Consider the following 57,671-nt stretch of genomic DNA (forward strand, 5'->3'; position numbering starts at 1 on the left):
GAACCCGAAGGTTCTGGATATCGTCTTGTGGAGTGCCCACACAGATTGTCTGATAAATTGTTAAAGAGCAGTGAGTTAGCCGCCGTAGCTTGCTATCTCGAGGTGGCGTATAATACGCTTTCCTCTTTCAGAGTCAACCCCTAAATTTCAGGATTTTTTCTCTTCGAACCCCGGAGACTCTGTGAAGTTGTTCACATGTTCCGTGTCGATGGAGGCGCATTATAGGGAGCCGGTTCAGAATGACAAGGTTTAATATTCACTTTTTATCTGACAGCTCACTATTCATGCATAACGTCTATTAAACCCGCTTTTTGATAGCTTCTGGCAGGTCTGCCAGGCTATTTAGCACCCAATCCGCCAGTTTCTCACCTTGTTCAGTGACCGGCTTACCGGTGCGCACCAGCACTTTAGTACCGACACCTGCCGCTATTGCCGCCTGCATATCTTCTGGCTTGTCACCCACCATATAAGAAGCGGCCATATCAATGTTCAATTCTTGCTGCGCTTGCAACAGCATGCCCGGCTCAGGTTTACGGCAGTCGCATGTCTGGCGGTACTCTTCTATTACTGCTTCAGGATGATGCGGACAGAAATAGATACCGTCCAGGTCAACATCGCGATCGGCCAGCGACCAATCCATCCACTCCGTCAGGTACATAAATTGGTCTTCGCTGAACTTGCCGCGCGCAATGCCAGACTGGTTGGTTACCAATACCAAAGCAAAGCCCATCTTTTTAAGTTCGCGACAGGCGTCGATCACGCCTTCTATAAAGTGGAAATTATCGATTTCATGGACGTAGCCATGGTCGACATTAATCGTGCCGTCACGATCGAGGAAAATTGCTGGAACGCTTTGTGTCACCGGTTTGCTCCTGAGGGCCTGAAAACCCGGACAGTATCGCATGTTTTACCCGGTACTGAGAACGGCAGTGAACAGCGTTGATCGTTGACTTAGACGTCTAGACGCCTTAACATCTGATTTATACCTTGGTCCACGCCAAGGTTTACTTTTATCTAGCCACGGGCAACCACGCTAAAATAAGAAGAATATGATTAAACTTTCTAACATCACCAAAGTGTTCCAGCAGGGTTCGCGCACCATTAGCGCGCTCTCTGACGTGACTCTTCACGTCCCTGCCGGGCAAATTTATGGCGTTATCGGTGCATCAGGCGCCGGTAAAAGTACGCTGATCCGCTGCGCCAACATGCTTGAGCGCCCGACTTCCGGCCAGGTGCTGGTTGACGGACAGGATCTGACCTCGCTGTCTGAAAGCGAACTGACACGCGCACGCCGCCAAATCGGCATGATCTTCCAACACTTCAACCTGCTTTCTTCCCGCACGGTATTTGGCAACGTTGCGCTGCCGCTGGAGCTGGACAACACCCCACGGGCTGAAATCAAAAAGCGCGTGACCGAATTGCTGGAGCTGGTCGGGCTGTCGGACAAACACGACGCCTACCCGGCCAATCTGTCTGGCGGTCAGAAGCAACGCGTGGCGATTGCCCGCGCACTGGCAAGTCAACCGAAAGTCCTGCTGTGTGATGAAGCCACCAGCGCACTGGATCCGGCCACTACCCGTTCCATTCTGGAACTGCTGAAAGACATTAATCGCCGTCTCGGCCTCACTATCCTGCTGATCACTCATGAAATGGACGTCGTGAAACGCATTTGCGATCAGGTTGCGGTCATCAGCCAGGGGCAGTTGATTGAAAAAGACAGCGTCAGCGAAGTGTTCTCTCATCCGAAAACGCCGCTGGCCCAGCAGTTTATTCAGTCCACGCTGCATCTGGATATCCCCGATGATTATGCCAAGCGCCTGGCTCCGGAACGTAGCGGTGGCCGTCAGCCGCTGTTGCGTTTGGAATTCACCGGCCAGTCCGTTGATGCGCCGCTGCTGTCAGAAGCCGCCCGCCGCTTCAACGTTAACAACAATATCATCAGCGCCCAGATGGATTACGCCGGCGGTGTTAAATTCGGCGTGATGCTGGCAGAGCTGCACGGCAGCGATGAAGATGCGCTGGCAACGATTAAGTTCCTGCAGGAAAATCAGGTAAAAGTAGAGGTTCTGGGTTATGTCTGAGGCAATGATTTGGTTAATGGCGCGCGGCGTGTGGGAAACCGTCATGATGACCTTTGTCTCCGGCTTCTTCGGTTTCGTGCTTGGCTTGCCGGTTGGCGTGCTGTTGTATGTGACTCGCCCGGGGCAAATCGCCGCCAACAATACGCTATACAGGACGCTGTCCGGGTTAGTGAACGTGTTCCGCTCCATTCCGTTCATTATCCTGCTGGTGTGGATGATTCCCTTTACGCGGATGATCGTCGGTACCTCTATCGGCCTGCAGGCGGCTATCGTGCCGCTGACCGTCGGCGCAGCGCCCTTTATCGCCCGTATGGTAGAAAACGCCCTGCTGGAGATCCCTTCCGGCCTGGTGGAAGCGGCCCGCGCAATGGGCGCGACTCCGATGCAAATCATCAAAAAGGTGCTGTTGCCGGAAGCCCTGCCGGGCCTGGTTAACGCCGCCACCATTACCTTGATCACCTTGGTGGGTTACTCCGCCATGGGCGGTGCAGTAGGCGCCGGTGGGCTGGGGCAGATCGGTTATCAGTACGGTTATATAGGTTATAACGCCACAGTAATGAATACCGTATTAGTATTACTGGTGGTGCTGGTCTATCTGATTCAGTTCTGCGGTGATCGGATCGTCAAAGCCGTCACCCATAAATAGTTTTTACAGCAACTGCGCTCACACAGCGTATTTCAAATGCGAGTCTAATGAGGAAGGGATATGTCGTTAAAATTTAAATCCATCGCGGCAATCGGCGCACTGATCGGTACTCTGGCTCTGGCAGGCTGCGGTCAGGAAGAAAAAGATCCGAACCATATCAAAATCGGCGTTATTGTCGGTGCTGAACAGCAGGTTGCTGAAATCGCGCAAAAAGTGGCGAAAGAGAAATACGGTCTGGACGTCGAGCTGGTGACCTTCAATGACTACGTGCTGCCAAACGAAGCGCTGAGCAAAGGCGACATCGATCTGAATGCCTTCCAGCACAAGCCGTATCTGGATCAGCAAATCAAGGATCGCGGTTACAAGCTGGTCCCGGTCGGCAACACTTTCGTTTACCCGATTGCCGGTTACTCCAAGAAGATCAAATCTCTGGACGAACTGAAAGACGGTTCTCAGGTTGCGCTGCCAAACGACCCAACCAATCTGGGCCGTTCCCTGCTGCTGCTGCAGAAGGTTAACCTGATCAAGCTGAAAGACGGTGTTGGCCTGCTGCCGACCGTGCTGGACGTGACTGAAAACCCGAAAAACCTGAAGTTGGTCGAGTTGGAAGCACCGCAGCTGCCACGCTCACTGGACGATCAGCAAATCGCTCTGGCGGTGATCAACACCACTTACGCCAGCCAGATTGGCCTGACGCCGGCAAAAGACGGCCTGTTTGTTGAAGATAAAGATTCACCGTACGTGAACCTGCTGGTTGCCCGCGAAGACAATAAAGATGCGGAAAACGTGAAGAAATTCGTTCAGGCCTACCAGTCTGACGAAGTGAACGAAGCGGCCAACAAAATCTTTAACGGCGGCGCAGTTAAAGGCTGGTAATCATTAATTACCGAATTTATTCCTATAATTGCAAGACGGGCTCCGGCCCGTCTTGTTATTTCCACCATAGATTGCTTCAATAGCGCCACTCACATATTCCATCAAGGCAGAGGAATCTCAATGCGTGCTTTACCTCTCTGTTTGTTAGCGCTCGCGCTTGCAGGGTGTTCGTCGCAGCGTTTCGCGCCGCCCTCAACAAACAGCACCAGCAAACCGGCAGCAACCACTCCAGCAAAAACCACGCCTGCAGCACGTCCGGCACCGGTAAAACTGTACAAAAGTGCAGAAGAATTAGTGGGTAAGCCATTCCGTGATTTGGGTGAAGTCTCCGGCGAATCTTGCCAGACGACGGTACAGGATTCCCCGCCGAACCTGGCGACCGCACGTAAGCGCATGCAGATTCGCGCGTCTTACATGAAGGCCAATGCCGTGCTGCTGCACGACTGCCAGATTGTCAGCGGCGTTGCCGGCTGTTACCAACAGGCCATTTGCCAGGGCTCTGCGCTTAACGTTTCGTCCAAATGACCGAGTTCGTTTTCAATCAGATCGGCACTATTCGTTCACCGTATAAAGAAAAATTCGCCGTACCCCGCCAGCCGGGGTTAGTCGAAGACGGCGGCGGCGAGCTGGTGCTGCTACCCCCCTATAACCAGCCGGAAGCGGTACGTGGCCTCAGCGATTTCAGCCATCTGTGGGTGATGTTCATTTTCCATCAAACCCAGGAAGGTGGCTGGCGCCCCACCGTTCGGCCTCCTCGCCTCGGGGGCAACGCCCGAATGGGTGTATTTGCTACCCGTTCAACCTTTCGCCCCAACCCGTTAGGCATGTCGCTAATCGAGTTAAAAAGCATACGTATTCAAGGCGGTGAGGTAGTGCTGGAATTAGGCAGCCTGGATCTGGTTGACGGCACGCCGGTGGTAGATATCAAACCCTATTTGCCGTTTGCCGAAAGCCAGCCGCAGGCACGCGCCGGATTTGCCCAAGCCGCACCAGCCGGCGATATGCCGGTGAGCTTTACTGCCGAGGCGGAACAGCAGCTGCTGCAACATCAGCAGCGTTATCCGCAGCTACGTCGGTTTATCACTCAGGTGCTGGCTCAGGATCCGCGTCCGGCTTACCGCAAGGGGCAACAGGCGGAACGGGATTATGCCGTCTGGCTGTTGGATTTCAACGTGCGCTGGCGGGTGGTGAGCCAGCAAACCGAGGTGTTGTCACTCGACCTGCGTTAAAATTCCACCGTCTCTCTTTTGACAACCTGCTTGCACTGGTAAACTAAACCACTTTTGTCAATTTTGGCCGCCACTGTGGCTGCCCGATGCAATTTGCAGTTCTAACGGAACCAAAACACCATGCGTACTAGCCAATATTTGCTCTCCACTCTGAAGGAGACACCTGCCGATGCCGAAGTGATCAGCCACCAGCTGATGCTGCGCGCCGGGATGATTCGCAAGCTTGCCTCCGGCCTTTATACCTGGTTGCCGACCGGCCTGCGCGTTCTGAAAAAGGTTGAAAACATCGTTCGCGAAGAAATGAACAATGCTAACGCGATCGAAGTTTGCATGCCGGTGGTACAGCCTGCCGATCTGTGGCAGGAAAGCGGCCGTTGGGAGCAGTATGGTCCTGAACTGCTGCGCTTTGTCGATCGCGGCGATCGTCCATTCGTACTGGGTCCAACGCACGAAGAAGTGATCACCGACCTGATCCGCAACGAGATCAGCTCTTACAAGCAACTTCCGCTGAACTTCTTCCAGATTCAGACCAAGTTCCGCGATGAAGTGCGCCCTCGTTTCGGCGTGATGCGCTCGCGCGAGTTCCTGATGAAGGATTCTTACTCGTTCCACACCTCGCAGGAATCTCTGCAGGCGACTTACGATGCGATGTACGAAGCCTACAGCAAAATCTTCAGCCGCATGGGCCTGGACTTCCGTGCAGTGGATGCCGATACCGGCTCTATCGGCGGTAGCGCCTCACACGAGTTCCAGGTACTGGCCGACAGCGGTGAAGACGATATCGTGTTTTCCACCGGTTCTGACTTTGCTGCCAATATCGAACTGGCAGAAGCGGTTGCCCCGGCTCAGCCACGTGCGGCAGCCAGCGAAGAACTGCGCATTGTAGATACGCCAAATGCCAAGACCATCGCCGAGCTGGTAGAACAATTCCAACTGCCTATCGAGAAAACGGTCAAAACGCTGCTGGTTCGCGCTAAAGAAGAAAGCGGCCACAAGCTGGTTGCTCTGCTGGTGCGTGGCGATCACGAACTGAATGAAGTGAAAGCCGAGAAGCTGACACAGGTTGCCGTTCCGCTGACCTTCGCCACCGAAGAAGAGATCCGCGCCATCGTCGGCGCAGGCCCTGGTTCACTCGGCCCGGTCAATCTGCAGCTTCCGGTCGTAGCCGACCGCAGCGTCGCGGCGATGAGCGATTTTGGCGCCGGTGCCAACATTGACGGTAAACACTACTTCGGCATCAACTGGGAGCGTGATTTGCCGCTGCCGCAGCAGGTTGCCGATATCCGTAACGTGGTCGATGGCGATACCAGCCCGGACGGTAAAGGTACATTGTTGATCAAACGCGGTATCGAAGTGGGCCATATCTTCCAGCTCGGCACCAAGTACTCTGAAGCAATGAAAGCCACGGTTCAGGGCGAAGACGGCCGTAATCAGGTCCTGACCATGGGCTGCTACGGTATTGGGGTCACTCGCGTGGTGGCTGCGGCTATCGAACAGAATCATGACGATCGCGGCATCATCTGGCCAGATGCTATCGCCCCGTTCCAGGTCGCTATTCTGCCAATGAATATGCACAAGTCCTTCCGCGTGCAGGCGCTGGCGGAAGAGCTGTACAACACCCTGCGTTCCCATGGCATCGACGTGATCCTCGATGACCGTAAAGAACGTCCGGGCGTGATGTTCGCGGATATGGAACTGATTGGCGTACCGCACTCTATCGTTATCGGCGACCGTAACCTCGACAGCGAAGAGATTGAGTACAAAAACCGCCGTGTCGGCGAGAAGCAAATGATCAAAACCGGCGAAATCGTTGATTTCCTGCTGGGGCAGATCAAACGCTGATCCGCAGAGACAGAAAGCAAAAACCCGCCTAGGCGGGTTTTTTTATGGTCGTTATTTGCTGTCGCAATTTTTGCTGCGGTCGAAAACGAGTTTACCGTCCGGCACCAGCGCCTTTTCGGTCTGTCCTTCTTCCATCGACGGCTGAACACTGAAGTGGCCATTCAACGTCAGGAAGACCGGTTCACCCGGCGTTTTGTAGGCTTTGGCATACCCTTGTTCCAACGCGATGGTATTGTCTACCGGGAACGTCTTGCCGGTGGCGCAGTCTTTAAACACCGCCGCATCCGCCATGTAGGTGTAGCTGCCTTTCAGCGCCATCGGCGTTTTAGGCAAGGCTTTCTCTACCGGATCCAGACGATAATTCAATTTGGACTCGATAACCGCACCGCTTTGGTCCAGCATTTCCAGGCTCTTGCCTGCGGGCCGGAAATAGCGTTTGTCGCCACGGCTGTCCGTCAGCACCAATTTATCGGCGGTTCGTGCCCACTTACCGTAGTCGGCGAAAGTCTGGTCGCCGTCTTTAGTGTCACGATAGGTTTCCTGCAGCACGAAAGTGCCGTCTTCATCCAGGAACAGCGAAGTATCCAGGCCACCGCAGTCTGCACAAGGCAATACGCCCTGATAACTTTGCTGCATGGCCTGAAGAGGCTGTTCCTTTGGCTGATATTGATTATTACATCCCAATAATGAGAGTGCCCCTGCCGCTAAAAACAGGGCTATTGTTATTTTCTTCACAGCTATTCTCCTACTGTGTCCATGTATCCTTAAGTGCGGATTTTGCCGCGCAGCGCTTTCGTTGCGCCTTTACGTACCTTGCCTTCCAGCCGACGTAATTTGGCCCCTTTCGTGGGCTTGGTCGCTCTGCGCGCTTTTTCCACCACCATCGCCTGCTGAATCAGCGCCACCAATCTGGCCAACGCCGCTTCACGGTTTAATTCCTGACTGCGATATTCCTGCGCTTTAATAATCACCACCCCATCGGCAGTAATTAAATGATTATTCAGGGCCAGCAACCTTTCCTTATAATACTCTGGCAGGCTGGATGCCCGGATGTCAAAGCGCAAATGGATAGCCGTTGAGGCTTTGTTCACGTGCTGGCCACCCGCGCCCTGCGCGCGGATCGCCGTCAATTCCAGTTCGTTATCCGGTATGGCAACGTTTCTCGACAGTTCCAGCACCGATCACACCTGCGCCTGTTGCCATTCGGCAAATTGGATTTCCAGACTATTCTGAGCGTCAGAAAGCCAGATAGTTCCCTCTTGCAGCGTGGCCTGCAGCGTCATATTGCGGCTGGCCAACGCCGCCAACTTGTTCAATTGTTCATCATCCAGGAAACGGATGTTTAGGTTTTTGTGGTTTGCCACTTTGCTCTGCATCGATTGCCACCATACGTGGCCGGCGCGTTCCCCGTAGGCGTAAAGCACCACTCGCGGTGACTGATTGCAGGCTTTCTTGATGCGCTTCTCGTCAGGCAGACCCATTTCGATCCACATTTCCAACCCGTTATGGTCATTGCGCTGCCAAATTTCCGGTTCATCTTCAGCACTCAGGCCTTTGGTGAATACCAGGCGCTCGTCGGCGTGGCAAATCCAGGCCAGCAGGCGCAGCATCATGCGCTGTTCGGTTTCGGAAGGGTGTTGGGCCAGGGTAAGCGTGGCGTCGTGGTAGAAATGACGATCCATATCAGCGATATTGACCGTGGCTTTATAAATGGTAGCTTTCAGCGCCATGGGTGACCTCATAATTATCAGGCGACAGTGTACTTGATTTGGCCCAACCGCTGCCAGCACGGCCGGGTAAAGCACAGTGCGAAAGCCGCGCGCAGGTGCTAATAACTCCAGAATAGCTGTGCTATAGTCGTCTAGGATAGAGTCAAGCTCCGAGAGCCTGCGCCTCATCGCTAAAGGGTTTCGATGACGCAGAGGTTCTTAAGGGAGGAAACTGTGCAACAATACTGTGAGTTAGTACGCCGTTTTTACGCCGAGATCGGCAGTGGTGATCGCGGCTACGTGCCTGATGCGTTAGCATGTGTATTAAAGGCATTGGACGAAGTTGCTGCGGATAACGCGCTACCGTCCTCCGTTAGGGAACAGGCGGCTTTTGCTGCCGCTAACTTATTGGTGAGCGACTATGTTGATGAATGATGAGTACCAATCCATCAATTGCGATGACTATGAAAGCCTGGAACTCGCCTGTCAGCATAACTACATTCTGAAGCTGGAGTTACGCGACGGAGATAAACTCGAAGGCAAAGCCACCGAGCTGAAATTTACCAAGGGCGTTGAGTACCTGATTATCGATCAGGCCGGCAATGCTCTCAGCTTGCGTCTGGATCACATCCTCAGTTTCAGTCATCCGGAAATCGGTACCGTGGTCGTCAGCCTGTCTGACTGATTTTGCGGTAACGCCATCCCAACAGGGCAGCCCAACGGCTGCCCTCGTCATTTAGGGCCTCAGCCTGGTTAGGGTTTAAGGCTGGCATAGTAGGCGGCCAGATCGGCAATATCGTCATCGGACAGCGCTGAAACATAGGCTTTCATCACCTCCGCCTGGCCGCCGTTACGTTCGCCCTTCTTATACGCCTGCAATGCATGCTCCAGATACATGGCGTTTTGCCCGGCCAGATTAGGATACATCGGTACCGAGACCTTCCCTTCTGCACCGTGGCATGCCATGCAACTGGCGGATTTATCCTTGCCTGCCGCCGCATCTCCCGCCGCCATCGCCGGCAGGCTGCTCAAACCGACCATCACCGCTATTGCGCTCACAAATTTCATCATTGCTCCTTACGCTCTTATTATTTTTTACGCCACTGCAGCCGCAGGGGTTGCTGCCCCTCGGAGGGTTGCCCGGCCTCGCTGACGAAAACGCCCAGCGCAGCGATAAGCCGATCATCATAATAGATCAACGGGGTACGCTCACGCTGCCAGGGAGGAATACCCAACTCTTGCCACAGTTTTTTGATTGGACGGGAATGCGTGCGGCCCAGGATGCGGAGCTTGCCCTGGGCGCTAAAGCGAACGCTCACTTTCTGCTGTGGCTGCGGAGCGCACAGGACAATATCGCCTTCCCCGCTGACCAGTGCACCCAATCCATCCGGCAACATCAGTGGCTCTGCCAACGACCATTCCAGAGAGGTTTGACGCAGATCGGCCATCAATGGCAACAGGTATAGGCGCCGACGAAAACGGCGGATCTGATATTGCCCCAGCTGTAGCTGAGGTTCGGCGTCTTCACGGCTGAGCGCCACCTCGTCCCACAGCCGCTGCAACTGCTCGCGTGAGGGCATGCTTGCGCCACGTCCCGCTATCCAACGGCGTAACAAAGCAAAACGTCGGGCCGGCGAGCATCTCAGCAAAGCGTCAATCGCCAACGCATTTTCCTCATCGAGCAGCGAGTGCAACTGCTCTGCCAATAGCTCATCCAACAATTGCTCTTGCTCGGCGCACAGGCTGGCGCTGCGCGCCGTCGCGGCGGCAAAATGCGGCCAGCGCTGATTCAACAATGGCAATACCTGCAGGCGCAGAAAGTTGCGATCGAAGCGCGAGTCCTGGTTACTGTCGTCTTCAATCCAACTGAGCTGATGCTGCTGGGCATAAGCTTCCAACTGCTGCCGGGAGCTGCCGAGCAATGGACGTAACAAACCGTTATTTCCCAATGAGGTTTGCGCAGCCATTGCCGACAGGCCCGCAGGGCCGCTGCCGCGCTTTAGCGCCAGCAGGAAGGTTTCACATTGATCGTCAAGGTGTTGCGCTGTGAGCAAGGTTTCATCCGCGGCCAGCGTGGCAGCAAAAGCGGAATAGCGCGCCGCCCGGGCCGCGGCTTCGATGCCGTCCTGACGGCCGTCGACCTGCACATATTGCACCACCAGCGGCAGTTGCCAGGCGGCGCATTGTTGGCGACAGTGTTCCACCCACCGATCGGCAAATGAACTCAGGCCGTGGTGCACGTGCACCGCACGTAGCTGCAACTCCGGCAGTTGTTGACGCAACTGCACCAGCAAGTGCAGCAGTACGCTGGAATCCAGCCCGCCGCTGAATGCCACCAGCAAGTGCCGGTGCGCACCCAGTTGACGGGCAAGCTGTCCAGATAATTGATTGCTATTCATTGATTAGGCTTAATAACGTCCAGATAGCTGCACGTTACCCCCCGCAATACCATCAATCAAGCATTAACCGCACGCAGGTGGCGGCCGGCCAACAGCCACCACATGGCCAACACCGCAATCACTGCGGCAGTACAACCCAATGCCCACCAGCCGATTTGCGAGAACAGGTGCGCGTAGGCCTGTGCGGTCGCTCCGGTCGCCGGATCCTCTGCGGTTTGACCCGCGATCATGCCCGCCAGATAATTTGCAATCGAGCCGGTGGTCAGCATATAGATGCCCGTCAGTACCCCGGTAGCGCCTGGGATATTCAATCGGGTGATTTGCGCCATGGCGACCGGGTCGATGAACAATTCGGCCAGCCCCATCACGGAAAGCCCGGCTATCATCAGGAACATCGATCCCTGACCGTAGCGGGCATTCAGCGCCATCAGGGTGAAACCGACGCCAATCAGCAGCAAGCCAAAGGCGAATTTCCCCCAAATGCGCAGCGTACGGCTACCGCTGCCGTTTCCTCGTACCAGCCAGGCCAGCATCACACCGCCAAACATCACGGCAAACGCATTCACTGACTGGAATAAAGCCGTCGGCACCGTCCAGGAAAACCATTGGCGATCGACATAGTGATCGATAAACAGGCTGATGGAGCTGCCGCCCTGCTGAGCGAAAGCCCAGAACAAAGTGCCTAACAGCATCAGCATGACGATCTGCCACAGCCCACGGCGCTGCTCTGTCGTAGCCCGGATCATAATCCGCGCCACCATCACCACCGCAGCGGCACACACCAGCATCAGTAATTGCCCTGCCAGACCGTAAATAAACAGCGAGGTGAAGAACAACGGGGCCAACAACAGCATGGCGCTTAGCCACACCCAGTTCGGGACCTTCAGAGTGTTGGCGCACATCTGCGCACGATCCACCCCGCGTGTGTGACTGAAATGGCGGCTGCCAAACAGGAAGATGGCCAGCCCGGCCAGCATGCCGATCCCCGCCAGCGCAAAACCGACGTGCCAGCCATAGCGCTCTGCCGCCAGCCCACAGGCGATGGGCGCCAGAATCGACCCCACGTTGCCGGCGGCATACAGCAGTGAAAAGCCCCCTTCACGGCGCGAGTCTTGCGGTTGGTACAACTCGCCCAGCAGGCAGCTGATATTGGATTTGAACAGGCCGTAGCCGCAGATGATGATCGCCAGGGCCAGATAGAGTGAATGTGTCGAGACGGCGCTCAGACCGAGGACAATGTGGCCCAGCGTCATCAGTACCGCCCCGGCGATTACCGCAACGCGGTTGCCCAGCAGGCGATCGGCCAGCAGGCCGCCCAGGATCGGCGTGACGTAAACCAGAGAGGCATAGGCGCTATAGAGGCTGATAGCACGGCTGTCGGAATAACCAAGTTGGTGGGTAAGATAGAGAATAAGTAATGCACGCATGCCGTAAAAGCTGAAATATTCCCAAATTTGTATGGCTACGACATAGTAGATTGCGCGCGGCTGTGAGGGTGTTTTCATGGGTTTCTCCCATCAGTCGGTGAACGACAAAAGGGAGGCGTAAACGCCTCCCCGTTATTTCAGTTATTTATCGTTTTTCAACACCTTCACGGTGTAACGCCCATCCGCCTGACGGTAAGCGCCGTGGATATCGGTTTCGAAGCCCGGATAATGCGCGCCGATTTCGCACAGCATTTGCAGGAACTCCAGTACCGGACGGCTTTCCTCAGTGAGCATTTCACCAGGCATCACCAGTGGAACACCTGGAGGATATGGCAGGATCATGTTGGCATTCACCTTGCCGACCATGTCTTCCAAATAGACCTCTTCCACTTCACCGTGCAGCTCTTTCTGGAAGGCATTGAACGGGTTCATGACCAGGGTTGGCAGCACTTCAAATGCGCGGTACATCAGATCCGGCAGGTTGTGCTCAACCACCAGCTTGTGAATGTTCTGCGCCAGATCCTGGATGCGCATGTTTTCATAAAACTCAGGCGCCTCTTTGTACAGTGAAGGCAGCATGTTTTTCACCCGCAGGTTCAGGTCGAACGAACGTTTGAAATCAGTCAGGCCGCGCAGCAGGCTGAGGGCTTTGGTTTTGTCGATACCGATGCTGAACAGGAACAGCAGGTTATATGGGCCGGTTTTCTCAACGATGATACCGTGCTCGTCCAGGTATTTAGCAACCAGGCTGGCCGGGATACCAAACTCCTGCATTTCACCCTCTTTGCTCATCCCTGGGGTCAGGAGAGTCACTTTGATCGGGTCGAGATACATATGTTCATCGTCGATATTTTTGAAGCCGTGCCACGCGTTGTCAGACTTCAGCGGCCAGCATTCAGGCTGATCGATGTGCTCCGGCTGCCAGACGTCAAAGAACCAACCTTCGGACTCAACGTTCAGCTGTTTGATTTCTTTACGGAACTTGATAGCACGTTCAATAGAGCCGTTAATCAAACGCTTACCGGCATTGCCTTTCATCATTGCCGCAGCAGTTTCGGTCGACGCCACGATACCGTAGTGCGGTGAAGTGGTGGTTTGCATCATGTAGGCTTCGTTGAAGGTTTCTTCGTTGATGTCACCTTTCACGTGGATCATCGAAGCCTGAGAGAATGCCGCCAGCAGTTTATGCGTGGATTGGGTTTCATAAATCACCTTGCCTTCCACACGGCCGCCGCTCATGCCGCATTTGCCTTTGTAAATCGGGTGGAAATTGGTGTAAGGCACCCAGGCGGAGTCAAAGTGAATAGATTTCACATCCAGCGCGCTCTTAATATGATCGGTGTTGTACAGCAGACCGTCATAGGTAGAGTTGGTGATTACCGCATGCACTGGCCAGGTCGCGTTTGGTGTTTCTTTAACACGTTTGGCGATGGTGTCACGGGCAAATTCACTCTGCGGGATCCCACCGAGAATGCCGTAGGCATTACGGGTTGGGCGGAAATAGATTGGCGTAATGTCGCTCATCATCATCAGATGGGTCAGCGATTTGTGGCAGTTACGGTCAATCAATACGGTGCTGCCGGCCGGTGCGGAGTACATGCCGACAATTTTGTTGGCGGTAGAGGTGCCGTTAGTCACCATATAGCTGCGTTCAGCGTTGAATACGCGAGCAATATACTCTTCAGCTTCTTTGTGCGGACCGGTGTGGTCCAGCAGTGAACCCAGCTCGGAAACCGAAATAGAAATATCGGATTTCATGGCGTTAGCGCCAAAGAAATCGTAGAACAGGCTGCCGACCGGACTTTTCTGGAAGGCGGTGCCCCCCATGTGGCCTGGAGTACAGAAGGTGTATTTGCCTTCACGCACATATTTGAACAGCGCCTTGGTCAGCGGCGGCAGGATGGTATCGATGTACTCATCGGTGTTTTGTTTGATCTTGGCAGCGATATCGGTAGCTGCACCCAGCGCATATTCAAAGAAACGCACCTGCATGCGCAGATCGTTCAGGCTGACATCCAGGGTTGAATGCGTATTGGCAAATGCATACAGCGGCATGTATTCGTTCAACTGGCTGATTTCTTCACACAACTCAAGGTTGTATTTATCCCAGTCGAAAATCACCCCGCACAAGCGTGCATTATTCTCGATCAGCTTTAACAGGTCTTCGCGATCGTTAGGATAGACAACGCGGAAGTCCAGGCTTTCCAATGCTTTGTGCAGTTCGCGGATAGGCTCTTCTTTAAAGTAGACACCCATGTGGTTCATGATAGCTATAACGTTCATAATCATTTCTCCAGGTAATGCGAGCCCCTTGCCATCACGAGTGACAATTACTGCAAGGGGCTAAATTAAGAAGTGGGTCAGTACGTGCTTAGTGCGCTTTGGCCGTTGTGTTGCCGTCGATGGCTACGCCGTTGGCTTTGGCGGTCTGACGAGTATTCATTTTGCGGGCGTAGAACATCAGGATGATCAGGCTGATGATGAAGGTGCCGGACAGTTCGAACGAGTCGGCGCCCATCAGCGCGATGAAGCAGAAGCCACAACCCAGCACCGATGCAATCAGGCTCAGCAGGTTACGGATATTGACGCCTTCGAAGCGGATCAGGTCTACGCAAGAGTAGAAGTAAGGCAGCATGGTCAGCAGCACCGCGATACCAGTCAGCATGCCGAACAGGTCGGAAGCTTTACCGCCGCCGGAGCTCATGGCCGTAATCAGCACCATCAAGGCGGTCATTTTGCAGCTAGCCAGCAGCAGGCCTTTCTTCGGAATGCCGTTTTTATCCATTTCGCCATAAACTTTCGGGAAGTTACCGTCGTTGGCAGCACGCACCCCGGCTTGACCCACCAGCATCATCCACGAACCGAGTGAAGTCAGGCAGGCGAAGGCGGTGAAGGCAGAGACCATTGGCGCAGCCCAATTACCCATGATGGTAGAGGCGCTGATGGCGAACGGTGCGCCGGAAGCGGCCATCTCAGAGGCAGGATACATACCGCTGATGACCTGGGTTGCTGCAACGTAGATGATCCCGGCCAGTGCGGTCCCCAGCATGGTTGCCAGCGGTACGGTACGTTTCGGGTTTTTCACCATGCCGGTACTTACTGCGGCAGACTCCACGCCGATAAACGCCCACAGGCACAGCAGGATACTTTTGATGACGGCATGGTAATCAGTGGTACCGGAGGTATTCCAGTTAGCCTGATAGGTTGCCGCGTCGAACCAATGCCAGCCTGCGGTCGCAGTGACAATCACCGGGATCAGCACCAATACCAGACCCAGCGTGGTCAAACGACTGACCCAGGAACCGCCGAGCAGGTTAATAAAGGTAAACACCCAAACAATAGCAATACAGGCAATACCCGCCGGTACCGGATTATTCAGTGCAGGGAAGAAAGTAGAAAGGTAAGAAACCGCGGTAATGCCGATGGCCAGATTACCAATCCAGTTCGCATGATAATAAAGCACGCCGGTTTGGAAACCGAACGCCGGGGAAATTTCACCCGCGTAGGCAATAGGACCACCTTGCTGAGGGTTTTTAGTGGCCAGGCGAGCATATACATAGGCCAGAGACATCGCGCCGATAATAGATATCACCCATCCCCATATAGCGATAGATCCGAGACTTGCCAGGTTCGCGGGTAATAAGGCAATGCCGCTCCCCATCATATTACCGGCAACCACACCGGTGCAGGCAATAAGCCCTATTTTCTTGGATGAAGCCATGGTCAGTTTCTCCTGATTTTGATTTCTTATAAGTCCATGTCGCTATGCAGTTTTGCTAATGACCGGACTTGATGGTCAGGATGCTAAAGAATGGCGTCAGTAAAGTCCTAAAGATAAAGTGATATTACGGTCATGATCATACAAATGATAACTTGAGGTTTTCCCTTAACAAATAAAGAGCTAAACACGGCATCAAGAAAAGATAAATATCGTTTAAAAACATCACGGTATTCATGTTATTTTTCATCCACAAACGAGAACAACAGCGATAAAGTCATCAACCGTGGAATACATTTAATTTAACAAAACAGGCACAATAAATAACACCGCCGCTCAATATATTGAGTCAGCGGTGTTATCGAAGGTTATTCGCCTTGAGTGTAGTTATTGAGATAGGGAACGACGGCGTTAATTGAGGTGTGAAATACGGCATTGCTAATCCAATGCAGCGTATTTTCTCCAGGACGAAGATTAAAGGCAGTGATATAAGAATCTGCCGCCAGGTGGTTATTGCCCTGCATTTCATAAACCTTACCCAGCAACACGTAATTCATCCAGGACATCTGCAGCTCGATGCCTCTGTTGATTGCCTGGTGGGCTTCATCGGTATTCCCCTCCCCCAGCGCCTGTATCGTATGAATTTGCTGAATAATCGGACTGTCCTTTAACGCCGGCAGCGTATTCAGACGGGTGATTTCCGCCTGCAATTGCGCCAATTGCACACCGTCAAAAGGTTGATAAGAGTTACGCAATAAATCGGCCAGCGCTTTTTCTGCGGAGAGATAAATAAAATTCGGCGTAATTTTTATCATATCCGCCAGCATATTACTCGCATGGGTCAGTGAGTCATTATCCCCCTGAATCAAGAGCTGATGCGCCTGATAATACTGTTGCAAGGCCGGGCCGGAATTCGGCAACAGCTGGGTCAGGCGCTGCTGCAACTGCGGCGGCCAGGGCTGCTTGAGAGCAACAGACAGGCTGCTGAGGAAATCCTCCTGGATTTTCAGCTGGTTGTCGTCGGTCACAAAGTAACGCTTATCCAACATGATGGAGCTGTCTGCATTGTTCACCAGGCGCACCGACAGGAAGCACTGCTGAGCACGATAATGGCGCTGATTGACGAACTCAATGGTCAGAGACTTACCCGAGCTGCTGGGTCCGGTGTAGTTGTAGTTAGTCTGATCGTGTACCAGGAAGGTGGAGTAAGTATTCAGCGAGTCCGTCACCACTTCACTCAGGCCAACAACATAAGAAAGCTGCGGCGTCCAGTTGCTGCAACTGTTGCCCCCCTGAATACGGATGTCGATATCACGCGGGTTCATCAGCACCGGCATGGTGGATTCCGGTATCCGTTGCGACAAGGTCGCGATGGCAACAAACACCACACAGGCGCTCAACGCGGCAAGAAATGCCAGCCATACCCAGAATGTCGATTGACGGTAAAAAGGGGCTGTTGAGGTGACCGGCGGCGTTTTTAACTTGCTCGGTTTTGGCGGTTCATAGGCTACGTCGTCTTCTTCGCTGCCGTCGCTGCCGTCTTCCGGCTCATGCATGATAACCGCGACCTGCGGCACCGCAGGCGTTGCCACATCTTCCCCTTCACACCACATAACCGGCGCTGCCAGCTTATAGCCGCGTTTGGGTACGGTGATAATGTACTCCGGGCTATTGGTGTCGCCGTCTTTCAGGTATTTTCGCAGCTCGGAAATACTCTGGGTCACCACATGATTGGTGACGATGTTGCGTTTCCATACGTTATCGATCAGCTCATCTCTGCTCAGCACCACATCCGGATGCCGGGCGAAATATTGCAGCATATCGATCAGGCGAGGCTCCAACGTCTGTTGGCGCCCGTCACGGCTTATTTTGTTGTCTGCGGGAGTAACTAACCACTCTCCAACGCGAAAAACAGGCTCTTGCATAGTGAACATAACTCAAAAGGGGCGTGCGGCAAGCGCGGGATAATAGCATATGCGGGTGCCGCCTGCGCCGCTACGACCCGATTAAGCATTCATACCTCATATAATTCTAGAGGCAACCCATCAGGATCGCTGAAAAAAGTGAAACGTGACTGGGTATAAGGATCGACACGCACCGGTTCACACTCCACCCCGGCATTTTGCAAGTGCAGGATTGCCTGCTCGATATCATCAACGCTGAACGCCAAATGGCGCAGACCGCAGGCCTCCGGGCGGCTGACGCGGGCCGGCGGTGATGGGAAGGAAAACAGTTCGATGCTGTACTGGCCGTTGAGCGCCAAATCCGCTTTCCACGAATCGCGCTCCGCACGGTAAAACTCCTCTAACAGGGTAAAACCCAGGATATCGCAGTAAAAATGCTTACTGGCCGCATAATCTGAACCTATGACTGCGATGTGGTGTACCTGACGTAGTGCCAACATAGTGATGCCTCATTGTCTGTCTGATGAGGCAAGGTATCCGGCAGCCGCGGCATCGTCAACGGCAAAAAGCCCCGTGGGGTAAGACGGGGCTTTTCTTGAACTATCGGTAACGCAGTAAATCGATCAGGCTTTAAGATCCGCCAATGCCGCCCCGTAGTTGATGTGCAGCACCTGCCCATCGACCACCAGCGCAGGGACGCTCTGCACCCCGGCTTTTTCCGCTTCGGCGAGACGCGCCGGCGTTTCGCCCAGATGAACCACGTCCACCTGCACATCCTGGCTCAACAGGCCCAACAACTGCTGCTCTGCGCTCACGCAAACCGGGCAACCGGCATGATAGAAAACGGCCTTAGTCATGATAATTCTCCTTGGTTCTGACTGTTGCGGGTGAACTGCGCCACCCATTTAGTTTCGACTCGAAACCAAATGCACAATAAATCCTCCACCATGCCTTGTCAACATAGTTTTTAATCGATACTATTTTCCCACATTAGCGAGGATCCCATGTTGACACTGTTTGATTTACTGGAACGACTGAATAGCCTGCAACGCAGCTGGCTGCGGAGTCATGAAGAGCTGGAAAGCCTGCCGCCGGTGCAGTTGAGCGCCTTATATTACCTGGCACGTTGCAACCATTACTCCAATACGCCGATGGCGGTCGCGGAATATCTCGGCCTGACCAAGGGCACGGTGTCGCAATCGCTGAAAAAGTTGGAAAGTAACGGGATGATCGCCCGCACGGCTGACGTAAAGGACCGCCGCAGCGTCAGGCTAAAGCTGACCGACAAATCACGTTCATTGATGGATGCCCTGTTCCCTCCAGCTTATTTACAGCAGGCGCAGGATGCCATGCAGCAGGAGGGCGGGCAGTTGCTGGAATTACTGACGCAGTTGCTGCGTCAGCTGCAAAAACAGGATGATAACGTGGCGCTGTTCGGCGAATGCCATCAATGCCGCTATCACCAGCGGCATGACGGCCAACCCTTTTGCGGTTTGACTCAGGAACCGCTGCCGACCAGCAGCGTGAATCTGATTTGCCGCGAGTTTGCTTAAGCCAGCGGCGTTTTTAACACCTTCACCAGATAACGCCCATCCTCGGTCAGTTTCGCACCGTGTATATCGGTTTCAAAGCCCGGATAGCGTTCGCCGATAGAACACAACATCAGCAAGAAATCGAGCACCGCTCGGCTCTCTTCGGTGATCATCTCACCCGGCATCACCAGCGGAACCCCTGGTGGATAAGGCAGGATCATGTTCGCCGCGACTTTGCCGACCAGTTGATCCAGCTCGCAGGTTTCCACGTTGCCGCGCACCTGCTGCTGGAACATTTGGTGTGGCGTCAGCTTCATTTCTGGCAACACATCAAAAGCCCGCTGCATCAAACCCGGCAGATCGTGCCGACAGATCAAGCTGTGGATCCCGGCCGCCAGGTCCTGAATACGCATATTACGGTAGAAATCCGGATCCTCGGCAAACAGGTCCGGCAGCATGTTCTTCACCCGCAGGTTGAGATCGTAGGCGCGTTTAAAATCGGTCAGGCCACGCAGCAGGCTCATCGCCTTGGTTTTATCAATGCCGATACTGAACAGGAACAGCAGATTATAAGGCCCGGTTTTCTCCACCACGATACCGCGTTCGTCCAGGTACTTCGCCACCAGCGCAGCCGGTATGCCGCTCTCTTCCAGCGCGCCAAGCTCATTCATCCCCGGCGTCAGGATGGTGACCTTGATAGGATCGAGATACATATGATCGCGGTCCGTCTTGCCAAAGCCGTGCCAGTTGTCATCCGGGTTCAGAGGCCAGCACTGCGCCTCGTCAATCTCTTCCGGCTGCCAGATATCGAAGAACCAGCTATCACTCTCTTCCCGCAAACGCTGCACCTCACGACGGAAATGCAGCGCACGCTCCACCGAACGGTTAATCAACCGCCGCCCCGGATTACCGCGCAGCATCGCCGCGGCGGTTTCCATCGACGCCACGATGCCGTAATTCGGCGAAGTGGTGGTGTGCATCATATAGGCCTCGTTAAAGGTACTTTCGTCATAGTCACCCTTAATGTGGATCATCGAGGCCTGCGAAAACGCCGCCAGCAGCTTATGAGTCGACTGGGTTTCGTAGATCACTTTACCGGGTATGCGTTCACCGCTCATGCCGCTCTTGCCGTCGTAAATCGGATGGAAGTTGGTATAGGGCACCCAGGCGGAATCAAAATGAATTGATGGGACGTCCAGCGTCTGCTTGATGTAATCCGTGTTGTACAGCAGGCCGTCGTAGGTCGAGTTGGTGATCACCGCATGTACCGGCCAACTGGCGTTGGCCGTATCAGCCACCCGAGCGGCAATGCTGTCATGGGTGAATTCACGCTGCGGGATCCCGCCAAGGATCCCGTAGGCATTGCGCAGCGGGCGCAAGTAAATCGGGACGATATCGCTCATCATCAACAGGTGGCACAGGGACTTATGGCAGTTGCGGTCGATCAATACCGTGCTGCCGGTCGGGGCCGAATACATGCCGACAATTTTATTGGCGGTAGAGGTGCCGTTGGTCACCAGATAACTTTGTTCGGCGTTGAAGGTGCGCGCAATATACTCTTCGGCCTCCAGGTGAGGGCCAGTGTGATCCAGCAACGAGCCAAGCTCGGTGACCGAAATCGACACGTCGGCTTTCAGGGTATTGGCCCCGAAAAAATCGTAAAACAGGCAACCGACCGGGCTCTTCTGAAAGGCCGTACCGGCCATATGACCGGGGGTACAGAAGGTGTATTTCCCTTCATGCACATAGTTGAACAGCGCCTTGGTCAGCGGCGGCGTAATAGTATCGATGTATTCGGCGGTGTATTGCTGGATGCGCTGCGCAATATCATCTGCCGCATTCAGGCCGTACTCGAAGAAATACAGCACCATACGCATTTCATGCAGGCTAACGTCGAAGGTGGAATGGGTGTTGATAAACGCATACAGCGGCAGATATTCGTTGAGCTCGTTGATCTCGCTGCACAGCTCCAGGCTATAGTCGTCCCAGTCAAAAATCACGCCGCAAATGCGTGCGTTAGCTTCGATCAGCTTCAACAAATCGCCGCTGTTTTTGGGATACACCAGTTGGAAGTTCATCGCAGCCAGTGCGGTGTGAAGCTCGCGGATCGGCTCGTCTTTGTAATAAACGCCCGCTGGGCTCATGATCGCGATGATGTTCATCAGCTGCTCCTGTCAGTTAACCACCAAACCTCTATAACAACATGAAAATACTGCGGTGTGTAGACAAAAAAAAACCGCCCGAAGGCGGTTTCTTGCAACGCGTGACGACACTCAGCAATAGCCGTAGTTCATCAGGCGCTGGTAGCGGCGGTTAAGCAGCTCTTCGGTGTTCAGGCCGTCGAGATCTTTCAGATCGGCCAGCAGCTGCGCTTTCAACGCTTCCGCCATCGCCGGTACATCGCGGTGAGCAGAGCCCAGCGGTTCCGGGATCACCGAGTCGATCAGCTTCAGCTCTTTCAGACGCGGTGCAGTAATGCCCATGGCTTCTGCGGCAATCGGCGCTTTGTCGGCACTTTTCCACAGAATGGAAGCACAACCTTCCGGTGAGATCACCGAATAGGTGCTGTACTGCAGCATGTTCACTTTGTCGCCCACGCCAATGGCCAATGCACCACCGGAACCGCCTTCGCCGATCACCGTACAGATCACCGGAATTTTCAGACGAGACATTTCACGCAGGTTATGGGCAATCGCTTCTGACTGGCCACGCTCTTCCGCGCCCACGCCCGGATAGGCGCCAGGGGTGTCGATGAAAGTGATCAGCGGCATCTTGAAACGAGAGGCCATTTCCATCAGGCGCAGCGCTTTGCGATAGCCTTCCGGTGCCGGCATGCCGAAGTTACGGCGGATTTTCTCTTTGGTCTCGCGGCCTTTCTGATGCCCGATGATCATCACCGGCCGGCCATCGAGGCGCGCAATACCACCGACAATCGCTTTGTCATCGGCATAGGCACGATCGCCCGCCAGTTCTTCGAAGTCGGTAAAGATGTGTTTGATATAATCCAGGGTATAAGGACGGCGCGGGTGGCGTGCCAATTGGGCAACTTGCCAGGCCCCAAGATCGGAAAAAATCTTGCGCGTCAGCTCAACGCTCTTTTCACGAAGGCGCTGAACCTCTTCGTCCAGATTAATATCTAATTTTTCGTCTTGACGGCTGACTGCAGTCAGCGAGTCAATTTTCGCTTCCAGCTCTGCAATCGGCTGTTCAAAATCAAGAAAATTCAGACTCATAGCATTCCTATTTTAGTCAAATTCCAGTTCCACCTGCTCATTACCTACCAAAGTCCGCAAATCTATCAATAAGCGGTCGGTGGGCGTCACGCGCCAGGTTGCGCCAAAACGCAGCTTGGCCCGCGCATCTTCCCGTTGATAGTAAAGATGCACTGGAATCGTCCCCGAGCGATGGGGTTCCAAAGACTGACGGAGACGGTTCAAAAGCTGGTCATCAATTTGCCTGTCCGTCAGCGAGATAGCAAGTCCGCGAGCGTATTTTTCACGGGCTTCACTGATATCCATTAGCTCGCGGGCGGTCATTTTAAGCCCGCCGCTAAAGTCATCAAAGCTGACCTGTCCACTGGCGATCAGGATACGGTCTTTTTCCAATAAATGCTGGTATTTTTCTAACGCATCGGTGAATAACATCACCTCCAGACGGCCAGAACGGTCATCCAGAGTACAGATCCCGATGCGGTTACCGCGCTTGGTGACCATAACCCGCGAGGCGATCACCAGCCCAACGGCGGTGGTCATTTTGCCCCGATCCGTCGGGTGCATATCTTTCAAACGCTGGCCACCGGCATAGCGTTCGATCTCCTTCAGGTACTGGGTGATCGGGTGCCCGGTGAGGTACAACCCCAGCGTTTCCCGTTCACCGTCCAGCACCACCTGCTCCTGCCAGCGGGGCACGTTGGCGTAGGATTGCTCCACTTGCTCCGGCGCTTCCGCCAGTACGCCAAACATGTCCACCTGGCCGATCGCTTCGGCTTTGGCATGCTGATCTGCCGCTTTCAGCGCATCGGGCAATGAGTTCATCAATGCGGCGCGGTGCGGCCCAAGGCGGTCGAACGCCCCGGACATGATCAGCTTTTCCAGAATGCGGCGGTTAATTTTTTTGATGTCGGAACGCGCGCACAGATCGAACAGGTCTTTAAAGTAGCCCTGTTCACCGCTGTTACGCGCTTCCAGAATAGCTTCAATCGGCCCTTCCCCAACGCCTTTGATGGCGCCGATACCGTAAACGATCTCACCTTCATCGTTAACGTGGAAATGGTACTGGCCGCTGTTGATGTCCGGCGGCAGGATTTTCAGCCCCATGCGCCAGCACTCATCCACCAGCCCCACCACCTTATCGGTGTTGTCCATATCGGCGGTCATCACCGCCGCCATAAACTCGGCCGGGTAGTGTGCCTTCAGCCACAGCGTCTGGTAGGACACCAACGCATAAGCGGCAGAGTGCGATTTGTTGAAACCGTAACCGGCGAATTTCTCCACCAGGTCGAAGATTTTTACTGACAGTTCACCGTCGATACCGCGTGATTTTGCCCCATCCTCGAAACCGCCACGCTGCTTGGCCATCTCAACCGGGTTCTTTTTACCCATCGCACGACGCAACATGTCCGCGCCGCCCAGCGAATACCCGGCCAGGACCTGGGCAATCTGCATAACCTGTTCTTGATACAGGATGATGCCATACGTCGGCTCCAGCACCGGCTTGAGCGACTCATGCTGCCACTGGATATCCGGGTAGGAAATTTCTTCGCGGCCGTGCTTACGGTCGATAAAGTTATCCACCATGCCTGACTGCAAAGGCCCAGGGCGGAACAGCGCCACCAGTGCGATCATGTCTTCGAAACAGTCGGGCTTCAGACGTTTGATCAAATCCTTCATGCCGCGCGATTCAAGCTGGAAGACCGCGGTGGTCTCCGAACGCTGCAGCATGTCGAAGCTCTTTTTGTCTTCGAGCGGGATGGCGGCGATATCAATCGGCTCCAGCCCGGTTTTGGCGCGCCGGGCGTTGATCATCTCCAACGCCCAGTCGATGATGGTCAGAGTACGCAAGCCGAGGAAGTCGAACTTCACCAGCCCGGCGTATTCCACGTCGTTCTTGTCGAACTGGGTAACCGGATGCTGCCCCTCGGCGTCACAATACAACGGCGCGAAGTCGGTGATTTTGGTCGGCGCGATCACCACGCCCCCGGCGTGCTTACCGGCGTTACGCGTTACCCCTTCCAGCTTGCGCGCCATGTCAATCAGCGCTTTGACTTCCTCATCGGCCTCGTAAATTTCCGGCAGTTGGGGTTCGGCGGCAAAGGCTTTTTCCAGCGTCATGCCCGGATCGGGCGGCACCAGTTTAGAGATGCGGTCGACGAAGCCATAGGGGTGGCCCAGCACGCGGCCCACGTCACGAATAACCGCTTTCGCCGCCATGGTACCGAAGGTGATGATTTGCGATACCGCCTCTCGGCCGTACATTTCCGCCACGTGCTCAATCACCAGATCGCGTTTTTCCATGCAGAAGTCGACGTCGAAGTCGGGCATCGAAACACGTTCCGGGTTCAGGAAACGTTCAAACAGCAGGTCAAATTCCAGCGGGTCGAGATCGGTGATTTTCAGTGCATAGGCTACTAACGAACCGGCACCGGAACCACGCCCCGGGCCTACCGGTACGTTGTTATCCTTCGACCACTGGATGAACTCCATCACGATCAGGAAGTAACCCGGGAAGCCCATCTGGTTGATCACGTTCAGTTCAATATCCAGACGTTCATCGTATTCAGGGCGACGTTGAGCGCGTACTTCCGGGTCGGGGAACAAAAACTCCAGGCGATCTTCCAGCCCTTCCTTCGACTTGAGGATCAGGAAGTCTTCGGTGCTCATATCACCGGTCGGGAACTGCGGCAGGAAATACTCACCGAGGCGAATCGTCACGTTACAACGCTTGGCGATCTCTACGCTGTTGAGCAGCGCTTCCGGGATGTCGGCAAACAGCTCGCACATCTCATCTTCGTTGCGCATGTATTGTTGCGCCGTATAGTTGCGTGGGCGCTTGGGATCGTCCAGCGTGAAACCATCATGAATGGCGACACGAATTTCATGGGCGTCAAAGTCGTCCTCGACCAGAAAGCGCACATCGTTAGTGGCCACCACCGGCAATCCGCGTTCAGTGGCCAGCGCCACTGCGGCGTGCAGATAGTTTTCTTCGTCCGGCCGACCGGTGCGGATCAATTCGAGGTAATAACTGTCCGGGAAGTATTGCTGATAGAAATCCAGGCACTGCTCCACCTGCGGCTGGTTGCCGCGCAGCAGAAACTTGCCGACGTCCCCCTGGCGCGCGCCAGACAGCAAAATCAGCCCTTCACGGTGCTCAATCAACCAGTCGCGATCAATGGTCGGGCCGGCGGCACCGTAACCACGCTGATAAGCGCGGGAAATCAGCAACGTCAGGTTTTGGTAACCTTCATTATTGGCGGCCAGCACGGTGAGCTGCGCCAGCTCATCGCCCAGCACTTCGCTTTGCACATGAAAATCCGCGCCGATGATCGGTTTGATCCCGGCGCCGTGCGCGCTGCCATAGAACTTCACCAGACCACACAGGTTGGTAAAGTCGGTAATTGCCAAAGCAGGCATGGCTAACGCGGCGGCTCTCTTCACCAACGGCCCGATCTTGGCTAATCCATCAATCATGGAGTAGTCGCTATGAACGCGCAGGTGAATAAAACGAGGTTCGGCCATATCCAGATACCTGAATCTAGGGGCTCAGCGGACTGAACCCGGGTTAACGCTATCGCTTGTCTGGCCCGGATAACCAGGCCTGCAGATTACAGCCCCAGCGCCCTTCTTACCGGGGCAAAACTGCGGCGGTGATGCTCGGTCGCACCCAGCGCGGCCAGCCGCTCCAGATGGAAGGCGGTCGGGTAGCCCTTATGCTGCGCAAAACCGTAGTCGGGGAACACAAGATCCAATTCGGCCATTTCGCGGTCACGCGTTACCTTAGCCAGAATGGATGCCGCGCTGATTTCCGCCACGCGGCTGTCTCCCTTCACCACCGCCTGTGAACGCATCGGCAATTTCGGGCAGCGGTTACCGTCGATCAATACCATGTCCGGTGCGATATGCAACCCGGCAACCGCACGCTGCATCGCCAGCATAGTGGCATGCAGAATGTTAAGTTGGTCGATCTCTTCTGGCTCAGCGCGGCCCAGGCTCCAGGACAACGCTTTCTCGACGATTTCGTCATACAGCGCCAGGCGGCGCTTTTCACTGAGCTTTTTCGAGTCCGCCAGGCCCACGATCGGCCGGGCGGGATCGAGGATCACCGCAGCGGTCACCACTGCGCCAACCAAAGGACCACGGCCCACTTCGTCCACACCTGCAATCAGCGTGGCGACAGGATAGATGAAAGGTTCAATCATGCTTTTGCCAGCTCCAACACAGCCTGAGCGGCCTGTTCATCAGCACCGCAACGGATGCTTTGGTGCAAAGTAAGGAAGGTTTGTTTCAGTTCGTCGGTTTGCGCGTTCTCTTCCAGCAACGGCATCACCGCCGCCGCCAGCTTGTCCGGCACGCAGTCATGCTGCAGCAGTTCGGTGACGATTTCACGGCCTGCCAACAGATTGGGCAGCGAGACATACGGCGTCTTCACTAACCGCTGCGCCAGCCAGAAGGTAAAGGGTTTCATACGGTAGCCCACCACCATCGGACATTTGGCCAGCATGCACTCCAGCGCGGCGGTGCCTGAAGCCAGTAATGCCGCGTCGCTGGCAACCATCGCCTCACGCCCTTGACCGTTCAGCAGATGCACGCGCAGCTCGGGCGCCACTTCAGCTTTGATCCGCTCAAACTGTTCGCGACGTTTGGCGTTAACCAGCGGCACCACCAGCTCAAGCTCGGGATAACGGGTACGCAGCAACTGCGCCGTTTTCAGGAAGTCGGCGCTCAGCATCTCAACTTCTGCGCTGCGGCTGCCCGGCAACAGGGCCAGACAACGTGCGTCGGGTGCGATGCCCAGCGTAGCGCGCGCAGCCAATTTATCCGCCTGCAGCGGCATGGCATCAGCCATGGTGTGGCCGATAAACCGGCAGGGAACGTTAAAACGATCGTAAAACGCTTTTTCGAAAGGGAGAAACGCCAGCACCAGATCGGTGGCTTTGCCAATTTTGAAAACGCGCTTTTGACGCCAGGCCCAGACGGACGGGCTGACATAGTGAATGGTGCGAATGCCGCGTTGTTTCAGACGGCCTTCCAGGGTGATATTGAAGTCAGGCGCGTCGATACCCACAAACACGTCCGGCTTCAGTTCGCTGAACCGGCGGGTAAGACCCTTGCGGATCTTTAACAGGCGTGGCAGGCGCTCAAGCACCTCCACCACGCCCATTACCGCCAGCTCTTCCATTTCGTACCAGGTTTCACAGCCTTCAGCCTGCATCAGCGGGCCGGCGACGCCAACAAAACGCGCGTCGGGGACTTGCGCCTTAAGCGCGCGGATCAATCCGGCGCCAAGAATATCACCGGAGGTTTCTCCGGCGACCAATCCGATAGTCAATGGGCGATTTTGCATAGGTCAGCGAATGATACCGCGGGTTGAGCGGCCAAAGAAATCCAGGAACTGCTGCACCACCGGCTGCTCTTTTGCCAGGGTTTCGATTTCTGTTTTCGCTTCATCCAGCGTTTTCTCGCTGCGATAAAGGATCTTGTAGGCGTTACGGATTGCCTGCATTTGATCTTTATCGAAACCACGACGTTTCAGGCCCACGGCGTTAACGCCGAATGGCGTGGCGTGGTTACCCTGCGCGATGACAAAAGGAGGCACGTCTTGGGCAACACCGGAACAACCGCCCACCATCACGTGGGTGCCGATGATGCAGAACTGGTGGATAGCCGTCATGCCACCAATAATGGCATGGTCGTCAATTTCCACATGCCCGGCAAGCGTAGCATTGTTCGCCAAGATACAGGAATTACCCACCACACAGTCGTGCGCAACGTGCACGTTAACCATCAGCAGGTTGTCATTACCTACCTTGGTCAACCCTGTGCCCTGCGCTGTGCCGCGATGAATGGTCACGCTTTCGCGAATGCGATTGCGATCGCCAATCTCGACACGCGTAGGTTCGCCCGCGTATTTCAGATCCTGATTCACTTCACCAATAGAGGCGAATTGATAGATCTGGTTATCGCGACCGATTTTGGTCAGGCCATTCACCACAATGTGGGATTTCAGTACCGTGCCTTCGCCGATTTCCACCTGGGAGCCGACGTAACAGAAGGGACCGATGTGCGCGCCAGCGCCGATAACGGCACCTTCTTCGATAATCGCGCTAGGATGGATAAAGGCGGTTTTGTCGATCACGGATTAAGCCTCCCGGCTGCGCGCACACATCATGGTTGCTTCGCAGACAATTTTGCCGTCGACGGTTGCCACGCCTTTAAAGCGCGTCAGACCACGACGTGTTTTCTCAAAGGTGACTTCCATGATCATCTGATCACCAGGCACTACCGGGCGTTTGAAACGGGCTTCATCGATACCGGCGAAGTAATACAGCTCGCCCGGTTCCAGTTTGCCGACGCTTTTGAACGCCAAAATACCGGTGGCCTGCGCCATGGCTTCCAGAATCAATACGCCTGGAAAAATCGGCTTACCAGGGAAGTGTCCCTGGAAAAACGGCTCATTTACAGATACGTTCTTCACCGCACGCAGGAATTTGTGCTCCTCAAACTCGAGGACGCGATCAACCAGCAAGAACGGGTAACGGTGAGGAAGCAACTCTAAAATTTCTGCAATATCCAGAGTATGAGTGTCAGTAGTCAAAATACTCTTCCTGTCTCTAAAAACTGATGGCATCAACAACACGGCCTGCGCTGACCCCAAAAGGAGATCATCATGCAGGCCGCAAATTAACAACTCTTTGCGCTTTTGGTCTCATGACCAACGCGTTTCGTTTTGTACCCAGTCAGGCGGGCGGTAGTGATTAGTCCTTTCCGACTTTTCGTTCGACAGCTTTTAAGCGCTTGCTAATCTCATCGATATTCATCACCAACGCAGCGGTTTTACGCCAAACTTTGTTGGGTTGTAACGGAATGCCCGAAGAGTATACCCCAGGTTCGGTGATTGGTCGCATAACCATTCCCATTCCGGTGACAACAACCTTGTCGGCGATCTCCATGTGACCATTGATCACGCTGGCTCCACCGATCTGGCAGTAGCGGCCGATTTTCAGGCTGCCCGCCATGATAACACCGCCGGCAACGGCAGTATTGTCGCCAATCACAACGTTATGTGCAATCTGACATTGGTTGTCGATGATAACACCATTCCCGATCTGGGTGTTATCCAACGCGCCGCGGTCAATGGTGGTGCAAGCGCCGATTTCGACGCGATCGCCGATAATCACCGTGCCCAACTGAGGAATTTTAATCCAGTTGCCGCGTTCGTTGGCATAGCCGAAACCATCAGCACCAATCACGGTGCCCGATTGAATCAGACAGTGCTGACCGATCTCGACTTCATGATAAATCGTTACGTTCGCCCACAGACGCGTACCTGCGCCAATGCGTGCACGTTTGCCGATAAAACAGCCTGGGCCGATAACCACGTTATCGCCAAGTACGGCACCCGACTCGATCACCGCATTCGCACCGATAGCGACATTCTGCCCCAAAGTGGCTTCAGGTGAGATTACCGCGCTTGGGGCAATATCCTGGGCCGGAGACGGGGTGGTGTCCATCAGTTGCGCCATGCGCGCATAGGTCAGGTAAGGGTTTTTAACCACCAGCGCCGCAGAACGGCAGTGTGGTAAATCCGCCTCGGTAAGCACCACTGCGCTTGCCTGGCAGGAAGCCAGCTGCTCTTGATAGCGGCTGTTTGACAAAAACGTGATTTGGCCAGCCTGTGCCGAATGCATAGAAGCAATGCCGGTGATGACGAGATCGCCATCACCGTGCAATTGTGCATCCAACTGCTGCGCTAAATCAGCCAGTCGAATAGAAGGCATGTTGTTATTTAACCTGTTTCAGCACGTCAGCAGTGATGTCTTTAGAAGAACCTGCGTAGGCAACGGCATTAGCATCGATCACTACGTCGTAGCCTTCTTTGCTGGCAACAGATTTCACAGCGTCCTGAATACGGCTCAGGATTTTGTTACGCTCTTCCATCTGGCGGCGACGGTTGTCCTGCTCAAAAGCCTGAGCTTTCTGAGAGAACTGCTCGCGCTGTGCCATCACGTCTTTTTCGAGCTTGCTGCGATCGCTGGCTTTCATGGTAGCGCCATCACGCTGCAGACGTTGCATTTTGGTCTGAAGGCTACGCTCCATGTTCTGAAGCTCACCCGCACGGCCTTTGAACTCGTTTTCCAGCTGTTTAGCTACGGTTTCACGAGCCGGCAACTGTTGGAAAATGCTGGAGACGTTAACTACAGCGATCTTATCTGCTGCCTGAACGCCAGCTGAAGCAGCCATTGCTAAACCGAGGCCTGCGGCACACAACCACTTTTTCACTATAAACTCCTTACCATCACCCATTTGTGCCATATGACACTTGAAGTACACAATCTGCCAGACTTATCCCGCAAAACAATGAGAATCATCTCTGTGTTCCGGCGGGCGCCTGGCATTTGCGATTCTTAATAACTGCTTATGCCCAGAAGCTCGACCCGTTACCAGGTCTTACCAATGTTAAATTGGAACTGTTCGGACTTGTCGCCTTCGTATTTCTTGATCGGGTTGGCATAAGAGAACACCAATGGCCCCAAAGGTGACATCCACTGCAAGGCGATACCGGCAGAAACGCGGATGTTGCTCGCTTTACTGTAGTCCGGAATATCGTACATGCTGGTTTCGGAAGAGTTCTTCCAGTTGGTATCCCATACGGTACCCGCATCCATGAACAGGGAAGTACGCACTGAGTTGGCGTATTTCTCGCTGATGAATGGCGTTGGCGTAATCAGCTCCATACTGGCGACGGCCATGGCGTTACCGCCGACCGCATCGTCCGAATTACAAATCGGCGTGCCGTTGCTGCAGCTATACGAGTTGGAATTGTAGTACGCCGCTTTTGGACCGATGGTGTTCGAACCGAAACCACGCACGGTGCTGGAGCCGCCGGCGTAGAAGTTCTCGTAGAACGGCATTTCTTTGCCGCCCAGACCATCTGCATAACCCAGACGACCACGACCCAACAGCACCCAGGTGCGATCGTCGTTGATTGGGACGTATTGCACGCTGTCCAGCGTCAGCTTGTAGTATTCGTTATCCGACCCCGGAATGGTCACTTTACCATTCAGCGTAGTGCGGTTACCCGAAGTTGGGAAATACCCACGGTCCAGGTTGTTGTAGGTCCAACCCAGGTTCAGCGTGAAGTCATCCGCAGAGTAGCTGGCGCGGTCGGTCTTGTTCGGATCCAGGCCCATCGAGTCCAGATAACGCCACATGGCAACCTGCGGCTGCATGTTGGACAGGCCGTTATGCACGTAACCCAAACCGGTACGCAACGAGTTGTTTTCGTTGATTGGGAAGCCCAGAGTGCCGTCTATACCGTAACTCTTGTTGGTATAGTCGGACAGGTCCGCATCGTCCGCTTTAAAGTCGTTGTAGAAGATACGCCCGCCCAAACTCACACCGTCAACGGTGAAGTACGGGTTGGTAACCGACAGCTCGGTGTAGGTCTGGTAGTCGTTCTTGGTGCCGCTGATACCGACGGAGTAGCCGGTACCCAGCCAGTTGTCCTGCTGGACCCCCGCCTGGAAGCTCACGCCGCTCTCGGTGCCGTAGCCGACGCCGAAGTTGAAGGTACCGGTGTTACGCTCTTTCACTTTGTAAGTGACGTCTACCTGATCCGCAGTGCCAGGCACGCGCTGGGTTTCCACATCTACCGTTTCAAAATAGCCCAAACGGTTCAGACGTTCTTTACCCTGCTCGACCTGAGCGTTGCCCAGCCACGCACCTTCCATCTGACGCATTTCACGGCGCAGTACGGAGTCTTTACTGGTGTCGTTGCCTTCGAACTTGATGCGACGCACATAGAAACGGTTACCCGCATCGATGTTTACGTGCAGCTTCACGGTTTTATCCGCGTCGTTGATTTCAGGCTGCGTAGATACGCGCGGGTAGGCATAACCATAACGGCCCAACATCGTTTTGATGTTGTCTTCCATTTTGGTGACTTTGCTGCCGTTATACAGCTCACCCGGTTCAATCTTGGTCAACTGGGCGACTTCCGCCGAGTGGCCGGCCAGATTGCCGTTCACCATCACGCCGGTGAGCTTGTACTGCTCGCCTTCAGTGATGTTGATGGTGATGTAGATGCCTTTTTTGTCCGGCGTCAGGCTGACCTGAGTCGAATCGATATTAAAGCGCGCGTAGCCGCGGTCCAGATAGAAACTGCGCAGGGTTTCGAGGTCACCCGCCAACTTTTGTTTCTGGTATTTGCGATCGCCAACCAGGTTCCACCACGGCACTTCATCACGCAGTTGGAAGCGTGAAATCAGCTCATCGTTAGTGAAGGCATGGTTGCCGACAATGTTGATTTGTTGAATCTTGGCGGAAACCCCTTCCGTGAACACCAGTTTCAGGTCGACACGGTTACGCGGCAACGGCGTGACAACGGCTTTCACCGAGGCGCTGTATTTACCGACGCTGTAATAGAAGTCTTCCAGCCCTTTTTCAATGCTGGATATCGTGGTGCGGTCGAGCGCTTCGCCAACCCGAACGCCAGAGGCCTCCAGGTTTTGCTTGAGCATGTCATCCTTCACCGACTTGTTGCCGGAGAAAGTGATGCTGGCAATGGTAGGGCGTTCCTTAACCTGAACAATCAGCGTATTACCATCGCGCAGCACGCGAACGTCCTCGAAGTTGCCAGTGGCAAACAAGGCACGGATGGTATTACTGATATCATCGTCAGAGACGGTATCGCCTACGCGAACCGGCATGTTGAGTAACGCCGCACCGACGGCGACTCGCTGCAGGCCTTCGAAATGAATATCTTTCACTACGAACCCGTCTGCACCGTATACGGTGGCGCTGCCAAACAGCAGCGACGCTATGAGCAACTTTTTCATCGCCATCGTTGTTATGCGTTCTTCCTAACCTATCCCCGCCCCTAAAGGCGAGAAAAATCATTGAAAAGTGCAAGACCCATTAAAAGCACCAACACGATCGAACCTATGCGGTAACTGTAGTCCTGTACTCGCTCGGAAACCGGCCCACCCTTCAGCTTTTCTATCGCCAGGAAGAGGAGATGCCCACCATCTAACACCGGTAATGGGAACAGGTTGATGATGCCCAGGTTGACACTGATCAACGCCAGGAACATCAAATAATACACTAACCCGACCCCGGCTGACGCCCCTGCTCCCTGTGCAATCGAAATCGGGCCACTCAGGTTGTTCAGCTTCACATCACCGGTTATTAATTTACCCAGCATTTTGACCGTAAGGCTCATCAGCTGCCAGGTCTTGTCCCCAGCCTGATACAGCGCCGGGAAAGGTCCATACTGGCGAATCGTTTTATACTCGTCCGGCAGCGGCAACACCTTCGGAATGATGCCTGCAAAACCCACCGATTTGTCTTTTCCCACCGGCTTTGTATCCGGTATCAGCGTCAAAGACAAGGGGGCGCCGTTTCTTTCAACCTCTAAAACCAGCGGTTGCCCAGGGCCGTTGTGGATCCGTTTAACCAACGTTTGCCAACGACCCAATAGCTGACCGTCGACTTTAACGATCCTGTCCCCCGCTTGCAAACCCGCCTTTTGTGCCGCCGACCCCGGCTGCACTTCGGCAAGGACAGATTCTATCTGTGGACCGCGCGGAATAATACCCAGCGCAACCACGGGATCCTGTTTGTCCGGCTCAAAATTCCACTGGCGCAAATCCAGAGTTTTGGTCACCACCTGAGAAGAGCCAAACGGTGCGATACCCACTTCGGTTTCCGCGTCGCCGATCTTCGCCACCAGCGCCAGACGAACTGATTCCCAATCAGGCGTTTCGATGCCGTCAACGGACTTAAGTTCCATTCCTGGCGAAATTTCAGCGTGGGCGGCAATCGACTGTGGGGATATTTCACCAATCACCGGACGGAAGCTGGGAACGCCGATAATAAATACCAGCCAGTAAGCAAGGATAGCAAACAGGAAGTTGGCGATAGGGCCGGCGCTGACGATAGCGGCGCGTTGCCACACGGTTTTGTTGTTAAATGCCTGATGGCGGAATTCCGGTGCAACCGAATCAACCCGCTCATCGAGCATCTTCACGTAGCCGCCCAGCGGGATCAGGGCAATCACGTACTCCGTTCCCTGGCGGTCAGTACGGCGCCATAAGGCGCGGCCAAAACCGATGGAAAAGCGTTCTACACGGACGCCGCAACGACGAGCGACCCAAAAGTGCCCGAACTCGTGCACGGTGATCAAAACACCGAGTGCAATAAGAAATGCGACTAAGTTCCAGAGCACGCTACCCATAATCCCTTCACTCCCCGTCGTTGACGGATTAAAACACTAACAGCATCAGGCAGGCAAATACAGGCACTGCTGCGGTCAGGCTGTCGATACGATCCAGTATACCGCCATGACCCGGTATCAAATGACCACTGTCTTTGATACCCGCTTCGCGTTTGAACATGCTCTCGGTAAGATCGCCCAGCACGGAAGCCAGTGCGGCAATCACCGAACAAATCAGTAAGGTGGTCGGCACGATATTCAACGGGGCATAACGGCCAAACAACCAGGATATCAGGGCCGAGGTAATCAGACCACCGATGAGCCCTTCCCAGGTTTTCCCCGGTGAAACTTTTGGCGCCAGCTTATGCTTGCCGAACAGTTTGCCGAACATGTAGGCGCCGGAATCCGCACCCCAAACCAGCAACATCACATACAGCAGCCACCATGCGCCGGTGAAGTGGTTTTGCTCATAGCCGAACTGACGCAACGACAGCATGCCCCAGAAGAACGGCACTATGGTCAGTAAGCCAAAAATCAGACGTATTGGACGCGAATTACGCCACAGCGCGGCAGACCCCGGATAAAACAGCACCAGCAGCAGCGCCGCCAACCACCAGGCCAATGACAGCCACAGCGGCCCGCCTACCTGAGGCAGGTGAACCGACTGGTGATAGGCCGGAATGCTGAGCATCATCAACGCCAGCAGGAGGCCGCACAATATCGCCAGCCAGATGCGCTGCGAGCGGGAGGTAAAACCGGCCAGTTGGCCCCACTCCCAGGCTGCCAGCATGCACACAGCCAGCGTGACCAGGGCAAAGCCCACCGGCGGCAGCAAGAACAACGCCGCGATAACAATCGGGATTAAAATCAGAGCCGTTATGAGGCGATACTTCAGCAAAAGTTCCCCCTAGGACGCATTGGCGCCGATAGGTGTTGTTCCCCCGAAGCGACGCTCGCGTTGTGCAAATGCATTCAGCGCACCTTCAAAGACAAGTTCATCAAAATCAGGCCAGAGTACATCAGTAAAGTAAAGTTCGGCATAAGCAATTTGCCACAGCAAGAAGTTACTGATGCGGTGTTCACCGCCCGTGCGGATCACCAGATCCACCGGTGACAGATCGCTCATGCAGACCCGCTCACCCAGTAATTCTTCGCTAATTTGATCCGGACGCAGAGACCCGTCCTTCACCTGCTCAGCCAGTTCCCTTACTCCCTGAATAATATCCCAACGGCCGCCGTAGTTGGCAGCAATGTTGAGCGTCAGGCCATCGTTATTTTCTGTCAGTTGCTCGGAGCGACGGATCCGCTCTTGCAAACGCGCGCTGAAACGGCTGATATCGCCGATCACCCGCAGTCTGACGTTATGTTTATGCAGGCTTTTTACTTCGCTGTCCAAGGCACGGACGAAAAGCTCCATGAGGGCGGAGACTTCCTGCACCGGACGGTTCCAGTTCTCGCTGCTGAAGGCATAAAGCGTGAGCGCATCTAAATGGTTGTTGGCGGCAAAACTGACCGCGCGACGAACCGATTTCACCCCTGCTTTATGACCGAAGACACGTAACTTACCCTGACGTTTAGCCCAGCGCCCGTTACCGTCCATGATAATGGCAACATGCCGTGGCCCCAGAGTGGACGGATTAGCCTCTTGTTGATTTGCGGACGACATAACTCGTACTTATTTCCTCAATAGAAATACAACTGCCCTTCCGGAACATCAGGCCCTTACGCGCAAAAAAAGCCGTGTGCCCGACACGGCTTTTCAGTCTGCCCGGCGGCAGTCGGTAATTTCCGCTGCGCCGTTGGCGTTCGAGATATCAATCGGGCCAAAATTCAACGGTATAACCGCTGACAAGTGGCGCAGACTATATCACCTCAGCCGGGCCTGAACAAACGGCCCCACTGCGGCACGCGTAATTTGCGAACAAAATAAGATAAATGCCGTTATCAGTTGCGCAGTGATTTAACCAACCCAACTGCAACCTCACGTGCCTGGCGATCTATTTCTAAGACCGCATCAATGCAGGACGGTTCCTGCAGTGATAGCCGTTCGACCACTTTTTGGTTCACCGCCGCAATATCGGTAAAGCGAATCTGCTCCTGCAGGAAAGCCGCCACTGCTACTTCATTAGCCGCATTCAGTGCGGTGGTTGCCGCCTGCCCGGCGTCAAAGGCCTCGATGGCCAGATACAGGCAGGGATAACGTTCCCGTTCAGGTTCGGCAAAGGTCAGCGAGCCGATACGGCAAAAATCCAACGCTTCCACGCCAGAGCTGACCCGCTGCGGGTAAGCCATAGCATGGGCGATCGGCGTGCGCATATCCGGCGTGCCCAACTGGGCCAGTACGCTGCCATCGGTGTAGCGCACCATCGAGTGGATCACCGACTGCGGATGCAGAATCACTTCCATTTGTTCAGCCGAGGCGTTAAACAGCCAGCGGGCCTCAATATATTCCAGTCCTTTGTTCATCATGGTGGCGGAATCCACCGAGATCTTGCGCCCCATCGACCAATTGGGATGGGCGCAGGCCTGATCCGGCGTCATCGTGGCAAACTGTTCCAGTGGCGTGGTGCGGAACGGGCCGCCGGAACCGGTGAGCACGATGCGCGACACACCATGACTGTCTAATGAAGAGTATCCCAACTGACGCTGAATGCTCTCAGGCAAACTCTGAAAAATGGCGTTATGCTCGCTGTCCAGCGGCAGCAACTGCGTCTGACTTTTTTGCACCGCGTCCATAAACAGGCGCCCACAGGTCACCAGCGACTCTTTGTTCGCCAGCAGCACCTGCTTGCCTGCGCGAATTGCCGCCAGCGTGGGTAGCAGCCCGGCAGCGCCGACGATGGCGGCGGTAACCTGATCAACGTCATCCAACGCCGCCAGTTCACAAGCGGCCTGCTCGCCTGCCATCACCTCGGTGGCAATGCCATTTTCCGCCAGCAGAATGCGCAGTTCACGCGCGGCGCCTTCGTCCGCCATCGCGGCATAGGCCGGACGAAATTCAATGCATTGCTGCGCCATAACCGCTACGTTGTGGCCGGCAACCAGCGCTTTAATCGCAAAAAGGTCGGGGTTTTCCCTGACCACGGCCAGGGTACTGGTCCCCACTGAGCCGGTGGAGCCAAGAATAGTCAGTTGCTTCATGAGCTCACTCTGAATAACTGTCTGATGAGATCGGAGGTGCTCCAGTGTGTAACCTTCGCCACCGCTTGTCCATGATCAATCAGCACGATGAAACGGGATCTGCGCCACAAAAAACAAAGCGCCGCCCAGGCGACGCTTTTTTTCTGCGCGATGCTGATTAGAATTCCATCAGCTCTTTTTCTTTATCCGCCAGAGCGGCATCCAGAAGTTTGATGTAAGCATCGGTCAGCTTCTGCACATCGTCTTGCGAACGACGATCTTCGTCTTCGCTGATTTCTTTGTCCTTCAGCAGCGCCTTAACTTTGTCGTTGGCGTCACGGCGTACGTTACGTACTGCCACACGGCCCTGCTCCGCTTCATTGCGCACGACCTTGATCAGGTCTTTACGGCGCTCTTCGGTCAGAGGTGGCAGTGGAACACGGATCACGCTGCCGGCTGAACTTGGGTTCAGACCCAGATCAGACGCCATGATGGCCTTTTCTACCGCTGAACCCAGGGAGCGATCAAACAGGTTGATGGCCAGGGTACGGGAGTCTTCTACGGTCACGTTAGCCAGCTGACGCAGCGGCGTCGCAGAACCGTAGTATTCCACCATGATGCCGTCCAGGATGCTTGGAGAAGCACGGCCGGTACGGATCTTGCTGATTTGGTTTTTGAATGCTTCTACGCTTTTTTCCATGCGTGAATCAGCATCTTTTCTGATTTCATTAATCACGTTGCAAACCCTTGGAAGCTGGAGACTTGGCAGGCCATACCACAGTATAGCCCGTGAATTTTACTCAAGGAGAGCGCATAACGCACAACGTTACCCGCTCCCGCTAAATCGGGCAGAACAGCCTTATTTGCTGATCAGCGTGCCTTCATTCTCACCCATCACCACCCGGCGCAGCGCACCCGGCTTGTTCATGTTGAATACGCGAATCGGCAGACCGTGATCGCGGGCCAGCGTAAACGCCGCCAGATCCATCACTTTCAGCTCGCGCTCCAGTACATCTTGATAGGTGATATGTTCGTACAGCGTTGCATCCGGATTTTTAACCGGATCAGCGGAGTATACACCATCCACTTTAGTCGCTTTCAATACCACGTCCGCTTCAATCTCAATCCCGCGCAGGCATGCTGCAGAATCGGTGGTGAAGAACGGGTTGCCGGTACCGGCGGAGAAGATCACCACGCGGTTATTACGCAGCAGGCTGATCGCCTCGGCCCAGCTGTAGTTGTCGCACACGCCGTTCAACGGAATGGCGGACATCAGGCGGGCGTTCACATAGGCACGGTGCAGTGCATCACGCATAGCCAGGCCGTTCATCACGGTAGCCAGCATTCCCATGTGGTCGCCCACTACGCGGTTCATGCCGGCCTGCGCCAGGCCCGCGCCGCGGAACAGGTTACCGCCGCCAATAACTACACCGACCTGAATTCCCAGTTCGACCAGCTCTTTAACTTCCTGAGCCATGCGATCCAAAACGCTAGCGTCGATACCAAAACCTTCTGCGCCTTGCAGGGCTTCGCCACTCAGTTTGAGCAGAATACGCTGATATACGGGTTTTGCATTGGTTGCCATGGTGTTCTGTCCTAAGAAGCAGTATTAGTATTGGGGATTTCAGCCGATGAAGTGCGCCTGTGCTGAGTATCATGCCACAGGGCCTGCCACCGGTGTAATTCTGGCTGGATAAAATGGAACCGCCAGACGGCGGCTCCATTAACAGTCATTAAGACTGCTTGCTCATTGCAGCAACTTCAGCAGCAAAGTCATTTGCCGCTTTTTCGATGCCTTCGCCCACTTCGAAGCGGATGAAGTTAACAACGTCAGCGTTGTGCTCTTTCAGCACCTGGCCAACGGTTTTGCTTGGTTCGATGACGAAAGGCTGACCGGTCAGAGAAACTTCGCCGGTGAATTTCTTCATGCGGCCTTCAACCATTTTCTCAGCGATTTCTTTCGGCTTGCCAGACTGCATGGCGATGTCCAGCTGAACCTGGTACTCTTTTTCTACCACTTCAGCAGACACATCTTCAGGCTTAACGAATTCTGGCTTGCTCGCCGCAACGTGCATGGCGATTTGCTTAACCAGCTCTTCGTCAGCGCCTTTAGCCGCGATCAGAACGCCGATACGTGCGCCGTGCAGGTAGCTGCCCAGCACTTCGCCTTCCAGGGAAGCCACGCGACGGATGTTGATGTTTTCACCGATTTTGGCAACCAGCGCTACACGTTCTTCTTCGAACTGTGCTTTCAACACTTCAACATCAGTGATTTTGCCTGCAACAGCAGCGTCCAGCACTTTGTCAGCGAATGCCTGGAAACCGGCATCTTTAGCAACGAAGTCAGTCTGGCAGTTTACTTCCAGGATCACGCCGTAGTTGCCTTCAATCTTGGTTTTGATCACGCCGTCAGCAGCTACGTTGCCTGCTTTTTTCGCCGCTTTGATCGCGCCAGATTTACGCATGTTTTCGATTGCCAGCTCGATGTCGCCGTTAGATTCGACCAGAGCTTTTTTGCAATCCATCATGCCAGCGCCAGTACGCTCGCGCAGTTCTTTTACCAGAGCAGCGGTAATATCAGCCATTTCTTTTTCCTCGGTTATCTCACGTAGAGACAGTTCTCATTCAGATAAGCAAAGGGGGCCAATAAAGGCCCCCCTAACCAACATATTCAATACCTGGTTAATAAGGGCTCAGTGACGAGCTTGCCTTATTATTCAGCTTCTACGAAGCTTTCTTCCGCTTGAACGGCCAGATCTTGAGAACGACCTTCACGGACGGCGGCAGCAACGGCAGTCAGGTACAATTTGATTGCACGGATTGCATCGTCGTTACCAGGGATGATGAAGTCAACGCCGTCTGGATCGGAGTTGGTATCAACGATAGAGAATACCGGGATACCCAGGTTGTTGGCTTCTTTGATCGCGATGTGTTCGTGATCGGCATCGATAACGAACAGAGCGTCAGGCAGACCACCCATGTCTTTGATACCACCCAGGGAGTTTTCCAGCTTGGCCAGTTCGCGAGTACGCATCAGCGCCTCTTTCTTGGTCAGCTTGTCGAAGGTGCCATCTTGAGACTGGATTTCCAGATCTTTCAAACGTTTGATTGACTGACGAACGGTTTTCCAGTTAGTCAGCATGCCGCCCAACCAGCGATGGTTCACGAAGAACTGATCGCAGGTGTTAGCATATTCTTTTACCGCTTCGCTTGCTGCGCGCTTAGTACCAACGAACAGGATCTTACCTTTACGGGAAGAGATCTTGGTCAGTTCAGCCAGTGCTGCGTTGGCCATTGGTACAGTTTTTTCCAGGTTGATGATGTGAACCTTGTTACGTGCGCCGAAGATGAAAGGCTTCATTTTCGGGTTCCAGTAACGGGTCTGGTGACCGAAGTGTACACCAGCCTGGAGCATGTCGCGCATGGAAACAGTTGCCATGATTAAACCTCTATAGAGTGAGTTGGGGTTATGCCTCCACGTATCCCATAACGCCGACCCTGGCGGTGATAAATCACCTCAGGGCACCCCGGCGGATGTGCCGATACGTGTGTGTTATTTACACAATGTGAGTGCAGTTAAAGTATTTTCGGCCTTTCCCGTCCTTATCGCAAGGACCAAGACGCGGATCTGCCGGCGCGCTTTATACCATAAACCCACCCCGGACACCAACTTTTGTTGCCACCGTCGTCGTCGCCGAGAAATCAAATTTGGCAGCCTCAGGCGGGGCTGATACCATAAGAGACTGCTTCTTATTATTTCTTTCTGTTGTCGGCGAGCACGACACCTGCGGACGAATTTCATGGCAATCTCAATTAAAACACCTGATGACATCCAAAAAATGCGCGTGGCCGGCCGTCTGGCTGCCGAAGTGCTGGAAATCATCGAGCCGCACGTCAAGCCTGGCGTGACCACCGGCGAACTGGATCGTATCTGTCACGATCACATCACCAACCAGCAGCAGGCAATTTCCGCCTGTCTGGGCTACCACGGTTTCCCGAAATCCGTGTGCATCTCGGTTAATGAAGTGGTTTGCCACGGCATCCCGAGCGATGACAAGGTCCTGAAGGACGGCGACATCGTGAATATCGACGTTACCGTGATCAAAGACGGTTTCCACGGCGACACATCCAAGATGTTTATCGTCGGCAAACCGACCATTCTGGGCGAGCGTCTGTGCCGCATCACGCAGGAAAGCCTTTACCTGTCGCTGAAAATGGTGAAGCCGGGCATCCGCCTGCGCACGCTGGGCAAAGAGATCCAGAAATTCGTTGAAGCCGAGAACTTTTCCGTGGTGCGCGAATACTGCGGCCACGGCATTGGCGAAGTGTTCCACGAAGAACCGCAGGTGCTGCACTATGATGCCGACGACGGCGGCGTGGTACTGCAACCCGGTATGGCCTTCACCATCGAGCCAATGGTCAATGCCGGTGATTACCGCATCCGCACCATGAAAGACGGCTGGACGGTAAAAACTAAGGATCGCAGCTTGTCGGCGCAGTATGAGCATACTATTGTGGTCACAGATAACGGCTGCGAGATAATGACGTTGCGCAAGGATGACACCATCCCCAACATCATTACGCACGAGATGTAAGCGCCGCGGCGTATTGCCGCGATGCATGATGTCACAGGCCGGCTTTTGCCGGCCTTTTTTATGGGCTGCGTACTATGTCTGAAAACTTTCGCCAACAAGACACCTCGGTCATTCCACGGCAGGCCGTGCCGGAGCAGCCTGAATATCCCAACGCCTATGGCGATGAGGATCTCAACTGCGTCGCGCTGAAACAGCGCCTTGAGCAGTTCCAACTGTGGCTGGCGGCGGCATTCAACGCCGGCTCCAGCGCCGAAAGCCTGGTCGCCGCCCGCAGCGACTTTATCGATCGCCTGCTGCGTCGTCTGTGGGTGTTCTACGGTTTCGAAGATATTCCGGAAACCGCCTTGGTGGCGGTCGGTGGCTATGGCCGTGGCGAATTGCACCCGCTTTCGGACATTGACGTGCTGGTGCTGAGTCAGCGCCGTCTGAATGAACAGCAGTCCCAGCGCGTGGGAGAATTTATCACCCTGCTGTGGGATCTTAAGCTGGAAGTGGGCCACAGCGTACGCACGCTGGAAGAGTGTCTGCTGGAGGGCCTGGCGGATCTGACCGTCGCCACCAACCTGATTGAATCGCGTATGATCTGCGGCGATGTAGCCCTGTTCCTGCAAATGCAAAAGCACATTTTCAGCGACGGCTTCTGGCCCTCCCCCCAATTTTTCCACGCCAAGGTGGTCGAACAGCAAGAGCGCCACCAACGCTACCACGGTACCAGCTACAATCTGGAACCGGACATCAAAAGCAGCCCCGGCGGCCTGCGGGACATTCACACCCTGCTGTGGGTAGCACGCCGTCATTTCGGTGCCACGTCGCTGGACGAAATGGTCGGATTCGGTTTTCTGACCCAGGCCGAACGCAACGAGCTTAACGAATGCCAAAGCTTCCTGTGGCGCATTCGCTTCGCGCTGCATCTGGTGTTGCCCCGCTACGATAACCGATTGCTGTTCGATCGCCAGCTCAACGTGGCGCAGCTGCTGCGTTATGAGGGGGAAGGCAACGAGCCGGTCGAGCGCATGATGAAAGATTTTTATCGCATGACGCGCCGCGTCGGCGAACTGAACCACATGCTGCTGCAACTGTTCGATGAGGCCATTCTGGCGTTGGACGCCACGGAAAAACCCCGGCCGTTGAACGAAGATTTCCAACTGCGCGGTGATTTGATCGACCTGCGTGACGAAACGCTGTTTATCCGCCAGCCGGAATCGATCATGCGGATGTTCTACCTGATGGTGCGCAACCGCGAAATCAAAGGTATTTACTCCACCACCGTACGCCAACTGCGCCATGCGCGCCGCCATCTGAAACAGCCGCTGTGCACCATTCCGGAAGCACGCGATCTGTTTATGGCCATTCTGCGCCATCCGGGTGCCGTCTCGCGGGCGCTGGTGCCGATGCACCGCCACAGCGTGCTGTGGGCCTATATGCCGCAATGGGGCAAGATCGTCGGGCAAATGCAATTCGATCTGTTTCACGCCTACACCGTAGACGAACACACCATTCGCGTCCTGCAAAAGCTGGAAAGCTTTGCCGATGCCGAAACGCGGCCACGCCATCCGTTATGCGTTGAGCTGTATCCGCGCTTGCCGAATCCGGAACTTCTGCTGCTGGCGGCGCTGTTCCACGATATCGCCAAAGGCCGCGGCGGCGACCACTCGATCCTCGGCGCGCAGGATGCATTGGAGTTCGCCGAGCTGCATGGTTTGAATTCCCGTGAGTCGCAACTGGTGGCCTGGCTGGTACGCTGCCATTTATTGATGTCGGTCACCGCCCAGCGGCGCGACATTCAGGATCCGACGGTGATTCAGCAGTTCAGCGCCGAAGTGCAGAGTGAAACCCGTCTGCGCTATCTGGTCTGCCTGACCGTAGCGGATATCTGCGCCACCAACGAGACCCTATGGAACAGCTGGAAACAGAGCCTGTTGCGGGAACTCTATTTCGCCACCGAAAAACAGCTGCGCCGCGGCATGCAAAACAGCCCGGATTTGCGCGAACGCGTGCGTCACCACCGCCTGCAAGCACTGGCGCTGCTGCGCATGGACAATATCGACGAAGAAGCGCTGCACCGTATCTGGAGCCGCTGTCGCGCCGATTACTTCCTGCGCCATTCGCCGAACCAATTGGCCTGGCACGCACGCCATCTGCTGGCCCATGACTCCACCAAGCCGCTGGTGCTGGTCAGCCGTCAGGCTACGCGCGGCGGCACCGAGATTTTCATCTGGAGTCCGGATCGCCCGTACCTGTTTGCCGCCGTGGCCGGCGAAATGGATCGCCGTAACCTGAGCGTGCATGACGCGCAAATCTTCACCAACCGCGACGGCATGGCAATGGATACCTTTATCGTACTGGAGCCGGATGGCAGCCCGCTGGCGCAGGACCGCCATGCGGCGATCCGTCATGCGTTGGTGCAGGCCATTACCCAGCGGGAATATCAGCCGCCGCGCGTGCGCAGGCCGTCCTCCAAGCTGCGCCATTTCAGCGTACCGACGGAAGTCAGCTTCCTGCCGACCCACACCGACCGCCGCAGCTATCTGGAACTGACCGCGCTCGATCAGCCAGGCCTGCTGGCCCGGGTGGGCGAAGTGTTCGCCGATCTCGGGTTGTCACTGCACGGCGCGCGTATCTCCACCATCGGCGAACGGGTCGAGGATTTATTTATTCTGGCCGACAGAGATCGACGCGCCCTTAACCCGGAAACGCGCAGAAAGTTGGAACAACGGTTGACAGAGGCCCTCAATCCAAACGATAAAATGTGATACAAGTAACCTTTTCGTAGACAACATCAGGACAGAGAACAGCATGCAGCAATTACAAAACGTTATTGAAAACGCCTTCGAACGCCGCGCGGAAATCACCCCGGCGAACGTAGACACCGTAACGCGCGAAGCGGTAAACCAGGTGATCGGCCTGCTGGACAGCGGCGCCCTGCGCGTTGCCGAGAAGATTGACGGTCAGTGGGTAACGCATCAGTGGCTGAAAAAGGCCGTGCTGCTTTCTTTCCGCATCAACGACAACAAAGTGATGGACGGTGCCGAAACCCGTTATTACGACAAGGTTCCGATGAAGTTCGCCGACTACGACGAAGCGCGCTTCCAGAAAGAAGGCTTCCGCGTAGTGCCTCCGGCTACCGTTCGCCAGGGCGCATTCATCGCCCGCAACACGGTGCTGATGCCATCCTATGTGAACATCGGTGCTTACGTTGACGAAGGCAGCATGGTTGACACCTGGGCTACCGTCGGCTCTTGCGCGCAAATCGGCAAGAACGTTCACCTGTCCGGCGGCGTCGGCATCGGTGGCGTACTGGAGCCTCTGCAGGCCAACCCGACCATCATTGAAGACAACTGCTTCATCGGCGCGCGTTCAGAAGTGGTTGAAGGCGTGATCGTCGAAGAAGGTTCAGTGATTTCCATGGGCGTATACCTGGGCCAGAGCACCCGCATTTACGACCGCGAAACCGGCGAAGTGCACTACGGCCGCGTGCCTGCCGGCTCGGTGGTGGTTTCCGGTAACCTGCCGTCCAAAGATGGCTCTTACAGCCTGTATTGCGCGGTGATCGTCAAAAAAGTCGATGCCAAGACGCGCGGTAAAGTCGGCATTAATGAGTTATTACGCACCATCGACTAAGCTGAAGATAGCGGGTGAATCACCCGCTATTTTTTTGTCTTCATTACGTGAGCAGTCACAGTCTCTGGCGCGGTTATTCGCCATAATCCCAGACCGTGGAATAAAGTTTATTTATAAGGTGGCGCTATTATGTATGACAACCTGAAAAGCTTAGGAATCAATCAACCGGAAGATGTCGATCGCTATAGCCTGCGTCAGGAGGCCAATAACGACATTCTTAAGATTTATTTCCGCAAGGATAAAGGCGAGTTCTTTGCCAAAAGCGTGAAATTCAAATATCCGCGCCAACGCAAGACCGTGGTCGCGGACAATGCCGGCCAGGGTTACAAAGAAATCCACGAAATTAACCCGAACCTGCGCTACGTCATCGATGAGCTGGACCAGCTGTGCCAGCGGGACCAGGTCGAAGTGGATCTGAAACGCAAAATTCTTGATGACCTGCGTCATCTGGAAGGCGTAGTTTCCCACAAGATTGCCGAGATCGAATCCGATCTGGAAAAGCTGACCCGCGGGAAGTAAGGGTTTAGCGAACTGATACTACAGATTGTAGGGGCGCAGCATGCTGCGCCCGCATTAATCGGGGCGAATATATTCGCCTCCTACAGGCGCAGGGTAAATTATTTCAGCAATGTGGCCCACTGCTCGACCCACGGACAGGAAACCACTTCCGGCTCAGGCTGTTCCATCGCATCGATTTCCAGCACTTCACCCACGCGGGTTGCCCCTTGCTCTTGCAGCAATGCGTCAAATGCGCGCCCTGCGCCGCAGAAGTTATCGTAGCTGCTGTCACCCAAGGCGATCAGACCATAGCGCAGCTCTGGCTGGTAGCCGACCTGATCGCGAATGGCATGGAACAGCGGTGCAATGCTGTCCGGCAAATCGCCCTGACCGGTGGTGGAGGTAATCACCAACGCGTAATGCTGACGGTAAAACTGCCAGGCTTCAAGCGTGCCCTCCTCGAACAGTTTGACCTCATGCCCCTGTTCGCTGAGGATATTTTCCGCTTCTTCCGCTACCAGCAGTGAGTTGCCGTAAACCGTTCCCACGAAGATTCCAACCTGAGCCATTGCTCCTACTCCCTTAAATACCTTTAGAAATGATCAGTTATCCTGACCGCTAGCCGAGGGAAACTCAACCCCGGCAAGCTCAGGGATACTCTCCGCCCAGCCAAACTGTGACATAACGCCCTGCCAGGACTGGTCCCAGCGAGCGGAAATCTGCAGCGGTTTGCCGGTCACCGGATGAGTCAGCTGCAGATGGCTGGCGTGCAGCATCAGGCGCGAGCAACCGAAATGCTCGGCCATGCCGCGGTTCTGGCGCAGGTCACCGTGCTTGCTGTCACCGATGATGGGATGGCGGATATGTACCATATGGCGCCGCAGCTGGTGCTTGCGGCCATGTTCCGGTTTCAGCTCAACCAGGCTGTAGCGTGCGCTGTCGTAACGGCCAATCGCCACCGGCATCTCTGCCTGCGCCAGCGGCCGATAATGGGTGATCGCCGGCTGCGGGCCTTTGTCCGCCGAGGCAAACTTGTCGGCGATTTTGTCCAGCTCTTCCGTCAACGGGTAATCGAGGGTATCGCCTTCCAGCACGTAGCCGCGCACCACCGCATGGTAGGTTTTCTGCATTTGGTGCTGTTCAAGCTGCTGCGACAACAGCCGCGCCACCTCGCTGGACAGCGCCATCAGCAACACGCCGGATGTAGGACGATCAAGGCGATGCACGGTAAACACATGCTGGCCAATCTGATCGCGCACGGTCTGCATCACAAACCGGGTTTCATGGCGATCCAGCCAGCTGCGGTGCACCAGCCAACCGGACGGCTTGTTCACCGCCACCAGGTGCTCGTCCTGATACAAAACCTCAATCACAATCTCTTTTCCTACGTAAAAGCCCAGATTCCGGCGCGAGTATACAGGAGTGCGTCAGGGCTAGTTAACCCATTCGATGGTCACCAGACGACTATCGGCCCGGCCGCGATCGTCCACCGCCCGAATGCGGTACTGCCCGTTGTTGATCGGTCGCCAGTCGATGGCCTTTTTGCTGGCGCTGCTGCCGAGATAAATGTCGTCAACAAACCAGTACACCGTTTTGCTGTCGGCATCGGTCACTGCGTTGAAGGCAATTTTATCGCGTCCCTGCTGCGATTGCCGCAGGGTATAGGTGGTGTTCTTGAGCGGCGAGGTGATGCGCGGCGCATTACCCCCAACGGCAATGCCGTTATCCTTGCAGCGATTTATCGGCGGCGAGCGCTTAGGCAACCCGGCCTGAGCGAACACGTTGGCCAGATCGGAAGGCCAGAACTCAAACACTTCAGTGCGGGTTTGCGCCTGGTCATAGGGCGGACAGGCCACCTCACCGCTGTGAATATCCAGCACCACCGGCCGATAAACGCTGTCGACCTTGATCGGTGACTTGCCGGGTATAAACCAGGTTTTGCCCTTTTGCTGGCACCAGGGGGTAGGTAAATCGCCGCTGGCCAGGCAAATATCCACCCGCCGCAACCGCTTCGGGAATGGCTGTCGGGGCTCCCGCAGCGAGGGATAGCTGGCATGCACACTGTCGATAATATTGAAGAATAACGGGGCCGCTGCATCGGCACCCACCAGGGCATTATTGCCGCGACTGTCGAAGTTCCCTTCCCACACCACCAGCACGTAGGGCCCGAAAATCCCTACGCTCCAGGCATCGCGAAATCCCCATGAAGTCCCGGTTTTCCAATAGACCGGCAGCGACGATGAGCGCTGCGCCAACGTGTCTCCCGGCCGTCGGTGTTGTCGCAGCATATCCAGAGTAATAAAACTGGCCTCTTCGCTGAGCAAGCGCACCGCCGGCGTCTCCACATCGCTACTCAGCATGCGCAATGGGCGCAATGCGCCGCGATTCGCCAACAAAGCATAGAGTTTCGCCAGTTCCTGAGCGGTAACCTCACCGCCCCCCAATACCAGCGACAAGCCATAGTGGTTCTCGCTGGCCATATTCTCGACGCCGCTCAGGCGCAAGAACTGGTAGAACGTCGGCTGCCGCAGCTGCGACGCCACGTATACAGCGGGAATATTGCGGCTAAAATTCAGCGCATCGGTGGCCGTTACCGGCCCGAGAAAACGCCGGTCAAAATTCTCCGGCGCGTAGGCACCAAATGAGGAGGGCACATCTTTCAGAATGGTCATCGGATGCAGCACGCCCTGCTCCATGCCCAGAGCATAGATAAAGGGCTTCAGGGTCGATCCGGGCGAACGCTTGGCATGGGTCCCGTTCACCTGCCCTTGAATCTGGCGGTTGTAATAGTCTGCCGACCCCACCAGCGCCCTGACCCCCATATCGCGGCTGTCCACCAGCAGCACTGCGGCATTGTGGATCCCACGGCTCTGATTGCGGGCAATAAAGGCGTTTACCTGGCGTTCGACCAAACGTTGCAGCCCGACGTCCAGCGTGGTGTCGACGCGGCTGTTTCGCTTCACCCACTGCGGAGTTTGCTGGCGCAGTTGCTCGATAAAGTGCGGTGCTATATAGGGCATCTGCTCGGGTTGACGCAGCGCCAGGGGAAGCCGAAACAGGGCCTGTTGGCTGCTGTCGGTCGCGTAGACTTGCTGCCAGCGCTGGAACAAGCGGTCGCGCGCCTGCGTCAGGGCAACGCCCAGCACGCCCGTTTTGGGCTCCAAACGGTAACTGGGTGACTGCGGCAACACGGCCAGGGTTAACGCTTCCGGCAGGGTCAGGTCTCGCGGTGGCTTGGCGAAATAGATCAGGCTGGCGGCACCGATGCTTTCAATATTGCGACCGTAAGGGGCATAGTTCAGATAAGCTTCCAAAATATCGTGCTTGGAGTAGCTCAGCTCAAGCTGTATCGCACGCGCGACCTGCAGCAGTTTGCCACCCGGCGTACGGGTGTTGAGATGCCAGCGCATGCGCGCCAGTTGCATGCTGATGGTCGAACCGCCCTGCATCCTGCCACCGGAAACATAGCTGCGCCAGAAGCCGCGCGCCAGGCTTACGGGGTTAAAACCGGGATTGTAGTAAAACCACCGATCCTCATGCAGCAGCAGACCACGCACCGCCAAAGGTGAAATGTCTTCCAGCGGGGTCCACAGCCGGTAACGATCGTCATTGGCCAGCGTGATGCGCATCAGCGTACCTTGACGATCATAGTAGGTGGAGGACAGCGGTAATTCTTGCGCCAACGGCGGGTGCGGCCATAGCCGAATGGCGCCAAGCACCAGCGCGAGCAGAAAGACCGCCATCAAGCTGTTCTGCAGCCAGGGTGTTTTCAGGATTTTCATCGGGTCTCAACGCGCTGACGTCGGGCTGCGGAGATTAGCCCGACGTCAGCCACAGCTTATTTATTTTCCGCCGGCACCACCACCAGCTTACCGCTGCCGACCGACATGGCCTGTATTTCACGGTCATACATGGCTTCGCCATAGGCCGGTGGGATGACAAAGCTGCCGGTATTGGTCGCTTTAATCTGGTAAACGAACGTCTGCACCTCGGTGCTGGCACTGCCGTAAATGATCACCCGATCTTCACGAATATCGCTGTAATCCGGCGCCCAGCTGGATCCTGAAGCCGCCAGCGGTGACTGCCAACCGCTGCTTTGCGCTTCCCCCTCGCTGCCTTCTTCAGCGGCTGGTTCCGGCGGCGTTTGTTGCACCACTTCGAACCCGCCCGGCAACAGATCGACAATCGCCAGATTGCTCAACCCCTCTTTAGCGTTAGCGCGGATTTTCAGATGTACATTGACCTTCTGCCCCAGCGTTACCTGCGTGACCGGCTTACCCTGCTCATCGGTGTAATCGCGGGTGATTTCCAGCCCGCGTGCCAGGGCTTTCTGTGGCGCAACAAGGTCATAACCTGCCTGAGTCACCGAGTACCAGGCCGGCGCATCGCCGCTGTTGGTGAAGCGGACAGCGGCGGCATCAGCGGTAAACTGCCCTTTGGCAAACAGCCCCTGCAGCTCGGCTATCCGCTGTGGTGCCGCATTGCCGCCTTTACCGATCTGTGCAATCTCCAGCGCACCCGCGTTGGCAGACTGCGCCACCTGAGCCGAATAGCTCTCCAGCGCCAGTATGCTCATCGCGGAAGAGTAGGTGGTGTAACGCTCTTCTTTCAGCGCCTTCACCATGTTCTCCAGCACCTGCGGCGGAATCGATGCCACCTTTTCCGGGAAATGGCGGGTAATCAAATACAGCCGCGTCGCATCCTGCACCAGTGGATCAAAGTAATTCTGCGTCCACCAGGCGTTGTCATAGGCTTTGCTCAACTGCTGCCAGCTTGGCTGCAACAGTGCAGCGGCCTCGTCATCCATCTTCAGCAATTGATAAGAAGATGCCAGATACAGCGCGCTCAGATCGGTTTTCCAACTGTCCGGATAACGTTTTTGCAGCGTATCCTGCACCATTGCCAGCGCATTGGTGGTCACCTCGCCTTGCCGCGTCAGCAAATAGATAGCCCAGCTGCGCAAACGCAGCAGATACAGGTCGTCAAAGCCGCTGGCCGCCAGTTCACGCAGTGCGCCGTTGGCTTCCTCAAGCATGCCCTCCGGCAGCGCATACCCGGCTTCTTTGGCCTCCAACAGATACTGGACCACATACGGCGTAACGAAAGGATCGGCATCTGGTGATGACCGCCAGGCACCGATGGCCCCGCTATCATTCTGGCGAGAACGCAACACGCCGAGCAGGTTGCGTAGCTGTTTGCTAACCTCTGCCTGGCTCAGGCCCCCCGCCATTTCCGGATGACGGCTCTGCAGGATCAGCGGAATGGAGCGGCTGACGATCTGCTCGGAACAGTAATAAGGGTAGTCTGCCAGGTATTGAGCCAGCCCGTTGGTCAGCACCAGCGGCGAATGGGAAACCGCCGCCTGGCGCTGCGCATAGGCGTCAAACATCTGACGCAGGCCTTCGACGTTTTGGCTGCTGCCGCTCATCCGTCCCATCACCGTTTGGGTGCGGTACGGCATTGCCGGGCGCACCGAGGTGCTGATCGTGCGGCGGCTGCTCTTGTCGCCATAGCTGGCGTCAAACACCAAAGGTGCATCCCCCAACGCAGATTTGGCACGCAGTCGGAAATTAACCACACCCTCGCGTTTTTCCGCCAGCGACAGACCTTGTACTGCGTTGTCCACCACTTCCAACTGAGGAGGTGGCGTCAAGTGCACGCTCACCGCCACCGGTTGACCGTTCAATCCTTCGAGGTTGTTACTGACGCCCACGCTGACGTCAAACTCATCGCCCGGTGCCACCATCGCCGGCACGTTTGGCGTCATGATGAAGTTGTCCCGCACCGTCGCGGCGGTTTGCGCCTTGCCGATTTTATCCGGCGTGACCGAGATAGCCATGACCCGGATTTTACCGTTGAAGTAATCCGGCACCGGATAGACGAATGACTTCTCGCCGTTCACCTCGGTGATGCCGGACCAGTAGGCGACCGGCTTATCGCGCTTGCGTTTGAACGGGTTCAGGTTGAGATCCAACCCTTCCCCTGCGTCGCCGCCCGGGGCCGCCGTCAGCGCCATCAGCTTGCTGAACTCCGGCAGGATCAGGTCAAGAATTTGCGAGCTGGTGACGCTCAGTTCACGCTTGCTGAAGAAGAACTCCAGCGGATCTTTTAACCGGTAGCGAGCCACCTGCAGGATCCCTTCATCGACGGCAAACAACGCCACCTGCTGCGGGCCGTCGGTTTTCACCGACATGGTCAGATCCTCACCGGGCTTAATCACCGTCGGTGCCGTCACTTGCAGCCCATTTTGCCGTGCGCGGGTGCTGATTTTGAAAGGCATAACGCCGTAACTCAGCGGGCTCATAAAGATTTCGCTGGAGTTGACGTCGCGCACAAACTGCACGTTGATGTAACCGTTGCCCTCCATGCCGGCCGGCAGGCGAATTTTCTGTACCGAGCTGGTGGTGTCGCTATGGAACCACTGCCAGGCGTAAACCCGATCTTTCTCGATGGTGATCAGACCGCTACCGGTGTAAGGCGCGTTGATCGACACCTCTATCTCTTCGCCAGGCTGATATTCCGCCTGGTTCAGCTTCAATTTCAGTTCCGCATTGCGATCCAGCGAACGGCTAAGGTTGGCATTCCCGGCCACGCTGTAGGCAACGCGGTTAAGCACCTTGCCCTGCGCGTCTTCAATCACCAGCACAAAGTCACCCGGCTTGTCGGTCGCCAGCCGCAGATCATTCCCCTGTTCACTCAGTGCCAACGGCTGCTCCGACAGCGACACTTCCTTCATTTTCGATTGATATTTGTAAACGCCGGAATCCTGTTTGGTCAGCACGGAAATGTATTTCTGTTCGATCAGCACCAGCTTCAGATCCGCCAGGGCAATCTGTTTGAGCGACGGATCTACGGCGATCACATTCAACTGACGCACCGCATCGCGGTTGATATAGCCAAGATCTCCATCTGCCTTCACGCCAACCAGATAGTCATAAGGCGATACCAGAGCTCTGGCGGTAGCCGCCACCGAACGCCCACCGCCGGCGACGAAGGCTTCCGACAACAGCTGCAGCTGATAAGTGGCATCGGCATAGCCTTTGAGATCCAGCGGAATGTTAGCCGCGCCCTGCTCGTCGGTAGTGCGCTCTTCCAACTCGGTTTCGAAGCCGTCGCTGTTTTGCCGGTTTTCGTAGAAGGCGTAGTCCGGAAAGCGGTCAAAGCTCGGGTACATGGGTCGCAGGGTCAATCGTGAGGTGACGCGACGATCTTGCGCCGGCGTGCCAAACAGATTCTGCACATCAATATTGGCCTGCAATTCCGAAGGTTTCACCCAGCCCTGTTGACGGTTTGGCGTCAGTTCCAGCGTCACCTTCAGCTGATCCGGCTCAAACTCTTTCACATTGACGGAGGTATGACCGAGCAGCGTTGAGGTGTCGTGGTTTTTCCCCACCAGATACAGATAGACGTTCCACTCACCGGTGGGTGAATTCTCATCGGTGGTGTAACTCAGCTCATTGAATCCGCTGGCGCCCAACGTCAGCGGCACCGTGGTCATCAGCTTATCGCGCGGATCGCGGATTTCAGCACGTACCGGCACGCCGACCAGCCCCACGCCCCAATCGGCGGCGCGGGTGATCAGGCCGATATTAAAGGTGTCTCCCGGCCGATAAACGCCTCGATCGGAGAACAGGTAGCTGCTGAGCGCACGCGGATCGGTGGGGGTCTGCTCACCGGCAATGTCGAAGCGCGAGAAATCCAACCCGCGATCGTTATAGCTGCCGGTCGGCAAGAAGGAAACATCTCCCTCTTTTTCCACCAGGAACATCACCGGCTGGCGCTCATTGGTGTAAACGTCAAGCGCCGGGAAGCGCACGTGGCCGTTGGCATCGGTGATTTGACTGAGCAAGGTTACGCCGTTTTTCGCGATCACCGACACTTTCGCGCTGCCGACCGGCGCGCCGCTGTGGATCGATTGCACAAACACATCGCGCGTTTTGTCCTGAGAGCTTTTGGCGACAATGCCCAGGTCGGTCACAACCACAAAGCGTGAATCACCGACCCTGTCCTGATCGTCGCTTTCTTCCTGAGGTTCATCGGATCCTGCTTCTTCCTCCGCCGGTTTCTGGTTCGGCTGCCATTCGGACAGCGTCAACAGAAACACGCCGCGGTGAGAATCAGGATTGGTGGACAAGTAGCGGGAAAGATCGATGCCCTGATAATTCACCACGCCCGGCTGGTCATTATTGAGCGCGGTCTGGTATTTAAAATGCTCGGTAAAATATTCGTCATCCAGCCGGTTAAACTCGGCGGAAGAGTATTCCCGGCTTTTGAAAGAAACGATGTGCTGCAGCTGGCTTGGGATCACCCGTTTGATATCCAGGCGCAGGCCCGCCACGTTGCGCGCGGCAACGCTGATCTGCTTATCGCCGTTCACCGACAGTAGCGACCCTTGCGACATGAACTGCAGGGATTTCGGGAACTCCGGCACCTCAATCACCCGGAAGGCCTTTTTCGGCATTTTATAACCGCCGTTGGAGACCAGCTGATTGTCGATCTCAAGCAGCATGAAGCGATGCGCCGGGGCATCGAATTTGAAACTGAACTGCGGCTGGTAGCTCTCTTCGGCCTCGTTGAGCGTCAGAGTCAGCGGCGTTGACTGCGCCAGCACATTCTTGGCGACGCTGTCGGTATCCCACTGGTAAAAATCATTCGGGTCTTTAGCGGCTTCAGCATCGCTGGGATCGTGCTGTGGCAGCAACCAGGCCTTGGTCGCGCGTGCCAGCTCTTTATCCTTGACGGCATCGCTGAAAGCGACGATCAGAGCCCGCTGCCCCTTGGCACCCTCGGCGTCCACCACCTGGGCGCTGGCATCGCTCAGCGCCAGGCTGTACAGCGTCGGCACCGTGACCCCGTTGCTTTTCACTTCATCGATGGCGTTGGCGGGCACCGTCGCTTTGATACCCTTGCCGACGGTCAGGTGCACTACGCCACCCTGATCCAGCGCCTGCAGCGGCTCTGAGTGGATCCAGGCGTTGAGTTTTTTCTCATCGTAGACCAGCGAGAAGTTGAGCTTTTTCTCCGACTTGGCGTTGCCTTCCTTTAATCCGAGCGAGACCTGTTTTTCAAAGCTGGTGACGTCCAACGGCGCATTGAACTTCAGATTGAAGATAGCGCTGCGCTTCTTCGGATCCTGCGGGTCCTGGTAATACTCGGCCTGGCCAAGCTGGTAATTAAATGCGGGCACGTTAAAGGTGTAACGGGTGTTGGCGAGTTTGATCTGCGGCGCCAGTAACGTGGCAGGATCGAGGTTAACCTGGTATTGCGTGCCCATCGGCAGCGGTTTTTTCGGCGTAAAGACCAGGGTTGAGGCGTCGTTCCAGACCCACTGGCCTTCGGCCTGCGGCTTAAGCGTCACGCCCTTGGTCACCGTCTTGCCTACGTCGGTCAAAGGCGCCGCCGAGTGACTGAACGTCAGGCTTAGCTTCTGCGGTGTCGGCTTCTGAACGGCGTAGTTTATCGCTTCAGGGCCAGCGGCCTGCACGTCGGTTTGCTGATACACCATGGGTGCCGGTTCGATCGGTTGCGGTCGGTTCAGCCACCAGTGCCAGCCGTAGACAGCGCCACCGGCGATGCACAACAAAATCAGCAACGCCAGACTGATGGCTTTCGGGTATTTGTTTACGCCGCTTTCCAGCCGCAAAAACGCCCGTTTCACACCGCCAGACAGAGCAGTCCACCAGGCAGGTGCACTCCAGGCAAGATTACCGATCAGCGGCCTGAATAACCGCCCCAGTAACGCCAGGCTCAATGCCAACAGGCGGAATGCACCCTTGATTAACGTAAAAGGCAGACGAAGGATAAACTTTAATAAATCCATTATTGCAGCACCTTATAATCCTTTGCAGATCCCCGGATAAACGGCCAGGGTTTATCGGGTTCGAAAGACGCCGCCAAATACCCTGTCCTGGCGTCTGCGCTAATACATCCATCTGCCGCCTGGCGAAAATCAGCGGCCACGTCGGAATATAATTACGACTCTTTATTCAGCATGTTATCCAATTTCTGCAGCACAACCAGCAGCGGCATGCAGTTGGGCTCATTGTCTTTCAGCGCCTCTTCAAAATAAGGCGTGATGGCAAAGCGCGTAGGTAACGGCGCATCCGCATCCAGCAGCGCGTACATACGCGGCAGAAACACCCATTGCAGCCAGGCTTCGGCCGACATGCTGTCTACGCAGAAAGGTTCAGTGCTGGCGAAGGCCTCAGGCTCAGGCGGTGCAGCCTGCCACAGAGCCAGATCGCGCATTGACTGTTCAATCGCCTGCAAACTGTGGCGAACCTGATTATTTATACTCATCTGCATTCCCGATCTATTTTCATGATGATGATTCAGCCGCGTGGCTGAAAAGCGGCAAAGCATAGCATTTTTATAGCCCAAATTCGGCTGACTTGACTAGCGCAGCCGTTTTTATCTGGTGGCGTCCAGCGCCCCACGGCACAATAGGCCCACCGACTAAACCAAACAGATTAGACACATGCCTGCAATCACAACGACAAAAAACCACGCCACGCCCGGCAAAGCCATGCTGGCTTCGGTCACCGGCTACGCCATGGACGGCTTTGACTTGCTGATCCTCGGCTTTATGCTGCCGGCCATCAGTATCGAAATGGGATTGAGCTCTTCCGCCGCCGGTTCGCTGGTCACCTGGACGCTGATCGGCGCCGTTCTGGGCGGGGTGATTTTCGGTCACCTCAGCGATCGCTTTGGGCGTATCCGGGTATTGACCATCACCATCCTGATGTTCTCGTTGTTTACCGGCCTTTGCGCTCTGGCACAAGGCTATTGGGATTTGCTCGCCTACCGCACGCTGGCGGGTATCGGGCTGGGGGGTGAGTTCGGTATCGGCATGGCGCTGATCGCCGAAGCCTGGCCGGCGGAAAAACGCAATCGAGCCTCGGCCTACGTGGGCATGGGCTGGCAGCTTGGCGTATTGGCGGCGGCGTTTCTCACCCCGCTACTGCTGACGCATATCGGCTGGCGCGGCATGTTCCTGGTGGGCTTGTTGCCCGCACTGGCGTCGTTCCTGATCCGCCGCACCCTGG

At 55.4% G+C, this 57,671-nt stretch carries 49 protein-coding genes (1 of these 49 running past the window's edge); 14 read left to right on the forward strand and 35 right to left on the reverse strand.

Features of this window, described 5'->3' with window-relative positions; all coding sequences use genetic code 11:
- Positions 1 to 298: 298 nt before the first annotated feature.
- Positions 299 to 862: a D-glycero-beta-D-manno-heptose 1,7-bisphosphate 7-phosphatase gene (gmhB, locus tag LQ945_RS08215; protein ID WP_020828329.1), complete on the reverse strand. Its 564-nt coding sequence runs from the start codon at positions 860 to 862 to the stop codon at positions 299 to 301.
- A 187-nt stretch (positions 863 to 1,049) separates the two neighbouring features.
- Here gmhB and metN point away from each other — a divergent pair, with 187 nt between their 5' ends.
- From metN to proS, 6 genes are all read left to right on the forward strand, one after another.
- Positions 1,050 to 2,081, forward strand: a complete 1,032-nt coding sequence (gene metN / locus LQ945_RS08220) for a methionine ABC transporter ATP-binding protein MetN (protein WP_020828330.1) — start codon at positions 1,050 to 1,052, stop codon at positions 2,079 to 2,081.
- A complete protein-coding gene (locus LQ945_RS08225; RefSeq protein ID WP_020828331.1) occupies positions 2,074 to 2,727 on the forward strand; it encodes a methionine ABC transporter permease MetI in 654 nt (217 codons plus the stop codon). Before metN ends, LQ945_RS08225 begins: the two co-directional genes overlap by 8 nt.
- Before the next feature lie 60 nt (positions 2,728 to 2,787).
- The gene (locus LQ945_RS08230) at positions 2,788 to 3,603 is read left to right on the forward strand and encodes a MetQ/NlpA family lipoprotein (protein WP_020828332.1); all 816 of its coding nucleotides are present in this window, start codon (positions 2,788 to 2,790) and stop codon (positions 3,601 to 3,603) included.
- A gap of 120 nt (positions 3,604 to 3,723) precedes the next feature.
- The gene (rcsF, locus tag LQ945_RS08235) at positions 3,724 to 4,128 is read left to right on the forward strand and encodes an Rcs stress response system protein RcsF (RefSeq protein ID WP_044553093.1); all 405 of its coding nucleotides are present in this window, start codon (positions 3,724 to 3,726) and stop codon (positions 4,126 to 4,128) included.
- On the forward strand, positions 4,125 to 4,832 hold the full coding sequence (gene tsaA, locus LQ945_RS08240) for a tRNA (N6-threonylcarbamoyladenosine(37)-N6)-methyltransferase TrmO (protein WP_270102671.1): 708 nt from the start codon (positions 4,125 to 4,127) through the stop codon (positions 4,830 to 4,832). Before rcsF ends, tsaA begins: the two co-directional genes overlap by 4 nt.
- Before the next feature lie 120 nt (positions 4,833 to 4,952).
- Entirely contained in the window at positions 4,953 to 6,674 is a 1,722-nt protein-coding gene (gene proS / locus LQ945_RS08245) for a proline--tRNA ligase (protein WP_270102672.1), read from the forward strand.
- Positions 6,675 to 6,725: 51 nt separating this feature from the next.
- On the opposite strand, the gene nlpE is transcribed toward proS, so the two are convergent.
- From nlpE to LQ945_RS08260, 3 genes are read right to left on the reverse strand one after another with little or no spacing between them, the layout of a single operon-like run.
- On the reverse strand, positions 6,726 to 7,409 hold the full coding sequence (gene nlpE / locus LQ945_RS08250) for an envelope stress response activation lipoprotein NlpE (protein WP_044553096.1): 684 nt from the start codon (positions 7,407 to 7,409) through the stop codon (positions 6,726 to 6,728).
- A gap of 29 nt (positions 7,410 to 7,438) precedes the next feature.
- On the reverse strand, positions 7,439 to 7,852 hold the full coding sequence (gene arfB / locus LQ945_RS08255; protein WP_044553098.1) for an alternative ribosome rescue aminoacyl-tRNA hydrolase ArfB: 414 nt from the start codon (positions 7,850 to 7,852) through the stop codon (positions 7,439 to 7,441).
- Positions 7,853 to 7,855: 3 nt separating this feature from the next.
- Positions 7,856 to 8,404 (reverse strand): YaeQ family protein, encoded by a 549-nt coding sequence (locus LQ945_RS08260; RefSeq protein WP_044553100.1) that lies wholly within the window; start codon positions 8,402 to 8,404, stop codon positions 7,856 to 7,858.
- Between the two features lie 213 nt (positions 8,405 to 8,617).
- On the opposite strand from LQ945_RS08260, the gene LQ945_RS08265 reads away from it, so the two are divergent.
- Both LQ945_RS08265 and rof read left to right on the forward strand, forming a co-directional pair.
- Positions 8,618 to 8,818, forward strand: a complete 201-nt coding sequence (locus tag LQ945_RS08265; protein WP_041415645.1) for a YaeP family protein — start codon at positions 8,618 to 8,620, stop codon at positions 8,816 to 8,818.
- A complete protein-coding gene (rof, locus tag LQ945_RS08270; protein WP_230090436.1) occupies positions 8,811 to 9,068 on the forward strand; it encodes a Rho-binding antiterminator in 258 nt (85 codons plus the stop codon). Before LQ945_RS08265 ends, rof begins: the two co-directional genes overlap by 8 nt.
- A gap of 68 nt (positions 9,069 to 9,136) precedes the next feature.
- Here rof and LQ945_RS08275 read toward each other — a convergent pair whose 3' ends face one another.
- The 8 genes from LQ945_RS08275 to LQ945_RS08310 form a co-directional block, all read right to left on the reverse strand.
- Positions 9,137 to 9,454 carry a c-type cytochrome gene (locus tag LQ945_RS08275; RefSeq protein ID WP_182825708.1) on the reverse strand — a complete coding sequence of 106 codons (318 nt, stop codon included), beginning with the start codon at positions 9,452 to 9,454 and terminating at the stop codon, positions 9,137 to 9,139.
- Between the two features lie 17 nt (positions 9,455 to 9,471).
- Positions 9,472 to 10,782 carry a tRNA lysidine(34) synthetase TilS gene (gene tilS, locus LQ945_RS08280; protein ID WP_269935615.1) on the reverse strand — a complete coding sequence of 437 codons (1,311 nt, stop codon included), beginning with the start codon at positions 10,780 to 10,782 and terminating at the stop codon, positions 9,472 to 9,474.
- A gap of 56 nt (positions 10,783 to 10,838) precedes the next feature.
- Positions 10,839 to 12,287 carry a dipeptide permease DtpD gene (gene dtpD, locus LQ945_RS08285; RefSeq protein ID WP_270102673.1) on the reverse strand — a complete coding sequence of 483 codons (1,449 nt, stop codon included), beginning with the start codon at positions 12,285 to 12,287 and terminating at the stop codon, positions 10,839 to 10,841.
- Between the two features lie 63 nt (positions 12,288 to 12,350).
- Complete coding sequence (locus LQ945_RS08290) at positions 12,351 to 14,492, reverse strand: lysine decarboxylase CadA (protein ID WP_270102674.1); 2,142 nt, start codon at positions 14,490 to 14,492, stop codon at positions 12,351 to 12,353.
- Between the two features lie 88 nt (positions 14,493 to 14,580).
- Positions 14,581 to 15,930 (reverse strand): cadaverine/lysine antiporter, encoded by a 1,350-nt coding sequence (cadB, locus tag LQ945_RS08295; RefSeq protein WP_044553107.1) that lies wholly within the window; start codon positions 15,928 to 15,930, stop codon positions 14,581 to 14,583.
- A 365-nt stretch (positions 15,931 to 16,295) separates the two neighbouring features.
- Entirely contained in the window at positions 16,296 to 17,852 is a 1,557-nt protein-coding gene (cadC, locus tag LQ945_RS08300; protein ID WP_270102675.1) for a lysine decarboxylation/transport transcriptional activator CadC, read from the reverse strand.
- An 89-nt stretch (positions 17,853 to 17,941) separates the two neighbouring features.
- Positions 17,942 to 18,331, reverse strand: a complete 390-nt coding sequence (locus LQ945_RS08305) for a VOC family protein (protein WP_044553109.1) — start codon at positions 18,329 to 18,331, stop codon at positions 17,942 to 17,944.
- 123 nt (positions 18,332 to 18,454) lie between these two features.
- Complete coding sequence (locus tag LQ945_RS08310) at positions 18,455 to 18,688, reverse strand: glutaredoxin family protein (RefSeq protein ID WP_044553111.1); 234 nt, start codon at positions 18,686 to 18,688, stop codon at positions 18,455 to 18,457.
- 150 nt (positions 18,689 to 18,838) lie between these two features.
- Between LQ945_RS08310 and LQ945_RS08315 the strand changes: the two genes are divergently transcribed.
- Complete coding sequence (locus LQ945_RS08315; protein WP_081835889.1) at positions 18,839 to 19,384, forward strand: MarR family winged helix-turn-helix transcriptional regulator; 546 nt, start codon at positions 18,839 to 18,841, stop codon at positions 19,382 to 19,384.
- Here the strand turns inward: LQ945_RS08315 and LQ945_RS08320 are convergent.
- From LQ945_RS08320 to rpsB, 18 genes are all read right to left on the reverse strand, one after another.
- The gene (locus LQ945_RS08320) at positions 19,381 to 21,525 is read right to left on the reverse strand and encodes a lysine decarboxylase LdcC (protein WP_270102676.1); all 2,145 of its coding nucleotides are present in this window, start codon (positions 21,523 to 21,525) and stop codon (positions 19,381 to 19,383) included. The two genes, LQ945_RS08315 and LQ945_RS08320, sit on opposite strands and share 4 nt — an antisense overlap.
- 111 nt (positions 21,526 to 21,636) lie before the next feature.
- Positions 21,637 to 22,596, reverse strand: a complete 960-nt coding sequence (accA, locus tag LQ945_RS08325; RefSeq protein WP_262241040.1) for an acetyl-CoA carboxylase carboxyl transferase subunit alpha — start codon at positions 22,594 to 22,596, stop codon at positions 21,637 to 21,639.
- A gap of 12 nt (positions 22,597 to 22,608) precedes the next feature.
- A complete protein-coding gene (dnaE, locus tag LQ945_RS08330) occupies positions 22,609 to 26,097 on the reverse strand; it encodes a DNA polymerase III subunit alpha (RefSeq protein ID WP_270102677.1) in 3,489 nt (1,162 codons plus the stop codon).
- An 86-nt stretch (positions 26,098 to 26,183) separates the two neighbouring features.
- A complete protein-coding gene (gene rnhB / locus LQ945_RS08335; protein WP_020828353.1) occupies positions 26,184 to 26,777 on the reverse strand; it encodes a ribonuclease HII in 594 nt (197 codons plus the stop codon).
- Positions 26,774 to 27,922: a lipid-A-disaccharide synthase gene (gene lpxB, locus LQ945_RS08340; RefSeq protein ID WP_270102678.1), complete on the reverse strand. Its 1,149-nt coding sequence runs from the start codon at positions 27,920 to 27,922 to the stop codon at positions 26,774 to 26,776. Before lpxB ends, rnhB begins: the two co-directional genes overlap by 4 nt.
- 3 nt (positions 27,923 to 27,925) lie before the next feature.
- Positions 27,926 to 28,714 (reverse strand): acyl-ACP--UDP-N-acetylglucosamine O-acyltransferase, encoded by a 789-nt coding sequence (gene lpxA / locus LQ945_RS08345; protein ID WP_020828355.1) that lies wholly within the window; start codon positions 28,712 to 28,714, stop codon positions 27,926 to 27,928.
- Positions 28,715 to 28,717: 3 nt separating this feature from the next.
- A complete protein-coding gene (gene fabZ / locus LQ945_RS08350) occupies positions 28,718 to 29,173 on the reverse strand; it encodes a 3-hydroxyacyl-ACP dehydratase FabZ (protein ID WP_017893789.1) in 456 nt (151 codons plus the stop codon).
- A gap of 160 nt (positions 29,174 to 29,333) precedes the next feature.
- Entirely contained in the window at positions 29,334 to 30,356 is a 1,023-nt protein-coding gene (lpxD, locus tag LQ945_RS08355) for a UDP-3-O-(3-hydroxymyristoyl)glucosamine N-acyltransferase (RefSeq protein WP_044553121.1), read from the reverse strand.
- Between the two features lie 4 nt (positions 30,357 to 30,360).
- Positions 30,361 to 30,858, reverse strand: coding sequence for a molecular chaperone Skp (gene skp, locus LQ945_RS08360; protein ID WP_020828357.1), 498 nt, complete (start codon positions 30,856 to 30,858; stop codon positions 30,361 to 30,363).
- Positions 30,859 to 31,016: 158 nt separating this feature from the next.
- Complete coding sequence (bamA, locus tag LQ945_RS08365) at positions 31,017 to 33,422, reverse strand: outer membrane protein assembly factor BamA (protein ID WP_020828358.1); 2,406 nt, start codon at positions 33,420 to 33,422, stop codon at positions 31,017 to 31,019.
- A 35-nt stretch (positions 33,423 to 33,457) separates the two neighbouring features.
- Positions 33,458 to 34,813, reverse strand: coding sequence for a sigma E protease regulator RseP (gene rseP, locus LQ945_RS08370; RefSeq protein WP_044553124.1), 1,356 nt, complete (start codon positions 34,811 to 34,813; stop codon positions 33,458 to 33,460).
- Positions 34,814 to 34,841: 28 nt separating this feature from the next.
- Complete coding sequence (cdsA, locus tag LQ945_RS08375) at positions 34,842 to 35,690, reverse strand: phosphatidate cytidylyltransferase (protein ID WP_044553125.1); 849 nt, start codon at positions 35,688 to 35,690, stop codon at positions 34,842 to 34,844.
- A gap of 9 nt (positions 35,691 to 35,699) precedes the next feature.
- Positions 35,700 to 36,458 (reverse strand): (2E,6E)-farnesyl-diphosphate-specific ditrans,polycis-undecaprenyl-diphosphate synthase, encoded by a 759-nt coding sequence (gene ispU / locus LQ945_RS08380; protein ID WP_020828361.1) that lies wholly within the window; start codon positions 36,456 to 36,458, stop codon positions 35,700 to 35,702.
- A 278-nt stretch (positions 36,459 to 36,736) separates the two neighbouring features.
- Positions 36,737 to 37,933, reverse strand: coding sequence for a 1-deoxy-D-xylulose-5-phosphate reductoisomerase (gene ispC / locus LQ945_RS08385; protein ID WP_270102679.1), 1,197 nt, complete (start codon positions 37,931 to 37,933; stop codon positions 36,737 to 36,739).
- 157 nt (positions 37,934 to 38,090) lie between these two features.
- A complete protein-coding gene (gene frr, locus LQ945_RS08390; RefSeq protein WP_044553128.1) occupies positions 38,091 to 38,648 on the reverse strand; it encodes a ribosome recycling factor in 558 nt (185 codons plus the stop codon).
- A gap of 123 nt (positions 38,649 to 38,771) precedes the next feature.
- Complete coding sequence (pyrH, locus tag LQ945_RS08395; RefSeq protein WP_004952223.1) at positions 38,772 to 39,497, reverse strand: UMP kinase; 726 nt, start codon at positions 39,495 to 39,497, stop codon at positions 38,772 to 38,774.
- Positions 39,498 to 39,645: 148 nt separating this feature from the next.
- Entirely contained in the window at positions 39,646 to 40,497 is an 852-nt protein-coding gene (gene tsf / locus LQ945_RS08400; protein ID WP_020828364.1) for a translation elongation factor Ts, read from the reverse strand.
- 128 nt (positions 40,498 to 40,625) lie between these two features.
- Complete coding sequence (gene rpsB, locus LQ945_RS08405; RefSeq protein WP_020828365.1) at positions 40,626 to 41,351, reverse strand: 30S ribosomal protein S2; 726 nt, start codon at positions 41,349 to 41,351, stop codon at positions 40,626 to 40,628.
- A gap of 361 nt (positions 41,352 to 41,712) precedes the next feature.
- Here rpsB and map point away from each other — a divergent pair, with 361 nt between their 5' ends.
- The 4 genes from map (at position 41,713) to LQ945_RS08425 (ending at position 46,647) form a co-directional block, all read left to right on the forward strand.
- Positions 41,713 to 42,507 (forward strand): type I methionyl aminopeptidase, encoded by a 795-nt coding sequence (map, locus tag LQ945_RS08410; protein WP_037418856.1) that lies wholly within the window; start codon positions 41,713 to 41,715, stop codon positions 42,505 to 42,507.
- Between the two features lie 74 nt (positions 42,508 to 42,581).
- Positions 42,582 to 45,260, forward strand: coding sequence for a bifunctional uridylyltransferase/uridylyl-removing protein GlnD (gene glnD / locus LQ945_RS08415; RefSeq protein ID WP_270102680.1), 2,679 nt, complete (start codon positions 42,582 to 42,584; stop codon positions 45,258 to 45,260).
- 43 nt (positions 45,261 to 45,303) lie between these two features.
- Positions 45,304 to 46,128: a 2,3,4,5-tetrahydropyridine-2,6-dicarboxylate N-succinyltransferase gene (gene dapD, locus LQ945_RS08420; protein ID WP_020828368.1), complete on the forward strand. Its 825-nt coding sequence runs from the start codon at positions 45,304 to 45,306 to the stop codon at positions 46,126 to 46,128.
- 129 nt (positions 46,129 to 46,257) lie between these two features.
- Positions 46,258 to 46,647 (forward strand): DUF3461 family protein, encoded by a 390-nt coding sequence (locus LQ945_RS08425; protein ID WP_006318690.1) that lies wholly within the window; start codon positions 46,258 to 46,260, stop codon positions 46,645 to 46,647.
- Between the two features lie 98 nt (positions 46,648 to 46,745).
- On the opposite strand, the gene LQ945_RS08430 is transcribed toward LQ945_RS08425, so the two are convergent.
- The 5 genes from LQ945_RS08430 to LQ945_RS08450 all read right to left on the reverse strand — a co-directional run bounded on the left by LQ945_RS08430 (position 46,746) and on the right by LQ945_RS08450 (position 56,925).
- The gene (locus tag LQ945_RS08430) at positions 46,746 to 47,195 is read right to left on the reverse strand and encodes a flavodoxin (protein WP_044553138.1); all 450 of its coding nucleotides are present in this window, start codon (positions 47,193 to 47,195) and stop codon (positions 46,746 to 46,748) included.
- Positions 47,196 to 47,228: 33 nt separating this feature from the next.
- On the reverse strand, positions 47,229 to 47,999 hold the full coding sequence (gene truC / locus LQ945_RS08435; RefSeq protein WP_270102681.1) for a tRNA pseudouridine(65) synthase TruC: 771 nt from the start codon (positions 47,997 to 47,999) through the stop codon (positions 47,229 to 47,231).
- A gap of 60 nt (positions 48,000 to 48,059) precedes the next feature.
- Positions 48,060 to 50,408 (reverse strand): penicillin-binding protein 1C, encoded by a 2,349-nt coding sequence (gene pbpC / locus LQ945_RS08440; RefSeq protein ID WP_122080081.1) that lies wholly within the window; start codon positions 50,406 to 50,408, stop codon positions 48,060 to 48,062.
- Positions 50,409 to 50,464: 56 nt separating this feature from the next.
- Positions 50,465 to 56,446 carry an alpha-2-macroglobulin family protein gene (locus tag LQ945_RS08445; RefSeq protein WP_270102682.1) on the reverse strand — a complete coding sequence of 1,994 codons (5,982 nt, stop codon included), beginning with the start codon at positions 56,444 to 56,446 and terminating at the stop codon, positions 50,465 to 50,467.
- A 152-nt stretch (positions 56,447 to 56,598) separates the two neighbouring features.
- A complete protein-coding gene (locus tag LQ945_RS08450; RefSeq protein WP_202914211.1) occupies positions 56,599 to 56,925 on the reverse strand; it encodes a YqcC family protein in 327 nt (108 codons plus the stop codon).
- Between the two features lie 178 nt (positions 56,926 to 57,103).
- Between LQ945_RS08450 and LQ945_RS08455 the strand changes: the two genes are divergently transcribed.
- Positions 57,104 to 57,671 carry the beginning of an MFS transporter gene (locus LQ945_RS08455; protein ID WP_269935625.1) on the forward strand. Its footprint extends 671 nt past the window's final position, so 568 of the gene's 1,239 nt are visible here — the first part of the coding sequence; its start codon is at positions 57,104 to 57,106; its stop codon lies off the right edge, out of view.

Source organism: Serratia liquefaciens (assembly GCF_027594825.1).
GTDB classification, from domain to species: Bacteria; Pseudomonadota; Gammaproteobacteria; order Enterobacterales; family Enterobacteriaceae; genus Serratia; species Serratia liquefaciens_A.

What these genes read in the sequence shown, in the direction of transcription:
- metN (WP_020828330.1), top strand. Translation starts at nt 1,050, where the DNA reads ATGATTAAACTTTCTAACATCACCAAAGTGTTCCAGCAGGGTTCGCGC.
- LQ945_RS08225 (WP_020828331.1), top strand. Translation starts at nt 2,074, where the DNA reads ATGTCTGAGGCAATGATTTGGTTAATGGCGCGCGGCGTGTGGGAAACC.
- LQ945_RS08230 (WP_020828332.1), top strand. Translation starts at nt 2,788, where the DNA reads ATGTCGTTAAAATTTAAATCCATCGCGGCAATCGGCGCACTGATCGGT.
- rcsF (WP_044553093.1), top strand. Translation starts at nt 3,724, where the DNA reads ATGCGTGCTTTACCTCTCTGTTTGTTAGCGCTCGCGCTTGCAGGGTGT.
- tsaA (WP_270102671.1), top strand. Translation starts at nt 4,125, where the DNA reads ATGACCGAGTTCGTTTTCAATCAGATCGGCACTATTCGTTCACCGTAT.
- proS (WP_270102672.1), top strand. Translation starts at nt 4,953, where the DNA reads ATGCGTACTAGCCAATATTTGCTCTCCACTCTGAAGGAGACACCTGCC.
- LQ945_RS08260 (WP_044553100.1), bottom strand. Translation starts at nt 8,404, where the DNA reads ATGGCGCTGAAAGCTACCATTTATAAAGCCACGGTCAATATCGCTGAT.
- rof (WP_230090436.1), top strand. Translation starts at nt 8,811, where the DNA reads ATGAATGATGAGTACCAATCCATCAATTGCGATGACTATGAAAGCCTG.
- LQ945_RS08275 (WP_182825708.1), bottom strand. Translation starts at nt 9,454, where the DNA reads ATGATGAAATTTGTGAGCGCAATAGCGGTGATGGTCGGTTTGAGCAGC.
- tilS (WP_269935615.1), bottom strand. Translation starts at nt 10,782, where the DNA reads ATGAATAGCAATCAATTATCTGGACAGCTTGCCCGTCAACTGGGTGCG.
- dtpD (WP_270102673.1), bottom strand. Translation starts at nt 12,287, where the DNA reads ATGAAAACACCCTCACAGCCGCGCGCAATCTACTATGTCGTAGCCATA.
- LQ945_RS08290 (WP_270102674.1), bottom strand. Translation starts at nt 14,492, where the DNA reads ATGAACGTTATAGCTATCATGAACCACATGGGTGTCTACTTTAAAGAA.
- cadB (WP_044553107.1), bottom strand. Translation starts at nt 15,930, where the DNA reads ATGGCTTCATCCAAGAAAATAGGGCTTATTGCCTGCACCGGTGTGGTT.
- cadC (WP_270102675.1), bottom strand. Translation starts at nt 17,852, where the DNA reads ATGCAAGAGCCTGTTTTTCGCGTTGGAGAGTGGTTAGTTACTCCCGCA.
- LQ945_RS08305 (WP_044553109.1), bottom strand. Translation starts at nt 18,331, where the DNA reads ATGTTGGCACTACGTCAGGTACACCACATCGCAGTCATAGGTTCAGAT.
- LQ945_RS08310 (WP_044553111.1), bottom strand. Translation starts at nt 18,688, where the DNA reads ATGACTAAGGCCGTTTTCTATCATGCCGGTTGCCCGGTTTGCGTGAGC.
- LQ945_RS08320 (WP_270102676.1), bottom strand. Translation starts at nt 21,525, where the DNA reads ATGAACATCATCGCGATCATGAGCCCAGCGGGCGTTTATTACAAAGAC.
- accA (WP_262241040.1), bottom strand. Translation starts at nt 22,596, where the DNA reads ATGAGTCTGAATTTTCTTGATTTTGAACAGCCGATTGCAGAGCTGGAA.
- dnaE (WP_270102677.1), bottom strand. Translation starts at nt 26,097, where the DNA reads ATGGCCGAACCTCGTTTTATTCACCTGCGCGTTCATAGCGACTACTCC.
- rnhB (WP_020828353.1), bottom strand. Translation starts at nt 26,777, where the DNA reads ATGATTGAACCTTTCATCTATCCTGTCGCCACGCTGATTGCAGGTGTG.
- lpxB (WP_270102678.1), bottom strand. Translation starts at nt 27,922, where the DNA reads ATGCAAAATCGCCCATTGACTATCGGATTGGTCGCCGGAGAAACCTCC.
- lpxD (WP_044553121.1), bottom strand. Translation starts at nt 30,356, where the DNA reads ATGCCTTCTATTCGACTGGCTGATTTAGCGCAGCAGTTGGATGCACAA.
- bamA (WP_020828358.1), bottom strand. Translation starts at nt 33,422, where the DNA reads ATGGCGATGAAAAAGTTGCTCATAGCGTCGCTGCTGTTTGGCAGCGCC.
- rseP (WP_044553124.1), bottom strand. Translation starts at nt 34,813, where the DNA reads ATGGGTAGCGTGCTCTGGAACTTAGTCGCATTTCTTATTGCACTCGGT.
- ispU (WP_020828361.1), bottom strand. Translation starts at nt 36,458, where the DNA reads ATGTCGTCCGCAAATCAACAAGAGGCTAATCCGTCCACTCTGGGGCCA.
- ispC (WP_270102679.1), bottom strand. Translation starts at nt 37,933, where the DNA reads ATGAAGCAACTGACTATTCTTGGCTCCACCGGCTCAGTGGGGACCAGT.
- pyrH (WP_004952223.1), bottom strand. Translation starts at nt 39,497, where the DNA reads ATGGCAACCAATGCAAAACCCGTATATCAGCGTATTCTGCTCAAACTG.
- tsf (WP_020828364.1), bottom strand. Translation starts at nt 40,497, where the DNA reads ATGGCTGATATTACCGCTGCTCTGGTAAAAGAACTGCGCGAGCGTACT.
- rpsB (WP_020828365.1), bottom strand. Translation starts at nt 41,351, where the DNA reads ATGGCAACTGTTTCCATGCGCGACATGCTCCAGGCTGGTGTACACTTC.
- map (WP_037418856.1), top strand. Translation starts at nt 41,713, where the DNA reads ATGGCAATCTCAATTAAAACACCTGATGACATCCAAAAAATGCGCGTG.
- glnD (WP_270102680.1), top strand. Translation starts at nt 42,582, where the DNA reads ATGTCTGAAAACTTTCGCCAACAAGACACCTCGGTCATTCCACGGCAG.
- dapD (WP_020828368.1), top strand. Translation starts at nt 45,304, where the DNA reads ATGCAGCAATTACAAAACGTTATTGAAAACGCCTTCGAACGCCGCGCG.
- LQ945_RS08425 (WP_006318690.1), top strand. Translation starts at nt 46,258, where the DNA reads ATGTATGACAACCTGAAAAGCTTAGGAATCAATCAACCGGAAGATGTC.
- LQ945_RS08430 (WP_044553138.1), bottom strand. Translation starts at nt 47,195, where the DNA reads ATGGCTCAGGTTGGAATCTTCGTGGGAACGGTTTACGGCAACTCACTG.
- pbpC (WP_122080081.1), bottom strand. Translation starts at nt 50,408, where the DNA reads ATGAAAATCCTGAAAACACCCTGGCTGCAGAACAGCTTGATGGCGGTC.
- LQ945_RS08445 (WP_270102682.1), bottom strand. Translation starts at nt 56,446, where the DNA reads ATGGATTTATTAAAGTTTATCCTTCGTCTGCCTTTTACGTTAATCAAG.
- LQ945_RS08450 (WP_202914211.1), bottom strand. Translation starts at nt 56,925, where the DNA reads ATGAGTATAAATAATCAGGTTCGCCACAGTTTGCAGGCGATTGAACAG.